Consider the following 53,720-nt stretch of genomic DNA (forward strand, 5'->3'; position numbering starts at 1 on the left):
GGCAGACTGCCCGTGCCCGTGCAGCGCGCGGACGACCCGACGCAGGTGCTGTACCCGGTCGGACACGGGCTGACGTATTAAGGCGTAGCGCGGTGTACGCCGCGCAACCTGCGCACCACCTCCACGCGGCGGAAAGCCCCCTGCTCCCCTGGCGTGCGCCCGCCCCGACGGGTCACGCTGGACGGACCGATCGGGGGGAACATGCGATTACGGCGTCTGGGCGTGGGGGTGGTGTGCGCTCTCGTCCTCACCGGCCAGGTCGTCGCCTGCCAGCAGATGCCCGGAGGCGAGGCCTCTGGCTCCGGGGTGGCTCCGGCGACGGAGACCGTGACGCCGTCCGGGTACGGGGCGGTGTTCCTGGGGCCCGGCGACTGCAGCAGCCGGGGCCGGGGCGACGTCCGTGAGGTGCCCTGCACCAGCGAGAAGGCGGCGGCCAGGGTGATCACGCGGTACGAGGGACGGCCCTCGGCGGGGCCCGCCTGCCCCGCCGCCACCGACTTCGTACTGCACATCTCGGAGAGCCTGCCCGCGCTGGACGAGGACGGGGACGGGGCGGTGCCACAGGGTTATGCCTGCATGCGCAACCTGGAGCCACCGCATCCGGGCGACCCCGGCGGTGGCGGCGGACCGCACACCGTCGTCGGTGACTGCGTCTCCACCTCTCGCAAGGGGCAGGTGAAGGAGACCGCCTGTGACGGTTCGGGCGAGCAGCGGCCCGAGTTCGAGGTGGCGTCTGCGGTGGACGAGCGGGCCCAGTGCCCGCCGTCGACCGATCTCTATGTGCAGCTCGGCGGCGAGAGGCCGGTGGGCTGCGCCCGTCGCCTCTGACCCAGCGGCGACGGACACAGCCCACAAGACCCCAGAACCTGCGGCCCCAGAACCTCCGGGCCCGAGAACCTCCGGGCCTCAGGACCTCAGAACCCCAGATGCGTCCGAGCGTCCGAGCGTCCGCGCATCGGAGCGTCAGAGCAATCTCAGGGCCTCAGAGCAGAGCACGTTACGGCCGCAAGGCGAACGGCTCGCGCTCGATGTCCTGCTTGTCGAGCTTCGCGTCGTAGCGCGTCAGCCGCTTCGCCAGCTCCGGGTTCTGCTGAACGGTGGCCGGGGCCACGCCCGCCCACTCCAGGATCCGCGCGGTCGCCTTCGTGCGGTCCGCGTCCCGCAGACCCGCGACGCTGGCGCCGTGGTTGCCGCCGTACTCGGTGAAGACGTACGCGTCACGCGAGCCCTTGCCGGTGCGGAAGCGCTCCGCGCCGTACGGGTCGTTCTCGCCGTACACCCACATCATGTGCTGGGCGTTGTGCCGCACCCAGGTGTCGATGCTCGCCATCGCCCGCCGGTCGAACGCCGGCATCGGGATCGCGCGGGGCACGTACGACCGGGGAGTGAAGTAACCCGGGTACCGCAGCACGTCCTTGAGCTGCGGGTAGGCGAGCGTGGGCGCGCCGAGCTGGGTGCCCGCCTGGTAGTAGTACGGCGTGTACGGCTCCAGACCCTGGTCGGTGTAGAAGGCGAAGCCGGAGATCGCGTCGAGGGAGTCGTAGATCTCCTGGTCGGTGGCGGTCTTCGCGTCCGGTACGGATGCGCAGTCGGCGAGCAGGCTGTACTGCCAGAAGGCCCATGCGTAGTCGGAGACGAGGCTCTCGTACGCCTTGTCGAGCGAGCCGATGGTACGGAAGGTGCCGTCGTTCGCGGTGGCCCACTCCTGGTACTTGGCGGTGATCGCGGCTCGCCGCTTTCCGAGCGCCTCGCGCTGGACGGCGGTCAGCCGGTCGCGGCACTCCTTGGTGCCGACCTTCTCGAAGAACCGGTCGTACGCCGAGTCCTCCTTGTCGTTCACGTCGTTGGGCGCGACGTACGCGACGATGCCGTCCATGTCCCGCGGGTAGAAGCGTTCGTAGTACGTGGCCGTCATCCCGCCCTTGGAGATGCCGGTGGCGAGCCACTTCTTGGCGTAGATCTTCTTCAGCGCGGCGAAGACACGGTGCTGGTCGCTGGCGGCCTGCCAGATGTCGAGCTTGCTCCAGTCGGCCGGGCTGGGCCGGGACGGGGTGAAGAAGCGGTACTCCATGTCGACCTGGTTGCCATCGACGATCTGAGTGGGCTCACGGCGTCGGGGGTTCGTACCGACTGCGTAGCCGCTGGTGTAGAAGACGGTAGGGCGGGCGGTGTCCTTGTGCAGCAGGGTGATGCGCTGCTGGAACGTGCCCTTGGACGGGTGCCGGTGGTCGACCGGCTGGGTGTAGTTGAGGACGAAGTAGCGGTAGCCGGGGTACGGCTTCTCCTCGATCAGGCTCATCCCGGGGATCGCGAGGATCCGGTCCTTGATGTCCGACACCGGGCCTGAAGTGGTGGCCGGATCGGCGGCGGTGGCCGCGCTCGCCGTCGTGCCTGCCATGCCTATGAGCATGACGAGCGACAACAGCCATCTCAGCGCCTTGCGCATGCACCCTCCCCTTGGTTCACAGCGGTCGCGGTGAACCTAGCGGGGGTAACACCCGTACCGCCAGACCCAGTTGTCCCGGCGGGCGGGAGTCAACCGGCGCGGCCGGCGCGTGGTGCGGCTTCCGCGCTCAGCGCAGCATCGGCGCGTGGTGCGGCTTCCGCGTTCCGCAGCGTTCAGCGTTCAGCGTTCAGCGTTCAGCGCAGGATCGGCGAGGCGTGCGGCACAGGGTCAGTGCGGCGGCGGCACAGCATCCGTACGGCGAGCGGCACGCTCAGCACAGGATCCAGCCCGTCGAGGCGCTCCGTCCTGCAATCGCGCCCGAGACGCGGACGCAGCGGTTGAGTGCGTGCACGGTGATCGGGCCGGCCTGCCGGGTGAAGCGGCCCTTGTCGACGGCCGCCCGACCGCCGCGCGGCTGCAGCGACACCGACATCGCCCTCGGTGCGCCGGGCCGTCTGGCGACTGCGAGGGCGCACACGTACTGCCGCTTCTTGTAGATGCGCAGCTCCCCCGTGGCGAACGGCACCGTCTTCACAGGGCGCCCGGAACAGGCGGACATGGCCTCCGCCTGCTGCACCCCCGGGCCCGTCAGCGAAACGGCCACCACGACCGCGAGTACCGCGAGCACGTGCACCAGTAGTTTTCCGAACACTCTTGCTCCCCTCCCACACCACGCCGTACTGACGTACGACGCAGCGAACGCCCGCGCGGTTTCCGTCCGGGCACCATCGCGCGGTCACGCACACTCGGCTCGGCCCTGTACTCCGGCGCGCTCCTGAACTCCCACGCGGTCCTGAACTCCGACGCAGGCCCGTACTCCCACGCACCCCTGAACCCCGACGCGGCCCCGTCCTCGCCACCCCACGCGTCCCTGGGCTCAGGCCGGAGTGGGCGCCTCCGCGCCGATGAAGGTCCGCCACAGCTCGGCGTACCGGCCGCCCAGCGCCAGCAGTTCGTCGTGCGTACCGTCCTCGACGACCCTGCCGTGGGCCATCACGACCACCCGGTCCGCGCGGGCCGCCGTGGTGAGGCGGTGGGCGACAATCAAAGTGGTGCGCGCGTAAGCGCTCGATGAGGGGTGGTGGTCGGGCGACGGGAGGGCGGTGCGCCGGCCGGTGAGCCGGTCGGTGGCCTGGTTGACCTGCGCCTCGGTGGCCAGGTCGAGCGCGGCGGTCGCCTCGTCGAGCAGCAGTACGTCGGGGTCGACGAGCTCTGCCCTGGCCAGGGCGATGAGCTGGCGCTGGCCGGCCGAGAGGTTGCGGCCGCGCTCGGCGACCTCGTGCAGGTAGCCGTCCTCAAGGGTGGCGATCATGTCGTGGGCACCGACCGCGCGGGCGGCTGCCTCCACTTCGGCGTCGGTCGCTCCGGGACGCCCGTACGCGATGGCGTCGCGGACCGTACCGGCGAAGAGGTACGCCTCCTGCGGGACGACGCCGAGCCGGTGGCGGTACGCCGTGAGGTCCAGGTCGCGCAGATCGGAGCCGTCGGCGGTGACCCGGCCCGACGTCGGGTCGTAGAACCGCGCCACCAGCTTCACCAGTGTCGACTTTCCGGCGCCGGTCTCGCCGACGAAAGCGACGGTCTGCCCGGCGGGGATGCGCAGATCGATGCCGGTCAGGGCGGCTTCCGCCGAGTCACCGCCGTCTCCCCCGTAGGCGAAGCCGACGTTCTCGAAGGCGATCTCGCCGCGCAGCGACAGCACGTCCAGGGGTTCGCCGGCCTGCGCCGTCGACGTCGGCTCCCGCAGCAGCTCCTGGATGCGGCCCAGCGACACCGTCGCCTGCTGGTAGCCGTCGAAGACCTGCGACAACTGCTGCACGGGCGCGAAGAAGAGGTCGATGTAGAGGAGGTACGCGACCAGCGCGCCCGTCGTGAGCGTGCCGGCCTCGATCCGGCCGGCGCCGACGATCAGGACGGCCGCAGCGGCCACCGAGGACAGCAGCTGGACGAACGGGAAGTACACGGAGATCAGCCACTGGCCGCGCACCCGCGCCTCGCGGTAGCTGCTGCTGCGCTCCACGAACCGCTGGTTTCCGGAGCGCTCGCGGCGGAACGCCTGGACGATCCGCAGCCCGCTGACCGACTCCTGGAGGTCGGCGTTGACGACGCTGATCCGCTCGCGGGCCAGCTCGTACGCCTTCACCGACCGGCGGCGGAAGAAGAACGTGCCGACGATCAGTACCGGCAGGGTGGCGAAGACGACCAGCGCCAGTTGTACATCGATCACGACGAGCACGACCATGATGCCGAAGAACGTGACGACCGAGACGAACGCGGTGACGAGTCCGGTCTGCAGGAACGTGGACAGAGCGTCCACGTCCGTCGTCATCCGGGTCATGATCCGGCCGGTCAGTTCACGCTCGTAGTAGTCGAGGCCGAGCCGCTGGAGCTGCGCGAAGATCTTCAGCCTGAGCGCGTAGAGGATGCGTTCGCCGGTGCGTCCGGTCATCCGGGTCTCGCCGATCTGGCCCGCCCACTGGACCAGCACCGTGACCAGCGCCAGGGCGGAGGCCGCCCACACCGCGCCGATCGCCACCCGCTCGACACCGTCGTCGATGCCGTGCCGGATCAGCACCGGGAGCAGCAGCCCCATGCCCGCGTCGACGGCGACGAGCAGCAGGCTGATCAGCAGCGGGAGCCCGAAGCCGCGCAGCAGCCTGCGCAGCCCGTACGACTCCTCGGGGGTCACGGCCCGCGCCTCGTCGACCTCGGGGGTGTCGTTGGCCGGCGGGAGCGCCGCGACCTGGGTGAGGAGTTCGGGGGTGGCTCCGGCCACCGCGTCCTCCTCGGCCTCTTCCTTGCGGACCCAGAGCGGGGGTGTGATGCCGCGCTCGGCGTCGAACTCGGCGTCCATCTCGGCCCGGAGCGTGCGGTCCTCGGGGATCTCGACGGGGACGGTGCGGCCCGGGGAGACGCCGCCCATCTCGTCGGGGTCGGTCAGCAGCCGCCGGTACAGCGCGGAACGTTCCTGCAGCTCGTCGTGGGTCCCGATGTCGGCGAGCCGGCCGTCGTCGATGACGGCGATGCGGTCGGCGAGGCCGAGGGTGGAGCGGCGGTGGGCGATCAGCAGCGTCGTACGCCCGGCCATGACGCCGCGCAGCGCCTCGTGGATCTCGTGCTCGACGCGCGCGTCGACGGCCGAGGTCGCGTCGTCGAGGAGCAGCAGCCGGGGGTCGGCGAGGATGGCCCGGGCGAGGGCGATGCGCTGGCGCTGGCCGCCGGAGAGGGTGAGGCCGTGCTCGCCGACCGTGGTGTCGTAACCGTCGGGAAGCTCATCGATGAATCGGTCCGCCTGTGCAGTGCGGGCCGCCTCGCGGATCTCGTCGTCCGTCGCGTCCGGGTTTCCGTACGCGATGTTGGAGCGGACGGTGTCGGAGAAGAGGAAGCTGTCTTCCGGTACCAGGCCGATGGCGGCCCGCAGCGAGTCCAGGGTGAGCTCGCGGACGTCGTGGCCTCCGACGAGGACGGCTCCGTGCGTGACGTCGTAGAAGCGGGGCAGCAGCAGCGAGACGGTGGACTTGCCGCTGCCGGAGGAGCCGACCACCGCCACGGTCTCACCGGGGCGGATCTCCAGCGAGAAGCCGTCCAGCACCGGCTTCGAGCCCTCCCCGTCCCCGTAGGCGAAGCTGACGTCGTCGAACTCGACGGTCGCCGGGGCGTCGGCCGGGAGTTCCTTCGTACCGTCCTTCAGGGCCGGCTCGGTGTCGATGAGCTCCAGGACCCGCTCGACACCGGCCCTGGCCTGCTGTCCGACGGTGAGCACCATGGCCAGCATCCGCACCGGTCCGACCAGCTGAGCCAGATAGGTGGAGAAGGCGACGAACGTACCGAGGGTGATCTGTCCGCGGGTGGCCAGCCAGCCGCCGAGCGCGAGCATGGCGACCTGTCCGAGCGCGGGGACGGCCTGCAGGGCGGGGGTGTACCTGGCGTTGAGCCGGATGGTGCGCAGCCGGCCGGCGAAGAGCGTGCGGCCGACGTCCCTGAGCTTCGCGGTCTCCTGCTCCTCCTGGCCGAATCCCTTGACGACGCGGACGCCGGAGACGGCTCCGTCGACGACTCCGGCGACGGCGGCGGCCTGCTGCTGCGCGTACCAGGTGGCGGGGTGCAGCTTCACCCGGCTGCGTTTGGCGATGAACCAGAGGGCAGGGGCGACGGCGAGGGCGACGAGGGTGAGCGGCAGGGACAGCCAAGCCATCACGACCAGGGAGATGAGGAAGAGCAGGACGTTCCCGATCGTCATCGGGAGCATGAAGAGCAGACCCTGGATGAGCTGGAGGTCGCTGGTGGCACGGCCGACGACCTGGCCCGTGGAGAGTTCGTCCTGACGGTGCCCGTCGAGCCGGCTGATGGTCCCGTACATGTCGGTACGGAGGTCGTGCTGGACGTCGAGGGCGAGCCGGCCGCCGTAGTAGCGGCGTATGTAGGTGAGGACGTAGACGACGACCGCGGCCGCTATGAGCAGTCCGGTCCACACGGCCAGTGACCGGCTGTGATTGCCGATGACGTCGTCGATGACGACTTTGGTGATCAGCGGGACGACGGCCATCACCGCCATGCCGGCGAGGGACGATCCGAGTGCGAGCACCACGTTCCGCCGGTACCGCCAGGCGTATCCTGCCAGCCGCCGTGCCCATGAATGCTCTGCCGCCGCCGTCACCAAAAGCCTCCCGTTGTTCTGTTCTGCCGGAAGGCACCAACGCGGGCGCGATCGGATTTCATCCCGTTGCAACAAGCTGCAACAGGCCGCAACGAAAGTACGGTCCCTGGTCCCGGGACCAGGGACCGTCTCCATCGTGGCCGATCTGCCAGGACAGGGCATGGCGACCGATCTGTCAGGCCAGGGCCTAGGCCGTGTTTTAGAACTAGCGCCGTCAGCCCGTAGGGCGGGGCTCGCGGCGTCCGGTGCGTGCAATCGCAAGGCGGTGGGGGCACCTCCCAGGCGCAGCTCTGGGGGAGATCATCCTCGTACTGGACGTACTTGGATGACTCCGACAACGCAGCGAGTGTGCGTGCCAGGCGTCGCGAGCCAGGCGGGAGTTCTCAAACACGGCCTAGCGGAGTGCCGGGTTCGCGGACACCGCGTCCTGCGCCGGGCGGCCGGGGACCGCCGGAATCGCTTCCTGCGGGGTGGCGGTCGGCGTGTAGCCGAGGCGCGCGGTGGGGTTGAGGTCCTTGTGGACGGCACGGGCGACGGCCTGGATGGTGTTGATGCCGTCGGTCATCGTCGCGTTGTCGTGCGTGAGCACGGTGATCTGGTAGTTGTGCGCCGTTCCGGTGAACGCCCCGATCGAGTGGACGCGCCAGCCGTGGGTGGACCGGGACAGCCAGCCGTTCTTGACGTGGATCTTGGCGGTGGAGGGGGCGCCGGCCGGGGTGCCCCAGCGCTGCGACGCGATGACGGCGTTCATCAGCTGCAGGATGTAGCCGCGCGAGGCGTCCGTGAGAACGGTGTTCTTCGCGGTGATCAGCGCGAGCAGCTTCTGCTGGTCGCGCGCGGTGATCTGGGTGAGCCCCCAGTAGCCGCCGGAGCCCGGGACGGTCTTGGTCATGCCGGCGGCGGTGAGGAAGCCCTTGACCTTGGTCACCCCGAGCTGGCGCCAGAGCGCGCTGGTGGCGTCGTTGTCCGACTTGGTGATCATGGCCGTGGCGCGTGACTTCTCGGTGGCGGTCAGCGCTCGGCGGGTCTTCTGCGCGTCCCAGAGCAGGGTGGCCAGCACGGTCACCTTGACGATGCTGGCGGAGTCGAACTGCTGGTCCGGCCGCAGCACACAGCTGGTCTTGGTGATCCGGTCGTTGACGAGCACGGCGGTCGTCGAGGCGCGGCCCTTGAGGGCGGCGGTGATGTCCGTGACCAGCTTGGCGGCGAGGCCCGCCTGCTGGGAGGTGCAGGCCACGACGGGCCCGGCCGCGGCGGCCGGCGTAGCGGTGGCGGCGGTCGGCAGGAGAACGCCGAGGGCGACCGCCGCGCAGAGGGCCCCGCGGCTGCGGCGGGGTATGGGGTTTCTCTTCACGCCTCACATGACTCAGCAGCACCCGAAAGGTTGTACGGAACCTGGGTGCCGCAGGGAGTTGTACGTCTCATCGGCGAGGCAGCCGCACGGTCGGTCGGCACAACCCGCTGATCCGGGGGGGGGCGTTCTGGTTCTCGTCGCCGGAGCAGGGCGGGCTCGCCCCGCGGTTCCACGAGTCGGCCGCCGGGTACGAGCTCACACGCGCGAGCTCACCCCGCGGGTCACTCATGAAGTGACCCGCGGGTGGCACGGCCTCACAGGTGCGTCGGCTCGAACATCCTCAGCAGCGCCGGCAGCACCACGACCGAAGGGCCTGGCTGCTCGAAGGACTTCGTCAGGTCCTCGCGGAGCGACTCGGGGGTCGTACGGACCGCCGGTACCCCGAACGACTCCGCGAGCGCCACGAAGTCCGGGCGGGACAGCTCGGTCGCCGTGGCCTCGCCGAAGGCGTCCGTCATGTACTCGCGCAGGATGCCGTAGCCGCCGTCGTCGACGATCAGCCAGGTGACGGGCAGGCCGTACTGCTTCGCCGTCGCGAGCTCCGCGATCGAGTACATCGCGCCGCCGTCGCCGGAGACCGCGAGCACCGGCCGGGACGGGTCGGCGGCGGCCGCTCCGAGCGCGGCGGGGAAGCCGTAGCCGAGGCCGCCGGCGCCCTGGGCGGAGTGCATCGTGTTCGGGTGCCGGGCGTCGAAGGCGGACCAGGCCCAGTAGGCGAGGATGGTCATGTCCCAGAAGCTCGGGGAGTCGTCCGGCAGGGCCGCACGGACCGCGGCGAGCACCTCCTGCTCCAGGGTCAGTTCCTGGCCGGCGATCCGCTCCCGTACCTTCGCGAGAAGGGTGGACACCCGCTCGGCGGCGGCCGGGTCGCGTCTCCCCCGTAGCCCTTCGGACACGGGAGGTACCCCCACCCCCACCGTCTCCAGCAGCGCCGAGAGCGCGATGCGGGCGTCGGCGTGGATACCGAGCGCGGGGTGGTTGGACTCCAGCTTGCCGAGGTCCGCCTCGATCTGGATGACGCGTCCGCGCGGGGCGAACGTGTGGTAGTTCGAGGAGAGTTCACCGAGGCCCGAGCCGACGACGAGCAGGACGTCGGCGTCCTCCAGGAGGTCGGTGGTGTGCCGGTCCTCCAGCCAGGACTGCATCGACAGAGGGTGCTCCCACGGGAAGGCGCCCTTGCCGCCGAAGGTGGTCACGACCGGCGCGTCCAGCTTCTCGGCCAGCGCCAGCAGTTTGCCGGCGGCGTCGGAGCGTACGACACCGCCGCCCGCGATGATCGCCGGGCGGGAGGCGTTGGACAGCAGGTGCGCCGCCACCGCCGTCAGTTCGGGGCGGGGCACCAGGTCGTGCGGTGTGGCGTCCATGGCCGTGACGACGGGCAGGCTCGTCTCGGCGAGCAGCACGTCCTGCGGGATCTCCACCCAGACCGGGCCGTGCGGGGCGCTCAGCGCGGACTCCCAGGCGGCGGCGATCGCGGAGGGGATCTGCGAGGCCGTACGGACGGTGTGCACGGACTTGACGATGTCGCGGAACGACGCCTTCTGGTCGGGCAGTTCGTGCAGATACCCGTGGCGTCCGCCGCCGAGACCCGCGGTCGGGATCTGGCTGGAGATGGCGAGCACCGGAGCGGACGCGGCCGCCGCCTCCTGGAGCGCGGCGAGCGAGGTGAGCGCTCCGGGCCCGGTGGAGAGCAGCAGCGGGGCGACCTCGCCGGTGATCCGGCCGTAGGCGTCGGCGGCGAAGCCCGCGTTGTTCTCGACGCGCAGTCCGACGTACCGGAGCGACGAGCGGCGCAGCGCGTCGAACATGCCGAGCGCGTGCTGGCCGGGCAGGCCGAAGACGGTGGTGGAGCCGAGGCCCTGGAGGGTCTCGACGACGAGGTCACCGCCGTTGCGCCCGGCCGGCGGGTTGAGCGCGGCCTCGGCCTGCTGCGGGGTCGGGCGCAGTACGAGGTCGTGGTCGTGGGTCACTTCGCGGTCCTCGCGGCCGCGATCTGGCGGGACATGATCGTGGTCAGTTCGTACGCGGTGTGGGAGGCCGCGACCGACGTGATCTCGGCGTGGTCGTAGGCGGGGGCGACCTCGACGACGTCGGCGGAGACCAGGTTGCAGGAGGCGAGCCCGCGCAGGATCTCCAGCAGCTCGCGGGAGGTCATGCCGCCGGCCTCGGGGGTGCCGGTGCCGGGCGCGTGCGCCGGGTCGAGGCAGTCGATGTCGATGGAGATGTACAGCGGACGGTCGCCGATGCGCTGGCGGAGCTGGTCGGCGACCTCGTCGGCGCCGCGGCGGTAGACGTCGGAGGAGGTGACGATGCCGAAGCCCAGCTTCTCGTCGTCGGTCAGGTCCTGCTTGCCGTAGAGCGGGCCGCGGATGCCGACGTGGGAGAGCGCCTCGGTGTCGAGGATGCCCTCCTCGACGGCGCGGCGGAACGGAGTGCCGTGGGTGTACTCGGCGCCGAAGTACGTGTCCCAGGTGTCCAGGTGCGCGTCGAAGTGGAGCAGCGCGACCGGGCCGTGCTTCTTGGCGACCGCGCGCAGCAGCGGCAGCGCGATGGTGTGGTCGCCGCCGAGCGTCATCATCCGGGCGCCGGTGCCGAGCAGATCATCGGCCGCGGCCTCGATGGTCTCGACGGCCTCGTTGATGTTGAACGGGTTGGCGGCGATGTCTCCGGCGTCCGCGACCTGGGCGAGCGCGAAGGGCGAGGCGTCCTGCGCCGGGTTGTACGGGCGCAGGAGCCTCGACGCCTCACGGATGGCGTTGCCGCCGAAGCGCGCGCCGGGACGGTAGGAGACCCCGGCGTCGAAGGGCACACCGACGACGGCGACATCGGCGCTGCCGACCTCGTCGAGCCGTGGCAGCCGGGCGAACGTCGCGGGTCCGGCGTACCGCGGGATGCGGGACGAGTCGATGGGGCCGCGCGGCGTCTCGTTGCTGCTCATGACCATGCCTTCTTTCCTACGCTTTTCCTACAGTTCGAGGCTGTTTGACTTTAATGCACCGCCGGGACCGATTCCGCGTCGGTCGCCGGCTCGTTCTCGGGGGTGCGGCCCGCGAGGCGCTCGCGCCAGGCTGCCAGGATCGCCGCGTCCGTCGGCCTGGTGGCCAGCGAGACGATCACGTAGGCCGCCAGGGAGGCCAGCAGACCGTAGTAGACGGGCTGGTTGGCGAGGATGCCGTACTTCCACATCAGGCCGATGACCGCGAGGCCGCCGACGACGACGGAGGACAGTGCGCCGTGGACCGTGCCGCGCTTCCACAGCAGTCCGCCGAGGATCGGGACCAGCAGGCCGCCGACGAGCAGGTTGTACGCCACGGTCAGCGCCTCGATCACGTTGTTGAGGGCGATCGCGATGAAGATGACGGCGACACCCATGAGCAGGATGAACGTCCGGTTGCCCTTGACCTCGTCGTGCGCCTCGGCGTCGGCGCGGTGGTGGGTGACGGCGCCGCGCAGCTTCGACCAGATGTCGTTGTTGGCGACGGTGGCACAGGCGATCAGGGCGCCGGAGGAGGTCGACATGACCGCGGCGAGCGCGGCGGCGAGGACCAGGCCCCGCACACCCATCGGGAGCGCGTCCTTGACGATGGTGGCGAAGGCGTCGTCGGCGTTGCCGAGGTTCGGGTAGAGCACCTTGGCGGCGGTGCCGATGACGGCGCCGGCGAGGGCGTAGACGAGGCAGTAGGTACCGGCGACGGTGCCGCCGTAGCGGGCGACCTTGTCGTTGCGGGCGGTGAAGACGCGCTGCCAGATGTCCTGGCCGATCAGCATGCCGAACGTGTAGATGAGGACGTACGTGAAGATCGTCTCGCCGCCGATGCCGAGCGGGGCGAAGTACTCGGTGGGCAGCTGGGCCTTCATCTCGGCGAAGCCGCCCGCCTTGATCACGGCGATGGGCAGCAGCAGGAGGAGCACGCCGACCGTCTTGACGACGAACTGCACCATGTCGGTGAGGGTGATCGACCACATGCCGCCGAGCGTGGAGTAGGCGACGACGATCGAGCCGCCGAGGATGATCGCGAGCGTCCGGTTCATGTCGAAGAGGACGTCGAAGATCGTGGCGTAGGCGATGGTCGAGGTGACCGCGAGCATCAGGGTGTACGCCCACATCACGACACCGGTGATGAGGCCGGCCCGGCCGCCGTAGCGCAGGTCCAGCATCTCGGACACGGTGTAGACCTTCAGCCGGGCGATGCGCGCGGAGAAGAAGACCGAGAGGGCGAGGAGTCCGAGGCCGATGGCGAAGACCATCCAGGCGCCGGAGAGGCCGTACTTGTAGCCGAGGCCGACGCCGCCGATCGTGGAGGCGCCGCCGAGGACGATGGCAGCCATCGTGCCGGAGTACATCCAGGGGCCGAGCCTGCGGCCCGCCACCAGGAACTCGCTCTTGGACTTGGCGCGGCGCATGCCCCACCAGCCCATGGCCAGCATGCCGGCCAGATAGACGACGATCACTGCGTAGTCGACGGCCATGGGGCCTCCTTCGCTCACTCTCGGTGGCGTGTCGTGCAAGGGGTACGAGGGGACGCAGCAGCTCTTGTGCGGGGACATCCGCCCGTACCCGCGGCTGCTGGACGTCTCGACGATAGGTGGCCGGAAAGCGACGCTGAAGTGTACGTTTCATCCATTCTTGAAGACGACATCGGATGGAACGTCCACCATGCCGGACCCCACCACTCGCCCCGCCGCCCCGCCGGCCCCACCTGTCCCTCTGGCCGCGCTGCTGGCCCGTGAGGACCTCGGCCTGCGGCTCATCGCGGGCGTCCCGGATCCCGAGAACCCCGCAAGCACAGAAAACATCGTCATCCAGTGGGTGCACACCTCGGAGATGGCCGATCCGTACCCGTACCTGCTCGGCGGCGAGCTGCTGCTGACGGCGGGCGTCCTGCTGAAGGATCCGGAGATGTACGCCGCCCGCGTGGCCGAGGCGGGCGGAGCGGCGATCGGCTTCGGTGTCGCTCCGGTGTACGACTCCGTGCCGGAGGCTCTCGTCGCGGCGTGCGACCGGCGCGGCCTGCCGCTGATCGAGGTACCGCCGCAGACCCCGTTCACGGCGATCGCCCGCGCGGTCTGGCGGCTGATGGCCCAGGTCCGCCTCCAGGAGGTGCGCCGGGTGAGCGAGGCCCAGCAGGGCCTGGCCACCGCGGCGGCCCGCCCCGACCCGGTCCCGGCGGTGCTCCAGCAGCTGGCGTCCCGGCTGAGCGGCTGGGCGGTCCTGCTGGCCCCGGACGGCTCGGCCCTGCAGGCGGCCGGCCGGGCGCCGTCACGGGAGGCACGCGAGGCGCTGGGGCGGCTGTCCCGGGTGGTGAGGCCGGAGACCCAGGACGAGGAGGCCGGGGAGGAAGCGGCCGGGGGCCCGGGGCCCCACACGGCGCCTCCCCCCGGTACACAGCCGGAGGGCGGCGGGCAGGCCACCGGCTCCGCGCGGCCGGCACCCGCATCGGCCACCGATTCCGTCGGGGACACACACCTCGCCGCGTACGCGCTGGGCGGCGGCGAGGGCCTCGTCCTCGGGATCGCCGCCGAGGCGCGAGAGCCCGGCGGGCACACGATCGCGGGAGTCGCCGTCGTCCTGCTGTCGCTGCTCACCGCCCCGCATCAGGGGGCCGACGCAACCGGGCGGTCCGCCGCACTGGTGCGGCTGCTGCTGGGGGCCGCTCCCGCCGACGTGGCACCGGCGCTGGGCCCGGGACCGTGGACGGTGGTGCACGCGACCCGCCCGGGACAGCCGGACCGGATCGCGGCCTCGGCCCTCGGCGCGGCGCTGGGCAGCACGCTGGTGGACGCGGACGGCGCGACCGTACGGATCCTGCTCTCCGGCGAGCGCAGGATCGAGCCGCAGCCGGGCTGGACCCTCGGAGTGAGCGCCCCCGCCGAGCCCTCCGAGCTCACCGCCGCCGACACCTCGGCGGCGCGCGCCCTGCGCCGGGCCGAGGCGACCCGGGCACCGCTGTCCCGCCAGCGGGACGCGGGCCTCGCCGAGCTGATCGCGCCAGGCGAAGCCGCCGTCCACGCCCGCACCCTGCTCGCACCCATCGTGGCCTCGCCCGCCCTCACCGAGACCCTGCGCGTCTGGCTCTCGCTGCACGGCAGCTGGGACCGCACGGCGCTGGCCCTGGGCGTCCACCGCAACACCGTGCGGCAGCGGATCGCTCGCTGCTCGTCGCTGCTGGGCGTCGACCTGGACGACGCGGACGTACGGATGGAGCTGTGGTTCGCACTGCGGTACGCATGACGCACCCGCGTCACCGAGGTCCCGTCGCGCCGCCGTGGCGCCGTGGCGCCGTGGCGCCGTTACGACGCCGTGGTCCCGTTACGTCGCCCTGGTTCCGTGGAAAGCCCACGACTCTCGGCCTCGAAGGCTGTCGTTACGGCCCAAGTCCCTTGCGCCACAGACGTGTTGGAATTCCTGCATGGCTTCTCCCGCTGACGGAACCACGATCCTGAACCCGGACGAGCCCGCACGCCGCCTGCGTGCCGAGATCGAGCGGCTCCGGGACGAGGCAACGCACCAGAGGACGCTCGCCCATCGGCGGGCCGAGTTCTGGACCAGGCTGGACATCGGTCTCGGCTTCCCCGCGGCCCTGCTCGCCGGCACGGCAGGAGCGGCGGGACTGGCCACGGCGGACGCGCGCATTCCCGCGGCACTGATCGCCCTGGCCTCTGCCGGGTTCGCGGCCGGGGCGGGCTTCCTGCGCAGCGACACCAGGCGCAGAGCCAACAAACGCGCCCGGCACGCGTGGGCCGCCGTGGAGGGCAAGGCCACGGTGAAGCTGACCCAGGAGCAGCTGGCTTCCGAGGACCTCGGCGAACTGCTCGAATGCCGCCAGGCCGCACTGGCGGCCTACGACGGCGAGGACCCGCAGCCGGGGCCGCCGCCGCTCGCCCCGGGCTGAGCCCCACGCCCGGAAAGGAGCGAAGCGGAGCCGTGCAGCGGCGACCCCCTGCCACGGTCCGGCCACCCTCCCCGAGCCGCCGGCGGCCCCCGCCTCACACCAGCGGGGGCGTTTTCATGCGCAGACGCACCTCCGTCGTTGTGGAGCGTGCTGATCCTCACTCTGGACAGGCTTGCGAACTGCCCGGTAACTTGGTCTGAGCAAGCGCTTAGACATAACTGCCCCAAGGACTGCGAAGGAGGCGTCGACCGTGCGCCGTACCGTCTACAACGAGGACCACGAGGCGTTCCGGGAGACCATCCGCGCCTTCATCGAGGCCGAGGTCGCCCCCGTCTACGACGAGTGGTACGCGGCCGGCCAGGCTCCTCGCGACTTCTACTACAAGCTCGGCGAGCTGGGCATCTTCGGCATCAACGTCCCCGAGGAGTTCGGCGGCGCCGGCCTGGACACGCACAAGTTCGAGGCCGTGCTCTACGAGGAGACCTCGCGCGCAGGCGTCAACTTCGGCGGCTCCGGCGTGCATGTGCTGCTCGCCCTGCCGTACATCAAGATGCTGGCCGACGACGAGCAGAAGAAGCGCTACCTGCCGAAGTTCGTCAGCGGCGAGGAGATGTGGGCGCTGGCGATGACCGAGCCGGGCACCGGCTCCGATGTCGCGGGCATGAAGACCACCGCCAAGCTCTCCGAGGACGGCACGCACTACGTCCTCAACGGCGCCAAGACCTTCATCACCGGTGGTGTGCACGCCGACCGTGTGATCGTGTGCGCCCGTACCTCCGCCCCGCGCGAGGACGACCGCCGCTTCGGCATCTCCCTGTTCGCCGTGGACACCAAGTCCGAGGGCTACTCCATAGGCCGCAAGCTGGACAAGCTCGGCCTGAAGACCTCCGACACCGCAGAGCTGGCCTTCGTCGACGTCAAGGTCCCGGTCGAGGACCTGCTCGGCGAGGAGAACAAGGGCTTCTACTACCTCGGCCGGAACCTGCCGTCCGAGCGCTGGGGCATCGCGTTCGGCGCGTACGCCCAGGCCAAGGCCGCCGTCCGGTTCGCCAAGGAGTACGTGCAGGAGCGCACGGTCTTCGGCAAGCCGGTCGCGCACTTCCAGAACACCAAGTTCGAGCTGGCCGCCTGCCAGGCCGAGGTGGACGCCGCCGAGGCCGTCGCCGACCGCGCCCTGGAAGCCCTGGACGCGGGAGAGCTCACGCCCGCCGAGGCCGCCTCCGCCAAGCTGTTCTGCACCGAGGTCGCGCACCGCGTCATCGACCGCTGCCTCCAGCTGCACGGCGGCTACGGCTACATGAACGAGTACCCGATCGCCCGCCTCTACGCCGACAACCGCGTCAACCGCATCTACGGCGGCACCAGCGAGGTCATGAAGTCGATCATCGCCAAGGACATGGGGCTGTAGTCCAGGTGACAAACGCGCTCGAAGACCTGCTCGATCTGCTCGACCTGGAGCAGATCGAGCAGGACTACTTCCGGGGCCGCTCGCGCTCGGCGATCGTGCCCCGGGTCTTCGGCGGACAGGTCGCGGCCCAGGCGCTCGTCGCCGCGGGCCGCACCGTCCCCGACGACCGCACGGCCCACTCCCTGCACGCGTACTTCCTTCGCATGGGCGACCCCGGCGCCCCGATCGTCTACACGGTCGACCGGATCCGCGACGGCCGGTCCTTCACGACCCGGCGGGTCGTCGCCGTCCAGCACGGCCAGCCGATCTTCCATCTCTCGGCGTCCTTCCAGACGTACGAGGAAGGGCTCGACCACCAGACGCGGATGCCGGACGCGCCGGACCCCGAGACCCTGCCCACGGCCGCCGAGTCCCTGCCGCGGTACGCGGGAGAGCTCATCCACCCGGACATCGTGGAGCGGATGCTCGAAGCACGCGCGGCGGTCGACCTGCGGTACGTGGACCCTCCTCCCTACGCCACCGTCGGGGAGCCGCGCGAGCCGCGCTCGCAGGTCTGGTTCCGTACGAACGGCAAGCTCGCGGACGATCCCCTGCTGCACGTCTGCCTCGCCACGTACGTCTCGGACATGACGCTGCTCGACTCGGTGCTGCTGGCGCACGGGCGGGGCGGCTGGACCGTCGGTGACGTCGTGGGCGCCTCGCTGGACCACGCGATGTGGTTCCACCGGCCGTTCCGGGCGGACGAGTGGCTGCTGTACGACCAGGAGTCGCCGAGCTCTCACGGCGGACGCGGCCTCGGGCAGGCCCGTATCTACACGCAGGACGGGCAGCTGGCGATCTCGGTCATCCAGGAGGGCGTGGTCCGGGTCCCGCACGACTAGGTGAGGCGATGCCGGGTCCACCAGAAGCAGAGGCCGGCCAGTGCCGCAGCCGCGGCCAGGCACAGGCCCGTCTCAGCCCACTGGAGGGGCCAGAAGTGACTCGACGGGTGGAACTCCGCCCAGTGCCCGGTGACCCCCTTTCCTGCCAGGCACTGCTCGTAGTCGTCCGCAGCAAAGCACTCGCCGGACTGCGGCACGCGTCGGCCGGCGGCCACGACCAGCCCGTCGTCGAACAGCCAGGCGTCGCCGGGTGCCGCATCCGCGCCCAGGCCCGATCGCTGCGCTGTCACCGTCGGCCACAGGTCGCCGCGGACCTGCTCCAGGGCGAACAACGCGGAACCGCCGGCCACCGCCGTGGCCGCCATGGCGGCGACGGTGCGCCGCAACAACAGGCTCAGCGTGACGCCGATCATCAGCACCAGCAGCGCCTTGGCGACGGGTGCGGGCCCGACGGCATCGAACGGTATCGGCATGTACCACGGGAAGTCGCTGCCGACCGCACCGGCAACCCTGTGCCACCACCACGTGGCACACGCGGTGATCACGCCTGCCGCGACCAGGGTCAGCATCACGGGCACGGCCAGCTTCGCCCGGAGCAGGCGGGCGCGTGACACCGACTGCGAAAGCGCGGTGCGCAGGGTGCCCGACTCCAGTTCCTGCGCGAACAGCGGTGCGCCGAGGAACACCCCGAGCAGCAGCGGGAGGAGCAGGAGCAACTGGAGCGGCAGGCGCAGCGGGTACTGGTGCTCCTGCTGGAAGTCGGTCAGGGCCTGGGAGCACTGCGGCGCGGCGTCCTGCCCGGCGCACCCGTCCAGTGCGCGGGCGGCCTCCGCCGCCGCGTACCCCCCGAACGCGAGGTACCCGCCGACGAGGACGGTCAGGGCGAGCAAGGCCCACAGCGCGGCACGGTGCTGGCGCCAGACCAGCCAGATGACGCCTCGTACGCCGATCATGCCGCACCCCCGACGTGCTCGGGGCGGGCGGCCGGTGTGGCCACCGCGGGCAGGAGGGGGTCGCGCAGGTAGGTCATGATCAGCTGTTCCAGGGAGGGGACGGAGCCGTCGGCACCGTGGCGGTGTGCGGCGCGGAGGTCGTCGACGTCACCGGCCAGCCGGATGCGCCCGGAGCCGACGAGAAGGAGGAAGTCGCAGGCGCCTTCGAGTTCGGAGACGACATGCGACGACAGCAGGACGGTGGTTCCGTGCGCGGCCGCCTCCGACAGGAGGAGCTCGGACATCTCGTGCCGTACCAGTGGATCGAGGTCGGCCATCGGCTCGTCCAGCATCAGCAGGCGCGGGCGTTTGCCGAAGGCGAGCGCGAGGGCCACCCGGGTGTGCTGGCCACCGGAGAGTGAGCCGACGCGGGCGTGGAGGGGTATGTCGCCGCCCGCGACGACGCGTTCGGCGACGGCCTGGTCCCAGGTCGGGTTCATCTCGCGGCCCATCCGGAGGATCTCCGCAACACGGAAGCCCCGGAGGAGCGGTTTGTCCTGACTCAGCAGGGCGGTCGTGGCCCGGGCGCCGGAATCCTGTGGGGACCTGCCGAAGACGTGGATCGATCCCTCGGTGGGGGTCAGCAGGTCGGCGGCCAGGGAGAGCAGAGTGCTCTTCCCCGCCCCGTTCGGACCCACGAGGGCGCACACCCGGCCGGTCGGGATCTGGAAGGTGCAGTCACGCAGAGCCCATCCGCGCCGATAGCGGCGACCGAGCCCGATGGCTCGCAGTGCGGGGCCCGCCGGGTCCGCGGCGTTGGCGATGCGGTTCACCGGCGGTGCCCCGCCTTCCGTACGGCCATTGCGGGCAGTGCCGCAACAGTGGTGCCGGCGGCGGCACATGGGGTGATGAGCGGTGTGGGCCTCTGTTCGGTGTTCATGGCCCCGACGCTAGGAACCGACGCGCCCGTCACGCATCGGAAGTTGGTCGAGCGCGTCGGTGACCTTGGGCGGTGCCCGGACCCGGGGGAGGCCCGACCAAGGTAGGGGGTTTCCTGACGAAGGGCGGGACGAAGGCTTTACCTGGTTTGTGTCGCGTAGGCTCCGCCCCGTGCCCCCGCCCCCTGCCTCCCGTCGGCGCTCCGTCGACGTCACCGTCGTGGTGTTCGCCGTCTGCCTGTCCGTGGCGCTCGCCGGAACCGCGGCCAATCCGCTGCTGATGTTCCCGCGTGTCCCGCTGGGCACGCCGCCGCTGTCCGCCGTGAAAGTCGTCGCGCTGTACGAGCCCTGGTTCGTCTTCGTGGACGCCGGCTCGGTCGTCGCCGCCGGGGCGGCGTGCGCCCTGTGGTTCAGGCGCCGGTTTCCCGTCGCCGTCGCCGTCCTCGCGCTCGTACTCGGGCTGTTGTCCCCGGCGGTCACGGTCTCCGCGATGGTCGCACTGTTCACCGCCGCGGCACTGCGCCCCGTGCGCGTCACGGCCTGGCTCGCGGCGGCCGCGGCGGTTCCCGTCGCCGTGGCCCAGGCATGGCGCGGCACGAGCGTCCTGGACCCGGCGGCCCTGGGCACCCTGCTCATCGCCTGGACGTTGGTCGCCCTGTCGGTGGGCTGGGGCCGGTTCGTCCGCTCGCGCCGGAAGCGGGAGACCGCCCTCACCGAGCGCGCCCGGCGGGCCGATCAGGAAGCCACCCGGCGGACCCTGGAAGCGCAGCAACGGGCCCGTGAGGACATCGCACGCGAGATGCACGACGTCTTGGCCCACCGGCTCTCGCTGCTGAGCGTGCACGCCGGTGCCCTGGAGCTCAACTCCTCCCCCGATCCCGCCGACCTGGGGCGGGCGGCGGGGGTCATCCGGGAGAGCGCCCACCAGGCCCTTGAGGACCTTCGTACCGTCATCGGACTCCTGCGCACTCCCGGCGACCGGTACCCCTCCCTCCCGCCGTCCACGGCACCGGCACCACGGGCTGCCCCCGGGACCTCCCACGGGGCCTCCGGCGAAGCGCTCCCCGAGGCACCGCAGCCCTTCCTGGTCGACCTCGGCAGGCTCGCTGACGAGTCCCGTGCCGCGGGCATGCGGCTCCGCCTGGACGTCGACGTCGAGGAGCCGGCCACCACCCCGGCGCTCGCGGGCCGCACCGTCTACCGCATCGTGCAGGAGGGCCTGACCAATGCCCGCAAGCACGCACCGGGCGCCCCCGTCTACGTCGAGGTGAGCGGAGGCCGGGGCGCCGGTCTGGACATCATCGTCCGCAACCCCGCCGTACCGTCCCGGCCTTCGGGCTCGGCGCCTTCCCCCGGAGGACCGGCGTCCTCCGGAGGCCCGGCGGCGTCCGGCACGCCAGACGGTGCCATCCCGGGTTCCGGCCGAGGCCTCATCGGCCTGGCCGAGCGCGCGGCACTGGCAGGCGGCGAACTGCGGCACGGACCCAGTGCCGGTGAGTTCCTCCTCCAGGCATGGATACCGTGGCCCGCGTGATCCGACTGCTGCTCGCCGACGACGACCCACTGGTACGCATGGGCCTGCGCGTGATGTTCGCCGGCGTGGAGGACATCGACGTCGTCGCGGAAGCGGCCGACGGCGACGAGGCCGTCGCCCTGACCGCCGAACACGCCCCCGATGTCGTCCTCCTCGACATCCGCATGCCGGTCTGCGACGGTCTGGCCGCGACCCAGGCCCTGCGCGCGCTCCCCACTGCCCCGGCCGTCATCGTCCTGACCACCTTCAACCCGGACGACTACGTCCTGCGCGCCCTGCGGGCCGGCGCCGCCGGGTTCCTCCTCAAGGACACCCCGCCGAACGACATCGTCGGCGCCGTGCGCCGTGTCGCAGCCGGAGACCCCGTCCTGTCGCCGGCAGTCACCCAGCAGCTGATCGCGCAGATCGCGACCCCGCCGGCCGAGCCCGCCACCAACGCCCGGGCACGGGCCCGGGCCCGACTGGAGCGCCTGGCCGCACGCGAGTACGACGTCGCACGCGCGGTCGGTCAAGGGCGGACGAATGCGGAGATCGCCGCCCGGCTGTTCATGAGCGTCCCCACCGTCAAGGCCCACGTGTCGAGCATCCTGGCCAAGCTCGAGGTCACCAACCGCGTCCAGATCGCCTTGATCGTCCACGACGCCGCCCCCGACAGCCCGGCAGGGGTGTAGAGCGCTTCCCCGAGGATGGATGCGCAGTGATCATCACGAGGCGGGCGCCGACAACGGCAGCACCGCCTCGAGGGCGAAGCCGCCGTCCGGCGCCGGGGCCGCGGTGAGGGTGCCGCCGAGGGCCGCCGTGCGGGCCCTCAGGCCCGGCAGGCCCTGGCCGCCTCCGGGCTCGGGGCGCGGTCCGGGCACGGACGGTGGCCCGTTGCGTACGGAGATGTGCAGCGAGTCGGGTGTGCAGCGCACCGCGACGTCGGTCCGGGCGCCCGGCGCGTGCCGGCGCACGTTCGTCAGTGCCTCTTGGACGATGCGGTACGCGGTGTGCTGGATCTCCGGCGCGCAGCCCGCGAGGTCCATGCGGGCGAGGTCCGCGCGTACATCGTCGCCCGCGGCCACGACGAGTCCGGGGAGCTGCGCCAGGCCCGGGGTCTCGTGGCGGATCGCCTGGCGCAGGTCGGCGGCCGCGTGTCTGCTCAGCTCGCCCAGGGCCTCAGCCTCCTGGCGGTAGCCGGGGGAGTCCGCGGCGGCGGCGAGTGCGGTGGCGCGAAGGCTGATCAGGCTCAGGTGGTGGGCTGCGGTGTCGTGGACGTCCCGGGCCAGCCGCTCCCTTTCCCGCAGCGCCGCCTGCTCGGCGGCGTAACGGCGCTCGCGTTCCCGTGACAGAGCCAGCTCGGCGAGGCGGACGGCGAGTTCACGGCGGGCACGGCCGAGCAGGCCCAGCGCGACGGGGGCGACCGCGAGCAGCCCGGCCAGCATGACGCCGAGGGTGGTGTCGGCGAGTGTCCAGGCGTACTCGTCGAGGTCCCGCCACGGAACGAACGCGACCACCGCGACGGCCGCCGACCCGGCGATCACCTCGCGGCGACGGCGTTCGGAGGCGGCGAATGCGTGCAGCGCGCACATCACGGGCAGCCACACCACGCCGGTGGCCAGGGTGGGCAGCGCGAGGACGAGAACCGTCCGGGGGAAACGCCTGCGCAGGACGAGGACGACTGCGACGGCGAGCGCGCCGGCGAACATCCAGTCCTCCAGCCAGTGCCACGTCGCAAGTGCCTCGGCGACGGCGGCAACGACGACGAGCGCTTCGACTGTCCATCGGCGGGCGGTCATCCCGAACCCTGCCCGGCAGCGGATCGGTGGACCACGCCGGCCAGGCCCACCCGGCTGGAGACGGCGAGCTTCCGCTTGAGCGCCCCGATGTGGGTCTTGACCGTGGTCACGCCCATGCCGAGGTGGGCGGCGATGTCGGTGTTGGGCAATCCGGCCGCGATCAGTGCAAGGACCTCGCGCTCACGGTCGGTGAGCCCGGCCAGCCCGTCGGACATGTCGGGGGCGGGCATCGGGGCCGAGCCGGCGTAACGGGCGAGGACGTGCGCGCTGCCGGGCGGTGTGCAGATGACGCCGCCTGCGGCGAGCAGCCGCACGGCGTCCACGAACAGCCGCGGTTCGGTGCTCTTGAGCAGAAACCCGGAGGCGCCGCTCCGCAGCGCGCGCTCGACGTGGTCGGCCCTGTCGAGGGCGGTGAGCATGGCCACGACGGGCGGCCGGGGAAGAGCGCGCAGGCGGCGCAGCACGTCCAGGCCGCCGACGGACGGCATGTCGATGTCCAGCAGCACCACGTCGGGGGCGTGTCGCCGGACCATGTCGACGGCTTCGGGGCCGTCGCAGGTCCCTTCGACGGTGATCGCGTCGACGGCGTCGAGGATGCGCTGCAGTGCGGCGCGTACGAGCTCCTCGTCGTCGACGACGAGCACACGCACCGGCGGCCTCAAGTCGTAGAGCAAAGGTCGTCCTGTGGTGTGAGCAAAGTGGCGCCTGGGGCTGCGAGCCTGGATGCAGATCCTAGGACGCAACAGCGCCCGACGGGATCCCCGGGGCTCGACCAAACTCCCGGGACCTCGCTGCACGGGCTGCTGGGCGCGCCCGCGAAGTGTGTGGCGCCACCGGCCGAGGAGGAGCCGTCGCACGCCGATGAGTCGGCCTGCGACGCGGCCTGGACCGCCGCCCGGGCGAGGCGTCGCCTGTGCCCGGGCGGTGTGGCGCGTCGGTGGAACCGTGCAGGTCACCAGGACCGTCCGTCGTCGGCGACGTTGCCGTCGCCGTTCCCGGCGGAGGGGCGGGGGTGGTCGGACCGAGGGGGAGGGCGGTCCGACCGACGTGCGGACGGCCGTCAGCAGCGAGCCTGCCTGTTCGGCAGGCCTGAGCCCCTCCGAGTGACGTCCCCCATGGGTCACTCGGGGGAGCTGAGTCCTGCCGTGTCCAGCAAGTACGCCGTCAGCGGATCGTAGAAACGCGGGTCCGTGACATGGTCGTCCAACGGGACCGTCACCTGAAGGGTGCCTTCCGCCTCGGCGATGAACAGCGCCGGGTCGTTGCAGTCGGCATAGCCCACGGCGTCGATCCCGCGCTGCCCGGCGCAGCCCGCCCAGCCGTGGTCGGCGACCACGAGATCCGGCTGGGGCCGCCCCGCGCCCGCCAGCGCGTCCAGAATCGCTGCCATCGGTTCCGGCGAATGGGTGTGCCACAGCGTCGCACCACGCTCCAGCATGGCGACATCGGCGAACTGGAAGACCATGCCCTCGTCCGCGGTGAGCCCGGAGGGGATCCGGACGATCTCGCAGCCGGCGGATCTGAGCGCGTCCGCGGTCTGCCGGTGCACATCCAGCAGCCCGCCCGGGTGACCGGTCGCGAACAGCACCGACTGCTGCGCGGCGGCCGCCTCCTTCAGCCGCGCCGCCATCCGGTCCAGGGCGTCGACGGTCAGCTCGGGGTCGATGGTGTCCTGTCCGAACCGGTACTGCGGATCGTCGTTGACACCGCAGCGCTCGGCCATGACGGCCAGCACGTCCTGCTCGTCGGTCCAGCGGTCGCCGAGCTCCAGGCCCAGCCAGTAGTGGCGGTCTCCGTTGGCGAGCTTGCGGTAGTGGGAGAGGTTGTTGTCGCGGGGTGTGGCGACATCTCCGGCGATACGTGTGCGGACGAGGTGGTCGACGAGGGCGGCACGGTTCGGTATCGGCATGCGCCCATTGTGCCGTCAGGTGTGCGGAGCGTGCCGGGCGTCCCAAAGCCCGGACGCCGCTGCCGCCCGCCGCCTCGCCCCGCCCCGGGGCGCCCGCTTCACCCGGACAGCGACGCGAACGCCCCGTGGGCCAGCTTGCGCAGCAGCGCCTCCATCGAGGCACGGCCGGGCAGGCCGTTCCCGTACGAGCCGAGGTGCGGGGTGGAGTTGAGCAGGCCGAACACCGCGTGCACGGCCGCCCGCACCTGGCCCTCGGGGACCTCCGGATGCAGCGTGCGGACCACGTCCACCCACAGCTCGACGTACTGCCGCTGCAGCTGTCGCACCAGCTTGCGGTCGCTGTCGCGCAGCCGGTCCAGCTCCCGGTCGTGGAGCGTGATCAGCGGGCGGTCGTCGAGGGCGAAGTCGATGTGCCCGTCGATCAGCGAGGACAGAACCTGCTCCGGGACGCCGTCCGCCTCGGCGACGCGGCGCCTGCCGCCGTCCAGCAGCCGGCCGGAGATACCGACCAGCAGCTCGGCGAGCATCGCGTCCTTGCCCGCGAAGTGGCGGTACAGCCCGGGGCCGCTGATTCCGACAGCGGCGCCTATCTCGTCCACGCCGACTCCGTGGAAGCCGCGCTCGGCGAAGAGGCGGGCGGCTTCCCTGAGGATCTGCTCGCGACGGGTCAGGGAGTCGGTCCGGGTGCTCATGCCACTGATTCTAGACAAGGCAGTTAGCGCTCGTTAACCTGAAGGAAATGGGTTAACGCTCATTAACACGAAGGGAGCCCTGCCGGATGCAGCAGGCACCTGTGCTGGCGAGCGCGGCAGACCCCGCCTCCGCCGCTTGGCAGGCCAATGAGGCGGCACACCGCGCCCTGGCCGACACGTTGCGCGCGAAGCTCGGCGCGGCCCGGCTGGGCGGCGGCGAGAAGGCCCGCGCCCGGCACACCGCGCGCGGGAAACTGCTGCCGCGCGAGCGGGTGGACACCCTCCTGGACCCGGGCTCGCCCTTCCTGGAGCTGGCGCCGCTCGCCGCCGAGGGGATGTACGGCGGGCAGGCCCCGGCCGCCGGGGTGATCGCCGGCATCGGCCGGGTCAGCGGCCGCGAGGTCGTGATCGTCGCCAACGACGCCACGGTCAAGGGCGGCACGTATTACCCGATGACGGTGAAGAAGCACCTCCGCGCCCAGGAAGTCGCGCTGGAGAACAGGCTGCCGTGCGTCTATCTGGTCGACTCCGGCGGCGCCTTCCTGCCGATGCAGGACGAGGTCTTCCCGGACCGCGACCACTTCGGCCGGATCTTCTACAACCAGGCGCGGCTCTCCGGCGCCCGCATCCCGCAGATCGCGGCGGTGCTCGGCTCCTGCACGGCCGGCGGGGCGTACGTCCCGGCGATGAGCGACGAGGCCGTGATCGTGCGGAACCAGGGGACGATCTTCCTGGGTGGCCCGCCGCTGGTGAAGGCCGCGACCGGCGAGGTGGTCACGGCCGAGGAGCTCGGCGGCGGCGAGGTCCACTCCCGGGTCTCCGGCGTCACCGACCACCTGGCCGAGGACGACGCCCACGCCCTGCGCATCGTCCGCAACATCGTCGCGACACTGCCGGAGCGCGGCCCGCTCCCCTGGTCGGTGGAGCCCGCCGAGGAGCCGAAGGTCGATCCGTACGGGCTGTACGGGGCGGTGCCGGTGGATTCACGTACGCCCTACGACGTGCGGGAGGTCATCGCCCGCATCACGGACGGTTCGCGGTTCGCCGAGTTCAAGTCGGAGTTCGGGCAGACGCTCGTCACCGGCTTCGCCCGGATCCACGGCCATCCGGTCGGGATCGTCGCCAACAACGGCATCCTGTTCTCCGAATCCGCCCAGAAGGGCGCGCACTTCATCGAGCTGTGCGACCAGCGCGGCATCCCGCTGCTGTTCCTGCAGAACATCTCGGGCTTCATGGTCGGCAAGGACTACGAGGCGGGCGGCATCGCCAAGCACGGCGCCAAGATGGTCACGGCTGTGGCGTGCACGCGCGTGCCGAAGCTGACGGTCGTCGTCGGCGGTTCGTACGGCGCGGGCAACTACTCGATGTGCGGCCGGGCCTATTCACCGCGCTTCCTGTGGATGTGGCCCAACGCCAAGATCTCGGTCATGGGCGGCGAGCAGGCCGCCTCGGTGCTCGCGACCGTCAAGCGCGACCAGATCGAGGGCCGCGGCGAGGAGTGGCCGGCCGACGAGGAAGAGGCCTTCAAGGCCCCGATCCGCGCCCAGTACGAGCAGCAGGGCAGCGCGTACTACGCGACGGCCCGACTGTGGGACGACGGAGTGATCGACCCGCTGGAGACGCGCCAGGTGCTGGGTCTGGCCCTGACCGCGTGTGCCAATGCCCCGCTGGGTGAGCCCGGCTTCGGCGTCTTCCGGATGTGAGGGACTGATGTTTGACACTGTTCTGGTCGCCAACCGCGGCGAGATCGCGGTCCGCGTCATCCGCACGCTCCGGACCATGGGGATCCGCTCGGTCGCCGTCTTCAGTGACGCGGACGCCGACGCCCGGCACGTCCGGGAGGCGGACACGGCGGTGCGGCTGGGCCCGCCGCCTGCCGCCGAGAGCTATCTGTCCGTCGAGCGCCTGCTGGACGCGGCAAGGCGCAGCGGGGCGCAGGCGGTCCACCCGGGCTACGGCTTCCTCGCGGAGAACACCCGGTTCGCGCAGGAGTGCGCGGACGCGGGCCTGGTCTTCATCGGGCCGCCGGCCGAGGCGATCTCCCTGATGGGCGACAAGATCCGCGCGAAGGAGACCGTGCGGCTGGCCGGCGTTCCGGTCGTCCCGGGTTCGTCGGGATCCGGCCTGACCGATGATCAACTGGCCGAAGCCGCTCGCGAGATCGGTATGCCGGTGCTGCTGAAGCCCTCCGCCGGCGGCGGCGGCAAGGGCATGCGGCTCACCCGCGTGGAGTCGGCCCTGCTGGACGAGATCGCGGCGGCCAGGCGCGAGGCGCGGGCGTCGTTCGGCGACGACACGCTGCTCGTGGAGCGCTGGATCGACCGCCCGCGGCACATCGAGATCCAGGTCCTCGCGGACGGGCACGGCAATGTGGTGCACCTCGGCGAGCGCGAGTGCTCGCTGCAGCGCCGCCACCAGAAGATCATCGAAGAGGCTCCGTCCGTCCTGCTCGACGAGAAGACCCGGGCGGCGATGGGCGAGGCGGCGGTACAGGCGGCCCGCTCCTGCGGCTACCGGGGCGCGGGCACGGTGGAGTTCATCGTCCCGGGCGGCGACCCTTCCGCGTACTACTTCATGGAGATGAACACGCGCCTCCAGGTCGAGCACCCGGTCACCGAGCTGATCACGGGCCTGGACCTGGTGGAGTGGCAGCTCCGCGTCGCGGCGGGTGAGCGGCTGCCGTTCACGCAGGACGACATCGCGCTCACCGGCCACGCCATCGAGGCCCGTATCTGCGCCGAAGACCCTTCCCGCGGTTTCCTGCCCTCCGGCGGCACGGTCCTCGCCCTCCACGAACCCCAGGGCGACGGCATCCGCACGGACTCGGGCCTCAGCCAGGGCACCGAGGTCTCCAGCCTGTACGACCCGATGCTGTCGAAGGTCATCGCGTACGGCCCCGACCGCGCGACCGCCCTGCGCAAGCTGCGCGCGGCTCTCGCGGACACGGTCACCCTGGGCGTCCCGACGAACGCGGGCTTCCTGCGCCGTCTGCTGGCCCACCCGGCGGTCGTGTCCGGCGACCTGGACACGGGGCTGGTGGAGCGGGAGGTGGACGGGCTGGTCCCGGACGGGGTCCCGAACGAGGTCTACGAGGCGGCAGCGCTGCTGCGGCAGCCGTCCCCGTCCGCCGGCCCGGGCGGCTGGGTCGACCCGTTCTCGGTCCCGAGCGGCTGGCGGCTCGGCGGCGAACCGGCCCCTACGGTGCACCATTTCCGCGTGCCCGGCCACGACCCGGTCGCCGTCCGCGTTCGCGGTACGGCCCAGCAGGCCGAAAGCGCCGTGGGCGACGCGCCTTTCAAGCCCGTCGGCGGCGCCTCCCTGGGGGTACCCCCAGGCGAAGCTCTGGTGGAGAAGGTCCGGGGGAGTTCGCAGACGGACACACGGGCTGCGCTCACGCAAGAGGGCACCACCGTCACCGTCGAACTCGACGGCGTCACGCACACCTTCACCTACGCCACCACCCGCGGAGGGACCTGGCTCGGCCGGGACGGCGACTCCTGGCACGTCCAGGACCACGACCCCGTGACCGAAAGCCTGCGCGGCGCCTCGCGGCAGGGCGCGGACACACTCGCCGCACCCATGCCCGGGACCGTCACCGTCGTCAAGGTGGCCGTCGGGGACGAGGTCGATGCCGGCCAGAGCCTGCTCGTCGTCGAGGCGATGAAGATGGAGCACGTCATCTCCGCCCCGCACGCCGGCACCGTCACCGAGCTGGACGTCATCCCGGGGACGACCGTCGCCATGGACCAGGTCCTGGCCGTCGTCACCCCGCACGCGGAGAGCCAGGAGGCGAGCGATGACTGACGGACTGCCGATGGAGGTGCCCGTCGCGGACCTTCCGCCGCGGGTGCGGATCCATGAAGTGGGGCCCCGGGACGGGCTGCAGAACGAGAAGGACGTCATCCCCACCGACGTGAAGGCGGAGTTCATCCACCGCCTCGCCGACGCCGGGCTGACGACCATCGAGGCGACCAGCTTCGTCCATCCCAAGTGGGTGCCCCAACTGGCCGACGCCGAGGACCTGTTCCCCCGGGTCGCCGACATCCAGGGCGTCGCCCTGCCCGTCCTCGTACCGAACGAGCGCGGGCTCGACCGGGCCATCGCCCTCGGCGCCCGCCGTATCGCCGTCTTCGGCTCGGCGACCGAGACCTTCGCCGCCCGCAATCTCAACCGCACGATCGGCGAGTCGCTCGCCATGTTCGAGCCGGTCGTCGCCCGCGCCAGGGCGGACAAGATCCATGTCCGCGGCTATCTCTCGATGTGCTTCGGCGATCCGTGGGAGGGCAAGGTCCCCGTCCACCAGGTCGTCCGCGTCGCGAAGCAGCTGATGGACCTGGGCTGTGACGAGCTCAGCCTCGGCGACACGATCGGCGTCGCCACCCCCGGCCATGTCCTCGCCCTGCTCGCCCAGCTGAACGAGGAGGGGGTGCCCACCAGCGCCATCGGGGTGCACTTCCACGACACCTACGGCCAGGCGCTGGCGAACACCTTCGCGGCGCTGGAGCACGGCGTCACGACCGTCGACGCCTCGGCCGGCGGCCTCGGCGGCTGCCCGTACGCGAAGAGCGCCACCGGAAATCTCGCCACCGAAGACCTCGTGTGGATGCTCCACGGCCTCGGTATCGACACCGGAGTCGATCTCGACCGGCTCATCGCCACCAGCGTATGGCTGGCCGAGCGGCTGGGCCGTCCCAGCCCTTCCCGCACCGTTCGTGCCCTCGCCGGCACGGCCTCCCACAAGGAGTCCTAGTCATGTCGCTCGACCACCGCCTCGCCCCCGAGCACGAGGAACTCCGCCGCACCGTCGAGGAGTTCGCCCACGACGTCGTCGCCCCGAAGATCGGCGACTTCTACGAGCGGCACGAGTTCCCTTACGAGATCGTCCGCGAGATGGGCCGGATGGGCCTGTTCGGGCTGCCCTTCCCCGAGGAGTACGGCGGGATGGGCGGCGACTATCTCGCGCTCGGTATCGCCCTGGAGGAGCTGGCCCGCGTCGACTCGTCCGTCGCGATCACCCTGGAGGCCGGGGTCTCGCTCGGCGCCATGCCCGTCCACCGCTTCGGCACGGAGGAGCAGAAGCGCGAGTGGCTGCCCCGGTTGTGTTCCGGTGAGGTCCTCGGCGCCTTCGGGCTGACCGAGCCGGACGCCGGTTCGGACGCGGGCGGCACGAAGACCACCGCCGTGCGCGACGAGGCGACGGGCGAGTGGGTGATCAACGGCTCCAAGTGCTTCATCACCAACTCCGGTACGGACATCACCGGCCTGGTCACGGTCACCGCCGTCACCGGCCGCACGCCCGATGGCAAGCCGCTCATCTCCTCGATCATCGTCCCGTCCGGCACTCCCGGCTTCACGGTCGCCGCGCCCTACTCCAAGGTGGGGTGGAACGCGTCGGACACGCGCGAGCTGTCCTTCTCCGACGTCCGTGTCCCGTTGACGAATCTGCTCGGCGAGGAGGGCCGCGGGTACGCGCAGTTCCTGCGCATCCTCGACGAGGGCCGGATCGCCATCGCCGCGCTCGCGACGGGCCTCGCCCAGGGCTGTGTCGACGAGTCCGTGAAGTACGCGAAGGAGCGGCACGCCTTCGGCCGCCCGATCGCCGACAACCAGGCCATCCAGTTCAAGATCGCGGACATGGAGATGCGGGCGCACATGGCCCGTATCGGCTGGCGGGACGCGGCGTCCCGCCTCGTCCACGGCGAGCCGTTCAAGAAGGAGGCGGCGCTGGCGAAGCTGTACTCCTCGACGGTCGCCGTCGACAACGCGCGCGAGGCCACCCAGATCCACGGCGGCTACGGCTTCATGAACGAGTACCCCGTCGCCAGGATGTGGCGGGACTCCAAGATCCTGGAGATCGGCGAGGGCACGAGCGAGGTCCAGCGCATGCTGATCGCCCGGGAGTTGGGCCTGTCCGCGTAACGCTTGGGTCGCGTAGCCGGGGCCCCTCTGGACAAGATCTGAGGTTAGGCTAACCTATCTTCCGAACTTGCCCAGAGGCCGCCCCCCGGCACGCATCGAAAGCGAAACCCTCATGCCCAATGCCCGCGCTTCCCACCTCACCCGTCGCGGTCTGCTCGCCGCGGGCGGCGCCCTCGGGCTCGGCGTCGCACTCACCGCCTGCGGCACGGAGAACAAGAGCGACTCGGCCACCGACGCGAAGAAGTCCGGCCCCTGGGAGTTCAAGGACGACCGCGGCCAGACGGCCAAGACGAAGTCCGCCCCGAAGAACATCGTCGCGTTCACCGGCACGGCGGCCGCGCTCCACGACTTCGGCATCGAGGTGAAGGGCGTCTTCGGCCCGACGTACGTCGAGGACAAGTCGAAGGGCACGAAGACCCCGGACGTCCAGGCGGGCGACCTCGACATCAACAAGGTCAAGGTCCTCGGCAATGTCTGGGGCGAGTTCAACGTCGAGCAGTACGCGGCGCTCGCGCCCGACGTGCTGATCACCGACATGTGGGAGAAGAACGCCCTCTGGTACGTGCCGGACCAGTCCAAGGACAAGATCCTCAAGCTGGCCCCGAGCGTCGCCCTGTGGGCCTCCGACTACTCGATGCCCAAGGTGCTCCAGCGCCACGTCGACCTGGCCGAGTCCCTCGGTGCCGACGTCAGGACCAAGAAGGTCACCGACGCCAAGGCCGCCTTCGAGAAGGCCGCCGCCCGGCTGCGCGCCGCCGCGAAGGCCAAGCCGGAGATCAAGGTGCTCATCGGCTCCGCGAGCGCCGACCTGTTCTATGTCTCCACCCCGGTCCGGCCGACCGACACGCTCTACTTCAAGGAGCTCGGCGTCAACCTGGTGACGCCCACCAAGCTCGACGCCGGCGGCTGGTTCGAGGGCCTCAGCTGGGAGAACGTCGACAAGTACAAGGCCGACATCATCATGATGGACAACCGCGCCTCGGCCATTCAGCCCGACGCCCTGAAGTCCAAGCCGACCTGGGCACAGCTGCCCGCCGTCAAGGCCGGCCAGGTCATCCCGCGCGTCACCGAGCCGATCTACTCGTACGAGAAGTGCACGCCGATCCTCGATGACCTGGCGAAGGCCATCGAGAACGCGAAGAAGGTCGCCTGACCATGACGACCGCCGTAGCCGCCCCGTTCCGTTTCTTCCCCCTGCAGGTCGTACGGACGCGGCGGCTCGGCCCGTCGCTGGTGCGTGTCACCTTCGGTGGAGAAGCCCTCGCGGATCTCGAGTCCGGAGGCCGCGACCAGTCCCTCTCGCTCTTCCTGCCGCACCCCGGCCAGGACGCCCCGGTCGTCCCGCTGTCCGACGACGGGGACATGTACGCCACGCTCGGCGCCTGGCGGGCGCTGCCCGATGACGTACGGGCCGTGATGCGCTCGTACACGGTGCGGGAACAGCGCCGCGAGGCCGGTGAGCACGGCGAGATCGACATCGACTTCGCCGTCCACCCGGACGGCGGCCCCGCCTGCCGCTGGGCGCAGAAAGCTTCCGCCGGTGACCGCGTGACGGTCCTCGGCCCCGCGGTGGCTGACAACACGGCCGTACGCTTCCGGCTGCCCGACGACGCCGACTCGGTGCTGATCTGGGCCGACGAGACGGCACTGCCGGCCGCTTCGGCAATTCTGGAGTCGCTGCCCGCCGGTGTCCGCGCGCAGGCCTGGCTCGAAGTCCCGCACGCCGAGGACCGGCTGGAGCCGGCCACCACCGCCGACGCCCGCGTCACCTGGCTGGTGCGGGACGAGGATGCACCCTGCGCCGTCGAAGCCGTGCGCGCCGCCGAGTTCACCGGCTCGGCTCCGTACGCCTGGATCGCGGGCGAGTCCGGCTCGGTCAAGGCGCTGCGGCGCCATCTGGTGGGCGAGCGTGAACTCGACCGCCACCGCGTCACGTTCGTCGGCTACTGGCGCAAGGGCCTCAGCGAGGACGCCCTGCGCGAGACCCCTGACGACGACGCGTGACCCCCGCGTGCCGGCATGGCCGCACAGCCGCGGGGTCCTGTCGCGGCAGCGCATCGCCACGCACGAAGTGTGACCCAATTCCCGTGTCCCGTAGGGCGCGATGGGTCGGCATGGCGTGAAACTTAGGTTAGGCTAACCTTAGTTCGACGTCGTCCCCTCGCCCCTCTCCCCGGGGGGCGACACGTCCCCGTACCGGGAGGACCCCCCATGCGCTCGCACCTGCTCAATGACACAACGGCGGAGCGTTACCGGCGCTCCGTGACCGAAGGAGTCGAGCGGGTGGCGAACAAACTCGCCACGACCCGGCAGCCGTTCACTGGAGTGACCCCCGACGAACTCGCTCCCACGATCGCCGCCGTCGATCTCGACCGGCCCCTCGGTGACGCCTCCGCCGCACTCGACGAGCTGGAGCAGGTCTATCTGCGCGACGCGGTCTACTTCCACCACCCCCGCTACCTGGGCCACCTCAACTGCCCGGTCGTCATCCCCGCCGTCGTGGGCGAGGCGGTCCTCTCCGCGGTCAACTCCTCCCTGGACACCTGGGACCAGAGCGCGGGCGGCACGCTCATCGAGCGCCGTCTCATCGACTGGACCGCCGGCCGGATCGGCCTCGGACCCGCCGCCGACGGCGTGTTCACCAGCGGTGGTACGCAGTCCAACCTGCAGTCGATGCTGCTGGCCCGCGAAGAGGCCAAGACGGACGACCTGTCGAAACTGCGCATCTTCTCCTCCGAGTGCAGCCACTTCAGCGTCCAGAAGTCCGCGACGCTGCTCGGTCTCGGCCGCGATGCCGTCGTGTCGATCCCCACTGACCGGGACAAGCGCATGCAGACGGTCGCCCTCGCCACCGAGCTGGAGAAGTGCCGGCGGGACGGGCTGGTCCCGATGGCGGTCGTCGCCACCGCCGGCACCACCGACTTCGGCTCCATCGACCCGCTCCCCGAGATCGCCGACCTGTGCACGCTGTACGGCGCCTGGATGCATGTGGACGCCGCGTACGGCTGCGGACTGCTCGCATCGCCCACCCGGCGCCACCTCCTGGACGGCATCGAGCGCGCCGACTCCGTCACCGTCGACTACCACAAGTCCTTCTTCCAGCCGGTGAGTTCGTCGGCCGTACTGGTCCGGGACGGGGCGACGCTGCGCCACGCGACGTACCACGCGGACTACCTCAACCCGCGTCGCACGGTCGAGGAGAGGATCCCCAACCAGGTCGACAAGTCCCTCCAGACCACCCGCCGCTTCGATGCCCTCAAGCTGTGGATGACCCTGCGGGTCATGGGCGCCGACGGCGTCGGTCAGCTCTTCGACGAGGTCTGCGACCTCGCCGAAGAGGGCTGGCAGCTGCTGGCCGGCGACCCGCGCTACGACGTCGTCGTCGAGCCCCGGCTGTCCACGCTGGTCTTCCGCTACATCCCGGAGCACGTGACCCCCCCGGCCGAGATCGACCGCGCCAACCTCCACGCCCGCAAAGCCCTGTTCGCCTCCGGCGAGGCCGTGGTCGCCGGGACCAAGGTCGACGGCCGCCAGTACCTGAAATTCACCCTGCTGAACCCCGAGACGACCGTGCGGGACATCGCCGCCGTCCTCGATCTGATAGCCGGCCACGCCGAGCAGTACCTTGGAGAGAACCTTGTCCACGCCTCCTGAGCACCGTGACATCCACGATTTCATCGGTATCGGACTCGGCCCGTTCAACCTCGGCCTCGCCTGCCTGACCGAGCCCATCGACGAACTGAACGGCGTCTTCCTGGAGTCCAAGCCGGACTTCGAATGGCACTCGGGGATGTTCCTCGACGGCGCCCATCTCCAGACACCGTTCATGTCGGACCTGGTCACCCTCGCCGACCCGACCTCCCCCTACTCCTTCCTCAACTATCTGAAGGAGAAGGGCCGGCTCTACTCGTTCTACATCCGCGAGAACTTCTATCCGCTGCGGACCGAGTACAACGACTACTGCCGCTGGGCCGCCGCCAAACTGAGCAGCATCCGCTTCAACACGACGGTGACGAAGGTCGCGTACGACGCCGGAAGCGAGCTGTACTCCGTCCACACCACCGACGGCACGGCCTACCGCGGCCGCCGGCTCGTCCTGGGCACCGGCACCCCGCCGTACGTCCCGGACGCCTGCCAGGGCCTCGACGGCGACTTCGTCCACAATTCGCGCTACCTCCAGTCCAAGGAGGAGCTGCAGCGGAAGAAGTCCATCACCCTGGTCGGCAGCGGGCAGAGCGCCGCGGAGATCTATTACGATCTCCTCGGCGAAATCGATGTACATGGTTACCGGCTCAACTGGGTCACCCGCTCCCCGCGGTTCTTCCCGCTGGAGTACACCAAGCTGACCCTGGAGATGACCTCTCCGGAGTACGTCGACTACTTCCACGCGCTGCCGGAGGCCACCCGCTACCGGCTGGAGTCGCAGCAGAAGAACCTCTTCAAGGGCATCGACGGAGACCTCATCAACGAGATCTTCGATCTGCTCTACCAGAAGAACCTCGGCGGCCCGGTCCCGACCCGGCTGCTCACCAACACCGCGCTCCACACCGCTTCGTACAAGAACGGCACGTACACCCTGGGGCTGCGCCAGGAGGAGCAGGAGAAGGACTTCGAGATCGAGACCGAGGGCCTGATCCTGGCCACCGGCTACAAGTACGTCACCCCCGAGTTCCTGGAGCCCGTGCGCGACCGTATCCGCTGGGACGGTCAGGGCCGCTTCGACGTCGGCCGCAACTACGCCATCGACATCACCGGGCACGGCATCTTCCTGCAGAACGCCGGGGTGCACACGCACTCCATCACCTCGCCCGACCTGGGCATGGGCGCGTACCGCAACGCGTACATCATCGGTGAGCTGCTCGGCAGCGAGTACTACCCCGTAGAGAAGACCATCGCGTTCCAGGAGTTCGCCGTATGAGCACCACCGCCTCCGTCCTCGGGACGCTCACCGTCCGTCCCCTCGACCCGATCGCAGACGCCGAGCTTCTGCACGGCTGGGTCACCCACCCCAAAGCGGCCTTCTGGATGATGCAGAACGCCAAACTCCACGACGTCGAGCGCGAGTACATGGCGATCGCGGCCGCCGAGCACCACGACGCGTTCATCGGTCTCCACGACGGCGAGCCCGCCTTCCTCATGGAACGGTACGACCCGGCGTACGTCGAGCTGGTCGGCCTGTACGAGCCGCAGCCGGGGGATGTCGGCATGCACTTCCTGGTCGCCCCGACCGACACTCCCGTCCACGGCTTCACGCGTGCCGTGATCACCGCGGTGATGCGGGAACTGTTCGCGGACCCGGCGACCGAGCGCGTCGTCGTCGAGCCGGACGTGGCGAACAAGGCCGTCCACGCGCTCAACGAGGCGGTCGGCTTCATACCCGAGCGCGAGATAGAGAAGCCCGAGAAGAAGGCCCTGCTGAGCTTCTGCACGCGTGAGCAGTTCGAGGCGGCCGTGGGTGCCGAGGGGGTGTCCCGGTGAGCGCCCCGATCGACAGCGTCTCCCACCTCACCCCCGAGCTGTGGGCCGAGGCCAACCGGCAGCTGATCCGCAAGGGCCTCGCCGAGTTCTCCCATGAGCGGCTGCTCACGCCTCGCGCGCTCGGAGACGACCGCTACTCGGTACTGAGCGACGACGGCAGGACCGAGTACCGCTTCACGGCCGGCCGACTGGCCCTCGACCACTGGCAGGTCGCCGCGGACTCCGTCTCCCGCCACCGCGACGGGGCAGAACTCCCGCTGGACGCCCTGGAGTTCTTCACCGAACTGCGCGGTGCACTGGGTCTGTCCGACGACATCCTTCCGGTCTATCTGGAGGAGATCTCCTCCACCCTGTCCGGTACGGCCTACAAGCTCACCAAGCCCGAGGTGTCCGCCGCCACGCTGGCCGGCGCCGGGTTCCAGGCGATCGAGACGGGGATGACCGAGGGGCACCCCTGCTTCGTCGCCAACAACGGACGGCTGGGCTTCGGCGTGCACGAGTACCACCGGTACGCCCCCGAGGCCGCGGCCCCGGTCCGGCTGCTGTGGGTCGCCGCGCACCGCTCCCGCGCGAGTTTCACCTCCTGCACGGACCTCGGCTACGAGAACCTGCTGCGGGCCGAGCTGGGCGAGGGGACGCTCGGCCGCTTCGACGCCCGGCTGAGCGGGCTCGGCCTGGACCCGGACGACTATCTGCTGATGCCGGTCCACCCCTGGCAGTGGTGGAACAAGCTCTCCGTCACCTTCGCCGCCGAGATCGCCCAGCACCGTCTGGTGCCGCTCGGCGAGGGCGACGACGAGTATCTGGCCCAGCAGTCGATCCGTACCTTCTTCAACACCAGCGACCCGGCCAAGCACTATGTGAAGACGGCGATGTCCGTCATCAACATGGGCTTCATGCGCGGCCTGTCCGCCGCGTACATGGAGGCGACGCCGGCCATCAACGACTGGCTGGCCGCGCTGATCGCGAGCGACGACGTGCTGAAGGCAGCGCGCTTCTCGATCATCCGGGAGCGCGCGGCGGTCGGCTACCGGCACCTCGAGTACGAGGCCGCCACGGACCGCTACTCCCCCTACCGGAAGATGCTGGCCGCGCTCTGGCGCGAGAGCCCGGTGGCCACGCTGGAAGGCGGTGAGCGGCTGGCCACGATGGCCTCGCTGCTGCACACCGACCGCTCCGGGAAGTCCTTCACGGGCGCGTTGATCACGGAGTCGGGGCTGGCCCCCGAGGTGTGGCTGCGCCGCTACCTGGACGCCTACCTGGTGCCGGTACTGCACTCCTTCTACGCGTACGACCTCGCGTACATGCCGCACGGCGAGAACGTCATCCTCGTCATCGAGGACGGCGCGGTGAAGCGCGCGATCTTCAAGGACCTCGCCGAGGAGATCTGTGTGATGGACCCCGACGCGGTCCTTCCGCCGGCCGTGGAGCGGGTCCGTGCCGAGGTCCCCGAGGACATGAAGCTGCTGTCGGTCTTCACCGATGTCTTCGACTGCTTCTTCCGCTTCCTCAGCGCCACGCTGGTGACGGAGGGCGTGCTGGACGAGGACGCGTTCTGGCGGACGGTCGCCGAATGCGTCATCGCGTACCAGGAGTCGATGCCGCATCTGGCCGACAAGTTCGCCCAGTACGACATGTTCGCCGAGGAGTTCGCGCTGTCCTGCCTCAACCGGCTGCAGCTGCGCAACAACAAGCAGATGGTGGATCTCGCGGACCCGTCGGGCGCGCTCCAGCTGGTGGGCGACCTGGAGAACCCGATCGCGCGGTTCAGGTAGGCCTCGGGGCACGGACGGGCGGGCGCCCTCCGAGTACGCGGCAGTCGACAGCGGCTGCGCCGCGGGTCGGAGGGCGCCCGCTTCCTTGTCCGCGCGCGGCTACTCGGCGGGCCAGGGCACCTGCGGCGAGCGGTAGTAGTCGATGCCCAGCGCCGACATCCGCGGCCCCTGCGCCGCGAGCCGCACCTTGTACGCGTCCCAGTCGTGCGTGGACGCCGGGGACCAGCCGAGCTCCGCGACACCGGGCAGCCTCGGGAAAGCCATGTACTCGATGTGGTCGCTGGTGGAGATGGTCTCCGACCAGAGCGGCGCCTCGACTCCGGCGATGGCCGACGCGGGAGCGCCGGGCAGATACGCGCCCGGGTCCCAGTCGTAGGAGCGCTGCACCTCGACGTAGCCGGCCCAGGCGAGGCCCAGCGGGGTGTCCTTGTTGTACTTCATGTCAAGGTAGATGCGGTCGGCGGGCGACAGGATCAGCTTGGTGCCGTTCTGCGCGGCCTTGGCGACCTGCGCCTTCTCGGCGGCACTGGTGCCGTCCAGGCCCCAGTACTGGGCGACGGCACCCTCGGCCGGAGTCGCACCGGTCAGCTGGTGCCATCCGACGACCGTCTTGCCGTACTTGGCGACGGCCGCCTGTGCCTTGTCCATGAACGCCACATAGTCGGCGTGGCTGGTGGAGTGGGCCTCGTCGCCGCCGATGTGGAGGTACTTGCCGGGGGTGAGCGCGGCCAGTTCGCGTACGACGTCGTCCACGAAGTCGTACGTCACGGCCTTGGGCACGCACAGCGAGCTGAAGCCGACGTTCGTACCCGTGTAGAGCGGCGGGGCGACACCGTCGCAGTTCAGCTCGGCGTAGGAGGCGAGGGCGGCGTTGGTGTGGCCCGGCATGTCGATCTCCGGGATCACCTCCAGATAGCGGGAGGCGGCGTAGGCCAGGATCTCCTTGTACTGGGCCTTGGTGTAGTACCCGCCGGGACCGCCGCCGACCTGCGTGGAGCCGCCGTACGTCGCGAGTCGCGGCCAGGAGTCGACGGCGATCCGCCAGCCCTGGTCGTCGGAAAGATGCAGATGCAGCTTGTTGATCTTGTAGAGGGCGAGCTGGTCGATGTAGCGCTTGACCTGGTCGACGGTGAAGAAATGCCGGGAGACGTCGAGCATCGCGCCGCGGTGGCCGAAGCGCGGGGAGTCGGTGATGGTGCCACCGGGGATCTGCCAGGGGCCTGCCTGGCGGGAGCCCTTCTCGACCGAGGCGGGCAGCAGCTGACGGAGTGTCTGAACACCGCGGAAGAGCCCTGCGGGCTTGTGGGCGGTGATGGTGACGCCGCCGCGGCCGGACTCCAGCCGGTAGCCCTCCTCTCCGAGGCCCTTGTCGCGCGCCCCGAGCGCGAGCCGGATGCCGCCGTGTCCGTCGTCGTCGGTGACGGGCAGCGGATAGCCGGTGGAGGGGCGCAGCACGGCGGCGAGATACGCGCCGATGCGCCGCGCCTCGTGCGAGTCGTCGTCGACCCGGATCGGGGTCGCGGGGGTGAGGGCGTACGGCGTGCCGGCCGGGCGTACGGACGCGGGCGCGGGGACGACCTCGCCGAGCGGCCGGGGGGCGGCCGGGGCGGCGCCGGGGGCGGGCGCGGCCCCGACGCCGGCGATACCGGCCGCCGCGACGAGCAGCAGCGAGCCGAGGAGACGGGGGAACGTTCTGCGCTGTCTCACAAGCTGGGTCCCTTCCGAGGGGGGTCACAACTGTGGTGCTGAGCAACCGAACGGTCACCATGCGTACCGTGCGCCCCAGATGTGGTCAAGGTGTAGACCACTTCCCGTCGAGGACCGGCCGGCGTAGCCACCCCTCCACCGCCCCGAAGGACAGCACCGACACCCCCGGCAGTCCCTGTCCGACGATCACCGTCACGCCGGCTGCAACTCGCTGGCAGACAACCCCCGGACCCCAGGCAGTCCCGATGCGACAATCACTTTCATGGCGGAAATCATCCAGAAGGACGGGACTTGGACCTTCGACGGGGACATGCTGCGCATCGTGCCAGGCCACGACAAAGGCGTGGGTCTGCTGCGCCGGACCCTCGGTGAAATCGCCGTACCGATCGGCGCGTTGGCCGGGATCTCCTTCGCGCCCGGCAAGAAGTCCGGACGGCTGAAGCTACGGCTGCGCGAGGGCGCCGATCCGCTGCTCCAGATCACCCAGGGCACACTCGAGGACGGCTCCGACCCGTACCAGCTGACGGTGTCGAACGACCGCGCCGGTGTGGCCGAGTATCTCGTCGACGAGGTGCGCAACGCGCTGCTGCTGGAGCAGATCGAGAAGGGCCCGGCGAGCGCGTATCTGCTCCCCGGTCCCGCCCTGCCGATCACCGTGGGCGCGGGCGACGGCACCGTCACCTTCGACGGCGAGCGGATCCGGCTGGAGTGGAACTGGAAGACGGAGGAGTCCAAGTCCTCCGGCGGCGCCCGCGTCCTGCACCTCGACGATGTCGAGGCGGTGGAGTGGCTGCCCTCGGCCGGTCTGGAGAACGGCTACCTCCGGTTCCGGGTGTCCAAGATCGGCTCGCCGCCTGCCCCGAAGTACGATCCGCACGCCGTGGAGCTGTGGGGCTTCCGCAAGGACCCGCTGATGGCACTGGTCGCGGCGGCCGTGGCGGCACGGATGCCGCATCCGTACGCCCCGGAGGACGCCGCACCCTCCGCCGCACCCCCGGTCGACGATCATGATGTGCTGCTGCGGCGACTGCGCGAGCTGGGCGAGCTGCACCAGGCCGGGATACTGACCGACGAGGAGTTCTCCACGGCCAAGCAGGCCGTCCTCAGTCGCATGTGACGGTCGCCTGTAATGAGGGCGTAAATCCCCACTGTAAGCATGATCACGCAGGTTCCTGCCCGAATTCGGGCAGGATTCTTGCGCAAGGCCCGGGGAAGCCCTCAGTATCTACGGGTGCTCGAACGCCGCTCGTCGCACGACGACCTCGTCGACCACCTGGTGCGCAGCACCGCGCTCCAGCGCGGTGAGGCAGCCCGGGTGGTACTCGATGTGCTGGCGTTCTTCGACGAGACGACCGAGGAATTCGTCCGCCGCCGCCACCGCGAGCTACAGGCCGGCGGAGCCGTGAACACGGAGATCTTCGAGCGGATCGCAGCCGAGCTGCCACACCGCGCCGTGGCGCCGCCCGAGCTCTCGCTCCGGCAGCTGCGTCGCATCGTCTATGGCTGAGCACACACCTGAACGTCTTCGGAGGGGCATAGCTCTATGTGCGGAATTGTCGGTTACATCGGGAAGCGGGATGTCGCGCCGCTGCTGCTGGAAGGCCTGGCGCGGCTGGAGTACCGGGGTTACGACTCCGCGGGCATGGTGATCACCAGTCCGAAGGCCCCCGGCCTGAAGATGGTCAAGGCCAAGGGCCGCGTCCGTGACCTGGAGGCCCGGGTCCCCAAGCGCTTCACCGGCACCACCGGCATCGCCCACACCCGCTGGGCCACCCACGGCGCCCCGAGCGACACCAACTCGCACCCGCACCTGGACCCCGAGAACAAGGTCGCCGTCGTCCACAACGGCATCGTCGACAACGCCGTCGAGCTGCGCGCCAAGCTGGAGGCCGACGGCGTCGTCTTCGTCTCGGAGACCGACACCGAGGTGATCACCCACCTGGTGGCCCGCTCCCAGGCCGAGACCCTGGAGGAGAAGGTACGCGAGGCGCTCAAGGTCATCGAGGGCACCTACGGCATCGCCGTCATGCACGCCGACTTCAGCGACCGCATCGTGGTCGCCCGCAACGGCTCCCCCGTCATCCTCGGCATCGGCGAGAAGGAGATGCTCGTCGCCTCCGACATCGCCGCGCTGATCGCCCACACCCGCCAGGTCGTCACCCTGAACGACGGCGAGATGGCCACCCTGAAGGCCGACGACTTCCGGACGTACACCACCAGCGGCACGACGACCACCGCCACCCCCGAGACCGTCGAGTGGGAGGCCGCCTCGTACGACATGGGCGGCCACGACACGTACATGCACAAGGAGATCTCCGAGCAGCCGGACGCCGTGGACCGCGTGCTGCGCGGCCGCATCGACGACCGGTTCTCCACCGTGCACCTGGGCGGTCTGAACCTGGACGCCCGCGAGGCCCGCGGCATCCGCCGCGTCAAGATCCTCGGCTGCGGCACCTCGTACCACGCGGGTCTGATCGGCGCCGGGCTCATCGAGTCCCTGGCCCGTATCCCCGCGGACTCCGAGCCGGCCTCCGAGTTCCGCTACCGCAACCCGGTCGTGGACCCCGACACCCTCTACATCGCCGTCTCGCAGTCCGGTGAGACGTACGACGTGCTCGCCGCCGTCCAGGAGCTCAAGCGCAAGGGCGCGCGCGTCCTGGGCGTGGTCAACGTGGTCGGCTCCGCGATCGCACGCGAGACGGACGGCGGCGTGTACGTGCACGCCGGCCCCGAGGTCTGCGTCGTCTCGACGAAGTGCTTCACGAACACCGTGGTCGCCTTCGCGCTGCTCGCGCTGCACCTGGGCCGTATCCGCGACCTGTCGGTCGCCGACGGCAAGCGGATCATCGAGGGCCTGCGCAAGCTGCCCGCGCAGATCTCGGAGATCCTCGAGTCCGAGGACGAGATCAAGAAGCTGGCGGCCGAGTACGCCGACGCCAAGTCGATGATGTTCATCGGCCGGGTCCGCGGCTACCCGGTGGCGCTCGAGGCCTCCCTGAAGCTCAAGGAGATCTCCTACATCCACGCCGAGGCCTACCCGGCCTCCGAGCTGAAGCACGGCCCGCTGGCGCTCATCGAGCCGGCGCTGCCGACGGTCGCCATCGTCCCGAACGACGACCTGCTGGAGAAGAACCGCGCCGCGCTGGAGGAGATCAAGGCCCGCAGCGGCAAGATCCTCGCGGTCGCGCACCAGGAGCAGGAGAAGGCCGACCACACCATCCTGGTCCCGAAGAACGAGGACGAGCTGGACCCGATCCTCATGGGCATCCCGCTCCAGCTCCTCGCGTACCACACGGCCCTGGCCCTCGGCCGGGACATCGACAAGCCGCGCAACCTGGCCAAGTCCGTCACGGTGGAGTAGGTCCCGCCCGCGACGGCGCCAGCGACAATTGAGCGACCCCCTCGGCGAGCAGCCACGTCCGCGAGAGCGGCGCCGGCTCAGGCGCAAAGGGGGGAACGACCCCCTCTGCGCACGCCACCAGCGCGCAGAGGGGGTCGCCCTTTTCGCCGCCGGCGTCGCCCTCACGCCGGCCTGTGGCCGCTCAGCCGGTGGCCGTCACCCCCCGGCCGGCAGCGCGCCCGGTGAAGGTGGGCCAGTGCGCCAGCGCCGCCGTGGCGCCGTACCAGGCCGCGAGGCCCGCGACCGCGCCGACCCAGCCGCCGGCCTTCGCGAGGCCGTCGTTCCCCGCGAGAGACGCGATGGCGAGAAGCAGCATCGAGACGCACAGCAGCCCGTACACGCCCTGACCGAAGAGCCCACTGCCCCCGGAGGCGGCGGTGAGAGTGAGTGCCAGCAGCGCGAACAGCAGCAGGAAGAGTCCCGCGGCCTCCGCCGAGACCTCCGTGCCGACGCCGGTGCCCCAGGTGAACCAGAAGGCGCCGAGGCCCGCGAAGGCCGTACCCGTACCGCCGTTGCCCGAACGGAACTCGAGCAACCCGACGATGAACAGTGCGACCCCGCCCACCCAGGTCGCGAGTGACGCGGCGTCGGATGCCGCGACGTTGTCGATCACACCGGTGTGGCCGATACCGAAGGCCAGCAGAGTCAGGCCCAGTGCGAGGTGGCCGAGAGTGGTTGACGTGGCGCTTCCCGCGGAGACTTCGTTGTCCACGGCGGGCTCCCTTCATGCGCGCGTTGGTGCTGATTCCCAGCCACCCTTATGTACCCTTCACAAGCGCACAATCCACCTGTACGGACGAGTAGATTTGACGGTCGTCAAAAAGTTATGATCTCGGCCCGACCTGGGCGAACGAGGGGTGACGCGCGGGCCTGGCGAGGGTTACGGGATGACGATGACGGGCCGCTGCGCACGGCGTGCCAGCCGGCCGGCCACGGAGCCGAAAATCCGCCCGACGATGCCGTGCGTGGACCCGACGACGATCGCATCCGCCGAATACTCTCGGCCGACTTCCTCGAGCTCATGGCAGATGTCGCCACCACGCTCCACGAGGATCCACGGCACCTCGGAGAGATAGTCGGCACAGGCCAGTTCCAGCCCGAGGACTTCGGTGCGATGGTCCGGTACGTCGACGAACACCGGTGGCTCGCAGCCCGCCCACACAGTCGTGGGAAGACGGTTGGCGACATGCACGATGATCAGGCCGGAACCGGAGCGCCTGGCCATGCCGATGGCGTACGCGAGCGCCCGCTCACTGGACGTCGATCCGTCGAAGCCGACGACGACTCCGTGCCGGAAGGCGGGATCGCAGGAATGGCGTGACTGTTCCGCCGCCTGCAGATCCGACCGGAAGTCGGCGACCTGCTTGCGGTCCGCGGGTTCGGGGAATTCGTGACCGGCCATCGGTGTCTCGGCGTTCAGATCCTCATGGGAGGGCGACGGTTGGCGGCGGAGCTGTGTCCGGGAATCATCTTCCCAAGCCCATACCCCCAAGGGTACGGCGACACTCCTCCCCTGCCCAGAGCTCGCGGCCCTACTCACGGCGTTCCAGGGTGCTTGCGTTCCAGGGAGCATGCACGAGCACGCTCTGTATGGCAATGGCGCCTGCACCGTACAGGCTTCACCGGTGACGCCTGTTGTCCGGCGGTGCCGGCGATGCGGCAGCAGTGACCGGAGGAGCCGCTCCTCGTTGGCACACGGATCCGCCCGTCGCCCCCAGGGAGCCTCCGTGCCCGCAACACCGGCCGCCCGCGCCTCCGTCCCCGCGCGGGGGGAGCGCCCCGCCCCGACACCGTGGCGCGGCAGCCGCAGGGCGTCGGGGTCGGCGGTGCCGGCGACGCCGGCCGAACCGGCGGCCGAACCGTGGGGGGTTCCACCCGCCGTGCCGCCACAGGGACGGACGACGCCCGCGGAGATGCCGAACGCCCCCGCGGACTCCGTTGGCGACGTGGTCCGCTGGGCAGCCTTCAGCTGCGTCCTGGTCCCCGTCGTGCTCGTGGTGTACGGCACATCCGTCGGCGGGGCCGCGGTCGTCGCGCTCGAACTGGCGGCCGTGACCGCCGCCTGCTGGGTGCTGCTGCGCCGGTCGGAACGGGCGGCGGGACGCCCCGTACGGGCGAGGGCGCGCAGGGGCGGTTCCCGGCGCGCACGAAATGCGCCGAGAGACTGACGGGTTCGCACGCACGCACCCGTATGTTTTCAGCCAACTTCACGGCCACGACCGATCCTTGCCGAAATGGCCCGCGAACCCCCTTGCCACCAGGGAAGAAAGGACCGCACGGGCCGCTCGCACCCTACGGGGACGGGCCATGCGCGCAATGCGCACTTCCCTGCGCGGCCCGCGAGTGGAACGCTTCGTGATCGAATGCTTCGCGCCAAGTTGCCTTGTCGACAATGTGCCGGATCGAGAACTTGTCACGCCGGCACCACGGGACGCAGTAGATTCGATCATGAGTATCGAAGTCTGGGGACTTGTGCAAAACCGAGGGGAAACGTGCAGGAGCGACAGGCCCGACAAGAACGGGGAGACGCGAACACCGAGGGGGGCTTAGCGTCATGAGTCAGGACTCCGCCGCACCGGAGGCCGCGCGGAAACTTTCCGGGCGCCGCCGCCGCGAAGTCGTCGCGGTGCTGCTGTTCAGCGGCGGCCCCATCTTCGAGAGTTCCATCCCACTCTCGGTGTTCGGAATCGACCGCCAGGACGCCGGAGTTCCCCGCTACAGGCTGCTCGTGTGCGCCGGCGAGGACGGACCGCTGCGGACCACCGGCGGCCTCGAACTCACCGCGCCGTACGGGCTGGAGGCGATCGGCAGAGCCGGCACCGTCGTGGTCCCGGCCTGGCGGTCCATCACGTCGCCACCGCCACCGGAGGCGCTCGACGCGCTGCGCCGCGCCCACGAGGAGGGCGCCCGCATCGTCGGACTCTGCACGGGCGCCTTCGTACTGGCCGCCGCGGGGCTGCTGGACGGCCGCCCGGCGACGACACACTGGATGTACGCACCGACGCTCGCCAAGCGCTATCCGTCGGTCCACGTCGACCCGCGCGAGCTCTTCGTCGACGACGGCGACGTCCTCACCTCCGCCGGGACCGCGGCGGGCATCGATCTCTGTCTGCACATCGTGCGGACGGACCACGGCACCGAGGCCGCCGGGGCGCTGGCCCGCCGGCTGGTCGTGCCGCCGCGGCGCAGTGGCGGGCAGGAGCGCTATCTCGACAGGTCTTTACCAGAGGAGATCGGCTCCGACCCGCTCGCCGAGGTCGTGGCCTGGGCGCTGGAGCATCTTCACGAGCAGTTCGACGTGGAGACCCTGGCGGCGCGCGCGTACATGAGCAGGCGGACCTTCGACCGCAGGTTCCGCTCGCTCACGGGGAGCGCTCCCCTGCAGTGGCTGATCACCCAGCGGGTGCTGCAGGCGCAGCGGCTGCTGGAGACCTCCGACTACTCGGTCGACGAGGTCGCGGGCCGCTGCGGCTTCCGCTCCCCGGTGGCGCTGCGTGGCCACTTCCGCCGCCAGCTGGGCTCGTCCCCTGCCGCGTACCGGGCCGCCTACCGGGCCCGGCGCCCGCAGGGCGACTCCGGCCCCGCCCCGGTGGCGGAGCCGGTCGTGCCCCAGCAGGCGTCCGCGCAGGCGAGGCGGCCCGCCACGGCAACGGCGACGGCGCCCGGTGCTCCGTCTGAACCGGGCAAGCCCGGCTCCGACGCCTATGCCCCGGGCCGTCCGGCGCTCCCGGGTCAGCGGAGCGCGCCCTAGTGCCGCGACCGGCAATGTTTGCCCGTCGAGGAGCGTCGTCCGGTGCGTGCCATCGCAAGGCGGCCGGAAGTCCTTGTAGCGGAGCGACCAGGGCTTTTGGCCAACGCAGCGAGGGTGCGTGCCGGGCGGCGCGACAGGGCAAAGCTTGCCGGGAGGGGCACTAGGTGTGGTGTCCGGTGGATCGGGTCTCGCTGACCGGCCCGATCCACCGGACACTTCCCGTATCACCGGACACTTCCGTACCGGACGCCTCCGCACCGGAGACCTCTGTGCCGTGGACCTCGGCGCCGGACGCCACCGCACCGGACACCTCCTGGACCGGCTACGTGGCGGGTGCGAGCGAGGGAGCCGGGCGAAAGCCATCAGCACGCGACGTCACCCCCCGATCGCCGGTCGGCCTAAGGTAGGACGCATGAACGATCGCATGGTGTGGATCGACTGCGAGATGACCGGGCTCTCGCTGGCCGACGACGCACTCATCGAGGTGGCCGCGCTGGTCACCGACTCGGAGCTGAACGTGCTCGGTGAAGGGGTGGACATCGTGATCCGCCCGCCCGACGCGGCCCTGGAGACCATGCCCGAGGTGGTGCGGCAGATGCACACCACCTCGGGCCTCCTCGACGAGCTCGCGGGCGGCACGACGCTCGCCGACGCCGAGGAGCAGGTCCTCGCATACGTACGTGAACACGTCAAGGAGCCCGGCAAGGCGCCGCTGTGCGGGAACTCGGTCGGTACCGACCGGGGCTTCCTGCTCCGCGACATGCCGAAGGTGGAGGAGTACCTCCACTACCGGATCGTCGATGTCTCCTCGGTCAAGGAACTGGCCCGCCGCTGGTACCCGAGGGCGTACTTCAACAGTCCGGAGAAGAACGGCAACCACCGGGCACTCGCCGACATCCGCGAATCCATCGCCGAGCTGCGCTACTACCGCGAGGCGATCTTCGTCCCGCAGCCCGGCCCCGACTCGGACACCGCGAAGTCGATCGCGGCGCGCCACGTCCTGCCCGCGCAGTAGGCCTGGGGCGTGCCCTGTGCACCGCGCCCGCGACGGGGGGACGTAAACGCGGGCGCGAGCACCCTCTCGGACCCTGTACACTTTTTCTCGGCCGGTCGGGAAAGCGACCGGTCATGGTGGGTGTAGCTCAGCTGGCAGAGCACCTGGTTGTGGTCCAGGATGTCGCGGGTTCAAGTCCCGTCACTCACCCTGATTGATCAAGGGCCGGCCTGTGAGAACAGGCCGGCCCTTCTTCATGCCCCAAAGCACGGGGGGGTCCCATGGGGGTCCGCTACCGGGAAAACCCCTCATGGTCACCGCCATGGCTACATCCAAGAGCGCCCCCAGGAGAACGGGCCGTCACCTACCAGCTCCGATGGATCGAGGCGGCGGACGCACGGGCGAGAAGCAGTCCGAGCGATTCGGAGACCTCGGCGCCTCCTCAGCGGGGTTGGCGAGCTCGTCGGCGACCGACGCGGCCCCGCCGGCGCTGCCCTGGCGCGCCAGGCGGCATGTGCTTGTCCCAGATCATGCCGATCGCGTCGAGTTCGGCGGTCGGCCGTTGCGCATGCCCGTAATGAAGGTGCCGAGGGTGTAGCCGGTGAGGTCGACGTGGCCGGCGGGGACGAAAAGGTGGCCGTGGGTGCCGTGCAAGGCCTGGGCTGCGGCCAGTCCGAGGCGGCGGGAGCGGGAGACGGCTGTGTCGCGGGCGTCGAAGGCCATCAGTTCCCGGGCGAGGGCGATGTTCTCGGCGTGTCGAGGTGCCCGGCTGCGGCCTTTCGACCCGTGATCATTGCCTCGGCCGCATCCTGTGGACCGTCCGGGGCACGGTGACGCTCACCTGAGTGACGGCTCGGGGTGGCGTGCACTCGCTTGCTGCGCCCGCCGGGATATTCGAGTCGGAAATGAGGCCGTCACGGATTCGCGCAGGGAAAGGCCGAAGGTCATCTCCTTGTTCGGCAAGCTCTTTGAGGGGACACCGGGTTCGCGCGAAGTGTACGCCGGTCGAGGTGAGCAAGATCCTTCCCTGCAGCACCACCGGCGGACCACGCACGCGTGAAAGGAAAGCCAGTATGAGGAAGCTCGCTTGGGCCGCCAGGGGCCTTTCAGCAGTAACCGGGGTCGTACTTGCCGGGACTCTCTTGGTCCCGTCCGCGGCCGCGGACAGCGACCCGGGGGTGAGCACGCTTGCCCAAGAGCTGTCTGACAGCATCGGAGCCATGTACGGGAACGGGAACCGGTGCAAGCCCACGCAGCGCGACATCGGCTCCGCCCTCGCGGACGACTCGGAAAGCGGTTCGTTCGAAACGATGTTGCGCGCCACGACTGACCGCCGGGGCAACCCCTACCTCAACGACTTCCGGAATCCTGGTGACTGGATTGACCTCAAGCTTGTCCCCGGGGCTCCGGAGTGCACGGAGGACCTCGCCGTCTCCGTTACCGAGGAGGACCCCGGCACCCTCTTCATCACCCTGCTGGCCGGCGATGGGGTGATCCACCGGGCCCGGTGCACGGTCTCGTCCGGAACGCCCCTGACCGAGGCGAACATCGCGACGGCCTGTGCCCCCGGGTTCACTCCCATTCCGGGCACGCCCGTCTGACAGGTCACTGGGGTTCGCCCGTCGCATGCGTCGCCTCGGTGAGGGTAACGAGCCAGCGATGCCGGAGGAGTTCGAGCACCCCCTTGACGTCGCGCGTGGATTCGATGTTGACGTCGAAAGAGAAGAGTTTCCACTCGCCGCGGCCAGGAGGGCAGATACCGCCATCGATGATCCGGAGCTGATTGAGTGGCAGGGTGGCGGCCCGGAGGTCTGATTCCGAGCCGCCGGGGCGGCCTACGCAGCGGTGAGCCCCCGTTCCGTACAGCGCGTTGAACAGGGGCCTATGCCATTGCAGCACCCCGACCGGCGGGTGAATGCACCTCGGTCGCTTCAGCCCCGGCTTGCACCAGAGCCCCTGTCTCGCCGACGTGCGGAGACAGGGGCTCTCGGCTGCTCGCCTGCCCAGGACTGCCGTCCTGATGCGTGCCGATCGGTCCCGATGCACGCGGCTGGATGGGAGCACGGCGTACGTCACGACGTTTCTCGGACTGCTCCTCGTGGACGGCTTCGACCTCACCAGCCTCACTGCGGTGAAGGCCGCCGCGATCGCCTCGATCCCGGCCGCTCTGTCGGTCGAGAAGGCCGTGGTGGGCTCGCTGGCCGGCGACCCCTGCACGGTCGGCCGGCTGTCCGGGAACCGCCGGTGACACCGTCCGAGTCCACACAGGTCGCCATCGAGCCGGAGCGACTGCGCGGCACGGTGGCCGAGGGTTTCGCCACGCTGAACGGCCGCCTGGATACGGCACTCCAGCGGACCGGCCAGACAGAGCAGGACATCGAAGATCTCCAGGGCCGCGTGTCTGCTCTGGAGAAGGGCCGCTGGCCGCTGCCGTCGATCGCCGCGCTCGTGGCCGCCGCGGGCCTGGTCTTCTCCCTGTACCAGATGACCGCCCGCTGACTGGAGGCCCCGTGACGTCTGCTCACTGGGTATGGAGCGGTCTGCTCGCTGCGGGGGCCGCGTTCGAGGTGTACGCGCTGCGCAACGGCCGTACTGGGGACACGCTCTCGGAGCGGACCCGGGCATGGTTCCGGGTCCGCACGCCTGCCGGTCGTGCTGTGTTCGCTGTCGGGTGGCTGGGCTTCGCTACCTGGTATCTGATCCACACCCTGGGCTGATGCCCGCCCAGCCGCCTGTCCCCTCTCGCGCTGCGTGCGCGGGAGGGGACCTTTCGTGCGTTCGGGGTCAGTGCAGGGCGTCAATCGCCTTCGTGACCAGCGCCCGGGCCTCGGCGCCGTACACGGCCATGCTCCTCAGCTCCTCGAACGCCTTCACGTACATAGCAATCTCGGACGGCTGAGAAACCTGGACACGGGCCGCGAGCAGCTCGACGGATACGAGGGTCTCGTCGTACACGTGGAACAGCTCCTGCGGCCATATGGGGCGCTCAGTGGTCGCGCTGGGGATGATGCCCAGGGACACCTGTGGGAGAGCACCGGCGGTCAGCAGGTAGCCGAGCTGTGCGGCCATCGCGTCGCTGTCCGCCAGCTGGTAGTAGAGCACCGGCTCCTCAATGACCATGGCGAACCGGTGCCCCGGCTGGTGGATGATCCGGGACCGCTCAAGCCGCGCGGCGACCGCGTCGGCGACGTCGTTGGGGATGTCCCGGAAGCGGGTGATCGAGGTCATCAGTCCGCGCGCGTAGCCCTCGGTCTGGAGCAGGCCGGGGACCATGGTGGGCGAGTAGACCCGGAACAGCTGCGTCGCCTTGAATAGCCGCACGTAGCTGTTCTGTAGCTGCTTCAGCCCGGTGCGGACCTTGCGCCGCCAATCCATGTACATCGATTCGGCGGTACGGGACTGGGCAATGATGTCGTCGGCCTGCCCGGGCACACCGCACGCCTCGCACCATCGACGGATGTCGTCGGCCGACGGCGGGGTGCGGGCGCCCTCGATCCGGTACGTCTTGGGATGGGACCAGCCGCAGTGTGCGGCCAGCTCAGGCCCGGTGAGCCCAGCATCGGCACGTAGTTCTTTCAGGCGCTGCGCGACGGCTTCGCGGGCTGCCTGCGCCGACGAGGATGGAGAGATGGGCATGAGCTGGCCTGAACACTTTCTCGCTAGCTGATCTTGTACTCGTCGTGCGGGACAGCGCGCGCCCACACCGCCTCGAAGGCGTCGGCGCATAGCTTCGCCGCGGCTGGGTCCTCACTGATTTCTCCGCCCGCCGAGGCGCCCTCGCCGGTGAAGTGGTTCCACCGGATCAGCCGGTCGTCGATGAGCCAGAAGTCGTTGCCGGGGAGCGGGATGTCCGAGGCGCGGCGGCGCGGCAGCCACCGGACCTGTTCGCCGGCCGCGATGTTGGTGAACGTGCCGTCGTACAAGAACCGGGTGTACTCGCTGACCGGTTCGGACACGATGCGGGCCCGGCGGACCAGGACGCCGCGGCTTGCGGTCTCCTGGATCAGGTCGAGCCACGGCCGCCACCAGGACGCGCGGTCCGCCGGGTCGTAGCGAAATCCTGCCCGCCATTCGGCGAAAGGGCCCTTCTCATAGTCGACGGCGTAGGTGTCGCGCATCTCCAGGTGGACGGCTGAGCGCGTCGCGGACCCGAGGAGTTCAGGCCACGTCGGAACGCTCAAGGGCATCACACGCCTCCCTGATCATGTGCACCATCCTGGCGGGGATCCGGATCACTGTTTCGTGCTCGGGGATGCCCACCGCGTGGCCCGGTACCTCGAATGCGGCGTATTCCGCTTCGAGTTGTGGGCTCGGCTTCCATCCTTGGAGAACGAGTTCCTTCTGCTGTTGGTCGACCCACACGGTGGGGCTTTCGCCGTCTCCGGTGTTCGGGTCGATCCCGATGAACTGTAGGGCAATGACCGCCTCCGGTCGTCGTGGTGTTCAGGGATGTACATCACCGTCCTGTGTTACAGATGGCTGGTCAAGAGCGCAAACAAGACGTGTGTACATGCGTGCACATTGCTGGCTACGGTGCACACGACGCTTCTAGCGTCTGAGCATGCAGACGGGAATCTGGCTTGCCGCGGCCGTCAACGCGGCGAATCCTGGCTGGTGTCACTGGCACAGGGGCTCCTCGGCGACGGCCGAGCTGATTCAGTACGGGGAGCGGTCGTCCGGGCCGCCGGTGGCGCTGTACGCGTGCGCGCCGTGCCGTGAGCAGCGCGGCCTCATGCCGCTCCGGGACCCGTCGTGAAGCCGCGCCCCGACACGACCGGTGAGTCGTGGAACGGCTACTGCTGGGCGTCGTTCCAGGGTGGTCGTGCGCGCTGCACTCGCGACCCGGGGCACGAGGGCGATCACGAGGACTACTACACACCGGCTCGCTGGCCGAACCGCGGCCCGGAGCCGCAGTGACCGCGCCCGCCGTCGAGAGGACGGCCACACGCACTTCCTGCCGCGAGCAGCCCATACCCGCCGCGCAGGCGCTCAGCTGGGAGCAGTACGCCGGGCGGGCCTGTGTCGCCTGCGGCAAACCGCTCACGACCGGCGCCGTGCCCCGAGGCAAGGCCCGCGGCCGTCAAGGGGCCCACGTCCTCGATGTCGAGGTGTGGGCCTGCCCATGAGCCCCCGCATGCGCGTTCCCGTCGGTGAGGGCGCGTAGTGCGGTGAAGCGAGACGTCCGATGGCGAGCCGTACAGGCGCCCGCTGCCACAGCCCCGGCCGGTCACAGGATTCCCGTCCGGCCGGCCCGGGGCTCATGTGGCCAACCGA

At 70.4% G+C, this 53,720-nt stretch carries 52 protein-coding genes and 1 tRNA gene (1 of these 53 running past the window's edge); 33 read left to right on the top strand and 20 right to left on the bottom strand.

Annotated elements, in window-relative coordinates; genetic code table 11:
* A protein-coding gene (locus ACZ6ZQ_RS29015) for a glycoside hydrolase family 3 protein (RefSeq protein WP_469771466.1) crosses the window boundary here: on the top strand, window positions 1–81 show its end. Its footprint begins 1,773 nt before the window's first position; 81 of the gene's 1,854 nt are visible here — the last part of the coding sequence; its start codon lies off the left edge, out of view; the stop codon is at window positions 79–81.
* 120 nt (window positions 82–201) lie between these two features.
* Window positions 202–828 (top strand): hypothetical protein, encoded by a 627-nt coding sequence (locus tag ACZ6ZQ_RS29020; protein WP_469771467.1) that lies wholly within the window; start codon window positions 202–204, stop codon window positions 826–828.
* A 169-nt stretch (window positions 829–997) separates the two neighbouring features.
* Here the strand turns inward: ACZ6ZQ_RS29020 and ACZ6ZQ_RS29025 are convergent, their stop codons facing one another.
* The 7 genes from ACZ6ZQ_RS29025 to ACZ6ZQ_RS29055 all read right to left on the bottom strand — a co-directional run bounded on the left by ACZ6ZQ_RS29025 (window position 998) and on the right by ACZ6ZQ_RS29055 (window position 12,927).
* Entirely contained in the window at window positions 998–2,446 is a 1,449-nt protein-coding gene (locus tag ACZ6ZQ_RS29025) for an aminopeptidase (RefSeq protein WP_469771468.1), read from the bottom strand.
* Window positions 2,447–2,717: 271 nt separating this feature from the next.
* Window positions 2,718–3,098, bottom strand: coding sequence for a hypothetical protein (locus ACZ6ZQ_RS29030; RefSeq protein ID WP_469771469.1), 381 nt, complete (start codon window positions 3,096–3,098; stop codon window positions 2,718–2,720).
* Between the two features lie 225 nt (window positions 3,099–3,323).
* On the bottom strand, window positions 3,324–7,103 hold the full coding sequence (locus ACZ6ZQ_RS29035; RefSeq protein WP_469771470.1) for an ABC transporter ATP-binding protein: 3,780 nt from the start codon (window positions 7,101–7,103) through the stop codon (window positions 3,324–3,326).
* Window positions 7,104–7,497: 394 nt separating this feature from the next.
* The gene (locus tag ACZ6ZQ_RS29040) at window positions 7,498–8,457 is read right to left on the bottom strand and encodes a serine hydrolase (RefSeq protein WP_469771471.1); all 960 of its coding nucleotides are present in this window, start codon (window positions 8,455–8,457) and stop codon (window positions 7,498–7,500) included.
* A 254-nt stretch (window positions 8,458–8,711) separates the two neighbouring features.
* Window positions 8,712–10,427, bottom strand: a complete 1,716-nt coding sequence (locus tag ACZ6ZQ_RS29045; protein ID WP_469771472.1) for a thiamine pyrophosphate-binding protein — start codon at window positions 10,425–10,427, stop codon at window positions 8,712–8,714.
* Window positions 10,424–11,395, bottom strand: a complete 972-nt coding sequence (gene speB / locus ACZ6ZQ_RS29050; RefSeq protein WP_453660180.1) for an agmatinase — start codon at window positions 11,393–11,395, stop codon at window positions 10,424–10,426. Before speB ends, ACZ6ZQ_RS29045 begins: the two co-directional genes overlap by 4 nt.
* A 50-nt stretch (window positions 11,396–11,445) precedes the next feature.
* Window positions 11,446–12,927, bottom strand: coding sequence for a sodium:solute symporter family protein (locus ACZ6ZQ_RS29055; RefSeq protein WP_469771473.1), 1,482 nt, complete (start codon window positions 12,925–12,927; stop codon window positions 11,446–11,448).
* 187 nt (window positions 12,928–13,114) lie between these two features.
* Between ACZ6ZQ_RS29055 and ACZ6ZQ_RS29060 the strand changes: the two genes are divergently transcribed.
* From ACZ6ZQ_RS29060 to tesB, 4 genes are all read left to right on the top strand, one after another.
* Window positions 13,115–14,689 carry a PucR family transcriptional regulator gene (locus tag ACZ6ZQ_RS29060; RefSeq protein WP_469771474.1) on the top strand — a complete coding sequence of 525 codons (1,575 nt, stop codon included), beginning with the start codon at window positions 13,115–13,117 and terminating at the stop codon, window positions 14,687–14,689.
* A gap of 178 nt (window positions 14,690–14,867) precedes the next feature.
* Complete coding sequence (locus ACZ6ZQ_RS29065; RefSeq protein WP_469771475.1) at window positions 14,868–15,350, top strand: hypothetical protein; 483 nt, start codon at window positions 14,868–14,870, stop codon at window positions 15,348–15,350.
* 250 nt (window positions 15,351–15,600) lie between these two features.
* Complete coding sequence (locus ACZ6ZQ_RS29070) at window positions 15,601–16,758, top strand: acyl-CoA dehydrogenase family protein (protein WP_469771476.1); 1,158 nt, start codon at window positions 15,601–15,603, stop codon at window positions 16,756–16,758.
* A 5-nt stretch (window positions 16,759–16,763) separates the two neighbouring features.
* Window positions 16,764–17,639 (top strand): acyl-CoA thioesterase II, encoded by an 876-nt coding sequence (gene tesB / locus ACZ6ZQ_RS29075; RefSeq protein WP_469771477.1) that lies wholly within the window; start codon window positions 16,764–16,766, stop codon window positions 17,637–17,639.
* Here tesB and ACZ6ZQ_RS29080 read toward each other — a convergent pair.
* Window positions 17,636–18,592, bottom strand: coding sequence for an ABC transporter permease subunit (locus tag ACZ6ZQ_RS29080; protein ID WP_469771478.1), 957 nt, complete (start codon window positions 18,590–18,592; stop codon window positions 17,636–17,638). The two genes, tesB and ACZ6ZQ_RS29080, sit on opposite strands and share 4 nt — an antisense overlap.
* Window positions 18,589–19,404 carry an ABC transporter ATP-binding protein gene (locus ACZ6ZQ_RS29085; RefSeq protein WP_469771479.1) on the bottom strand — a complete coding sequence of 272 codons (816 nt, stop codon included), beginning with the start codon at window positions 19,402–19,404 and terminating at the stop codon, window positions 18,589–18,591. Before ACZ6ZQ_RS29085 ends, ACZ6ZQ_RS29080 begins: the two co-directional genes overlap by 4 nt.
* A 277-nt stretch (window positions 19,405–19,681) precedes the next feature.
* Between ACZ6ZQ_RS29085 and ACZ6ZQ_RS29090 the strand changes: the two genes are divergently transcribed.
* Both ACZ6ZQ_RS29090 and ACZ6ZQ_RS29095 read left to right on the top strand, forming a co-directional pair.
* A complete protein-coding gene (locus ACZ6ZQ_RS29090) occupies window positions 19,682–21,043 on the top strand; it encodes a sensor histidine kinase (RefSeq protein WP_469771480.1) in 1,362 nt (453 codons plus the stop codon).
* On the top strand, window positions 21,022–21,714 hold the full coding sequence (locus ACZ6ZQ_RS29095; protein ID WP_469771481.1) for a response regulator transcription factor: 693 nt from the start codon (window positions 21,022–21,024) through the stop codon (window positions 21,712–21,714). The genes ACZ6ZQ_RS29090 and ACZ6ZQ_RS29095 overlap by 22 nt, the downstream gene beginning before the upstream one ends.
* 33 nt (window positions 21,715–21,747) lie before the next feature.
* Here the strand turns inward: ACZ6ZQ_RS29095 and ACZ6ZQ_RS29100 are convergent, their stop codons facing one another.
* From ACZ6ZQ_RS29100 to ACZ6ZQ_RS29115, 4 genes are all read right to left on the bottom strand, one after another.
* Window positions 21,748–22,821, bottom strand: coding sequence for a sensor histidine kinase (locus ACZ6ZQ_RS29100; protein ID WP_469771482.1), 1,074 nt, complete (start codon window positions 22,819–22,821; stop codon window positions 21,748–21,750).
* Window positions 22,818–23,495 carry a response regulator gene (locus ACZ6ZQ_RS29105; protein ID WP_469771483.1) on the bottom strand — a complete coding sequence of 226 codons (678 nt, stop codon included), beginning with the start codon at window positions 23,493–23,495 and terminating at the stop codon, window positions 22,818–22,820. Before ACZ6ZQ_RS29105 ends, ACZ6ZQ_RS29100 begins: the two co-directional genes overlap by 4 nt.
* Window positions 23,496–23,941: 446 nt before the next feature.
* Window positions 23,942–24,730, bottom strand: a complete 789-nt coding sequence (locus tag ACZ6ZQ_RS29110) for a phosphatase (RefSeq protein WP_469771484.1) — start codon at window positions 24,728–24,730, stop codon at window positions 23,942–23,944.
* Window positions 24,731–24,828: 98 nt separating this feature from the next.
* Complete coding sequence (locus tag ACZ6ZQ_RS29115) at window positions 24,829–25,422, bottom strand: SACE_7040 family transcriptional regulator (RefSeq protein WP_469771485.1); 594 nt, start codon at window positions 25,420–25,422, stop codon at window positions 24,829–24,831.
* 86 nt (window positions 25,423–25,508) lie between these two features.
* Here ACZ6ZQ_RS29115 and ACZ6ZQ_RS29120 point away from each other — a divergent pair, with 86 nt between their 5' ends.
* The 10 genes from ACZ6ZQ_RS29120 (at window position 25,509) to ACZ6ZQ_RS29165 (ending at window position 38,594) form a co-directional block, all read left to right on the top strand.
* The gene (locus ACZ6ZQ_RS29120; protein ID WP_469771486.1) at window positions 25,509–27,125 is read left to right on the top strand and encodes a carboxyl transferase domain-containing protein; all 1,617 of its coding nucleotides are present in this window, start codon (window positions 25,509–25,511) and stop codon (window positions 27,123–27,125) included.
* Between the two features lie 7 nt (window positions 27,126–27,132).
* Window positions 27,133–29,226, top strand: coding sequence for an acetyl/propionyl/methylcrotonyl-CoA carboxylase subunit alpha (locus ACZ6ZQ_RS29125; RefSeq protein WP_469771487.1), 2,094 nt, complete (start codon window positions 27,133–27,135; stop codon window positions 29,224–29,226).
* Window positions 29,219–30,172 carry a hydroxymethylglutaryl-CoA lyase gene (locus ACZ6ZQ_RS29130; RefSeq protein WP_469771488.1) on the top strand — a complete coding sequence of 318 codons (954 nt, stop codon included), beginning with the start codon at window positions 29,219–29,221 and terminating at the stop codon, window positions 30,170–30,172. The genes ACZ6ZQ_RS29125 and ACZ6ZQ_RS29130 overlap by 8 nt, the downstream gene beginning before the upstream one ends.
* Window positions 30,173–30,174: 2 nt before the next feature.
* A complete protein-coding gene (locus ACZ6ZQ_RS29135; RefSeq protein WP_469771489.1) occupies window positions 30,175–31,341 on the top strand; it encodes an acyl-CoA dehydrogenase family protein in 1,167 nt (388 codons plus the stop codon).
* 112 nt (window positions 31,342–31,453) lie between these two features.
* Window positions 31,454–32,494 carry an ABC transporter substrate-binding protein gene (locus ACZ6ZQ_RS29140; protein ID WP_469771490.1) on the top strand — a complete coding sequence of 347 codons (1,041 nt, stop codon included), beginning with the start codon at window positions 31,454–31,456 and terminating at the stop codon, window positions 32,492–32,494.
* 2 nt (window positions 32,495–32,496) lie between these two features.
* A complete protein-coding gene (locus ACZ6ZQ_RS29145; RefSeq protein WP_469771491.1) occupies window positions 32,497–33,345 on the top strand; it encodes a siderophore-interacting protein in 849 nt (282 codons plus the stop codon).
* Between the two features lie 207 nt (window positions 33,346–33,552).
* On the top strand, window positions 33,553–34,995 hold the full coding sequence (locus ACZ6ZQ_RS29150; protein ID WP_469771492.1) for a pyridoxal phosphate-dependent decarboxylase family protein: 1,443 nt from the start codon (window positions 33,553–33,555) through the stop codon (window positions 34,993–34,995).
* Window positions 34,979–36,259 (top strand): lysine N(6)-hydroxylase/L-ornithine N(5)-oxygenase family protein, encoded by a 1,281-nt coding sequence (locus tag ACZ6ZQ_RS29155; RefSeq protein WP_469771493.1) that lies wholly within the window; start codon window positions 34,979–34,981, stop codon window positions 36,257–36,259. Before ACZ6ZQ_RS29150 ends, ACZ6ZQ_RS29155 begins: the two co-directional genes overlap by 17 nt.
* The gene (locus ACZ6ZQ_RS29160) at window positions 36,256–36,819 is read left to right on the top strand and encodes a GNAT family N-acetyltransferase (protein WP_469771494.1); all 564 of its coding nucleotides are present in this window, start codon (window positions 36,256–36,258) and stop codon (window positions 36,817–36,819) included. Before ACZ6ZQ_RS29155 ends, ACZ6ZQ_RS29160 begins: the two co-directional genes overlap by 4 nt.
* Window positions 36,816–38,594 carry an IucA/IucC family protein gene (locus ACZ6ZQ_RS29165; protein ID WP_469771495.1) on the top strand — a complete coding sequence of 593 codons (1,779 nt, stop codon included), beginning with the start codon at window positions 36,816–36,818 and terminating at the stop codon, window positions 38,592–38,594. The genes ACZ6ZQ_RS29160 and ACZ6ZQ_RS29165 overlap by 4 nt, the downstream gene beginning before the upstream one ends.
* A gap of 99 nt (window positions 38,595–38,693) precedes the next feature.
* Here ACZ6ZQ_RS29165 and ACZ6ZQ_RS29170 read toward each other — a convergent pair whose 3' ends face one another.
* A complete protein-coding gene (locus tag ACZ6ZQ_RS29170) occupies window positions 38,694–40,301 on the bottom strand; it encodes a beta-N-acetylhexosaminidase (RefSeq protein WP_469771496.1) in 1,608 nt (535 codons plus the stop codon).
* A gap of 262 nt (window positions 40,302–40,563) precedes the next feature.
* Here ACZ6ZQ_RS29170 and ACZ6ZQ_RS29175 point away from each other — a divergent pair, with 262 nt between their 5' ends.
* The 3 genes from ACZ6ZQ_RS29175 (at window position 40,564) to glmS (ending at window position 43,662) form a co-directional block, all read left to right on the top strand.
* Entirely contained in the window at window positions 40,564–41,418 is an 855-nt protein-coding gene (locus ACZ6ZQ_RS29175; RefSeq protein WP_469771497.1) for a DUF4429 domain-containing protein, read from the top strand.
* A gap of 114 nt (window positions 41,419–41,532) precedes the next feature.
* Window positions 41,533–41,808 carry a hypothetical protein gene (locus tag ACZ6ZQ_RS29180; protein WP_469771498.1) on the top strand — a complete coding sequence of 92 codons (276 nt, stop codon included), beginning with the start codon at window positions 41,533–41,535 and terminating at the stop codon, window positions 41,806–41,808.
* 36 nt (window positions 41,809–41,844) lie between these two features.
* Window positions 41,845–43,662: a glutamine--fructose-6-phosphate transaminase (isomerizing) gene (gene glmS / locus ACZ6ZQ_RS29185; protein ID WP_469771499.1), complete on the top strand. Its 1,818-nt coding sequence runs from the start codon at window positions 41,845–41,847 to the stop codon at window positions 43,660–43,662.
* Between the two features lie 181 nt (window positions 43,663–43,843).
* Here the strand turns inward: glmS and ACZ6ZQ_RS29190 are convergent, their stop codons facing one another.
* Both ACZ6ZQ_RS29190 and ACZ6ZQ_RS29195 read right to left on the bottom strand, forming a co-directional pair.
* Window positions 43,844–44,413: a GPR1/FUN34/YaaH family transporter gene (locus ACZ6ZQ_RS29190; protein ID WP_469771500.1), complete on the bottom strand. Its 570-nt coding sequence runs from the start codon at window positions 44,411–44,413 to the stop codon at window positions 43,844–43,846.
* A gap of 168 nt (window positions 44,414–44,581) precedes the next feature.
* Complete coding sequence (locus ACZ6ZQ_RS29195; protein ID WP_469771501.1) at window positions 44,582–45,103, bottom strand: universal stress protein; 522 nt, start codon at window positions 45,101–45,103, stop codon at window positions 44,582–44,584.
* 511 nt (window positions 45,104–45,614) lie between these two features.
* Here ACZ6ZQ_RS29195 and ACZ6ZQ_RS29200 point away from each other — a divergent pair.
* The 4 genes from ACZ6ZQ_RS29200 (at window position 45,615) to ACZ6ZQ_RS29215 (ending at window position 48,656) form a co-directional block, all read left to right on the top strand.
* Complete coding sequence (locus tag ACZ6ZQ_RS29200) at window positions 45,615–45,869, top strand: hypothetical protein (protein ID WP_469771502.1); 255 nt, start codon at window positions 45,615–45,617, stop codon at window positions 45,867–45,869.
* Between the two features lie 386 nt (window positions 45,870–46,255).
* Window positions 46,256–47,452, top strand: coding sequence for a helix-turn-helix domain-containing protein (locus ACZ6ZQ_RS29205; protein WP_469771503.1), 1,197 nt, complete (start codon window positions 46,256–46,258; stop codon window positions 47,450–47,452).
* A gap of 412 nt (window positions 47,453–47,864) precedes the next feature.
* A complete protein-coding gene (gene orn, locus ACZ6ZQ_RS29210; RefSeq protein WP_453659551.1) occupies window positions 47,865–48,467 on the top strand; it encodes an oligoribonuclease in 603 nt (200 codons plus the stop codon).
* A 116-nt stretch (window positions 48,468–48,583) separates the two neighbouring features.
* Window positions 48,584–48,656: transfer RNA gene (locus ACZ6ZQ_RS29215), tRNA-His, on the top strand.
* Between the two features lie 318 nt (window positions 48,657–48,974).
* On the opposite strand, the gene ACZ6ZQ_RS29220 is transcribed toward ACZ6ZQ_RS29215, so the two are convergent.
* Window positions 48,975–49,169 carry a helicase associated domain-containing protein gene (locus ACZ6ZQ_RS29220; protein WP_469771504.1) on the bottom strand — a complete coding sequence of 65 codons (195 nt, stop codon included), beginning with the start codon at window positions 49,167–49,169 and terminating at the stop codon, window positions 48,975–48,977.
* Between the two features lie 350 nt (window positions 49,170–49,519).
* Between ACZ6ZQ_RS29220 and ACZ6ZQ_RS29225 the strand changes: the two genes are divergently transcribed.
* The 5 genes from ACZ6ZQ_RS29225 to ACZ6ZQ_RS29245 all read left to right on the top strand — a co-directional run bounded on the left by ACZ6ZQ_RS29225 (window position 49,520) and on the right by ACZ6ZQ_RS29245 (window position 51,163).
* Window positions 49,520–50,047, top strand: coding sequence for a hypothetical protein (locus ACZ6ZQ_RS29225; protein ID WP_469771505.1), 528 nt, complete (start codon window positions 49,520–49,522; stop codon window positions 50,045–50,047).
* Between the two features lie 58 nt (window positions 50,048–50,105).
* A complete protein-coding gene (locus ACZ6ZQ_RS29230) occupies window positions 50,106–50,261 on the top strand; it encodes a hypothetical protein (protein ID WP_469771506.1) in 156 nt (51 codons plus the stop codon).
* 205 nt (window positions 50,262–50,466) lie between these two features.
* A complete protein-coding gene (locus ACZ6ZQ_RS29235) occupies window positions 50,467–50,694 on the top strand; it encodes a hypothetical protein (RefSeq protein WP_469771507.1) in 228 nt (75 codons plus the stop codon).
* Window positions 50,691–50,945: a hypothetical protein gene (locus ACZ6ZQ_RS29240; protein ID WP_469771508.1), complete on the top strand. Its 255-nt coding sequence runs from the start codon at window positions 50,691–50,693 to the stop codon at window positions 50,943–50,945. The genes ACZ6ZQ_RS29235 and ACZ6ZQ_RS29240 overlap by 4 nt, the downstream gene beginning before the upstream one ends.
* Window positions 50,946–50,956: 11 nt before the next feature.
* Entirely contained in the window at window positions 50,957–51,163 is a 207-nt protein-coding gene (locus ACZ6ZQ_RS29245) for a hypothetical protein (RefSeq protein ID WP_469771509.1), read from the top strand.
* A 67-nt stretch (window positions 51,164–51,230) separates the two neighbouring features.
* Here the strand turns inward: ACZ6ZQ_RS29245 and ACZ6ZQ_RS29250 are convergent, their stop codons facing one another.
* The 3 genes from ACZ6ZQ_RS29250 to ACZ6ZQ_RS29260 are packed head-to-tail and all read right to left on the bottom strand — an operon-like array spanning window position 51,231 to window position 52,865.
* Window positions 51,231–52,082, bottom strand: a complete 852-nt coding sequence (locus ACZ6ZQ_RS29250) for a helix-turn-helix domain-containing protein (RefSeq protein WP_469771510.1) — start codon at window positions 52,080–52,082, stop codon at window positions 51,231–51,233.
* A gap of 23 nt (window positions 52,083–52,105) precedes the next feature.
* The gene (locus tag ACZ6ZQ_RS29255; RefSeq protein WP_469771511.1) at window positions 52,106–52,633 is read right to left on the bottom strand and encodes a DUF6879 family protein; all 528 of its coding nucleotides are present in this window, start codon (window positions 52,631–52,633) and stop codon (window positions 52,106–52,108) included.
* Window positions 52,605–52,865 (bottom strand): hypothetical protein, encoded by a 261-nt coding sequence (locus tag ACZ6ZQ_RS29260; protein WP_469771516.1) that lies wholly within the window; start codon window positions 52,863–52,865, stop codon window positions 52,605–52,607. Before ACZ6ZQ_RS29260 ends, ACZ6ZQ_RS29255 begins: the two co-directional genes overlap by 29 nt.
* Before the next feature lie 142 nt (window positions 52,866–53,007).
* Between ACZ6ZQ_RS29260 and ACZ6ZQ_RS29265 the strand changes: the two genes are divergently transcribed.
* From ACZ6ZQ_RS29265 to ACZ6ZQ_RS29275, 3 genes are read left to right on the top strand one after another with little or no spacing between them, the layout of a single operon-like run.
* Window positions 53,008–53,202, top strand: a complete 195-nt coding sequence (locus tag ACZ6ZQ_RS29265; RefSeq protein ID WP_469771512.1) for a hypothetical protein — start codon at window positions 53,008–53,010, stop codon at window positions 53,200–53,202.
* Window positions 53,199–53,363, top strand: a complete 165-nt coding sequence (locus tag ACZ6ZQ_RS29270) for a hypothetical protein (protein WP_469771513.1) — start codon at window positions 53,199–53,201, stop codon at window positions 53,361–53,363. Before ACZ6ZQ_RS29265 ends, ACZ6ZQ_RS29270 begins: the two co-directional genes overlap by 4 nt.
* Window positions 53,360–53,572, top strand: coding sequence for a hypothetical protein (locus ACZ6ZQ_RS29275; RefSeq protein WP_469771514.1), 213 nt, complete (start codon window positions 53,360–53,362; stop codon window positions 53,570–53,572). Before ACZ6ZQ_RS29270 ends, ACZ6ZQ_RS29275 begins: the two co-directional genes overlap by 4 nt.
* Window positions 53,573–53,720: the final 148 nt, after the last annotated feature.

This window comes from Streptomyces sp. NPDC053673 (assembly GCF_055585225.1).

Excerpts from the sequence above, each read along its gene's own strand:
- ACZ6ZQ_RS29025 (WP_469771468.1), bottom strand. The coding sequence starts at position 2,446 with ATGCGCAAGGCGCTGAGATGGCTGTTGTCGCTCGTCATGCTCATAGGC.
- ACZ6ZQ_RS29100 (WP_469771482.1), bottom strand. The coding sequence starts at position 22,821 with ATGACCGCCCGCCGATGGACAGTCGAAGCGCTCGTCGTCGTTGCCGCC.
- ACZ6ZQ_RS29125 (WP_469771487.1), top strand. The coding sequence starts at position 27,133 with ATGTTTGACACTGTTCTGGTCGCCAACCGCGGCGAGATCGCGGTCCGC.
- ACZ6ZQ_RS29175 (WP_469771497.1), top strand. The coding sequence starts at position 40,564 with ATGGCGGAAATCATCCAGAAGGACGGGACTTGGACCTTCGACGGGGAC.
- ACZ6ZQ_RS29230 (WP_469771506.1), top strand. The coding sequence starts at position 50,106 with ATGCCGGAGGAGTTCGAGCACCCCCTTGACGTCGCGCGTGGATTCGAT.
- glmS (WP_469771499.1), top strand. The coding sequence starts at position 41,845 with ATGTGCGGAATTGTCGGTTACATCGGGAAGCGGGATGTCGCGCCGCTG.
- ACZ6ZQ_RS29080 (WP_469771478.1), bottom strand. The coding sequence starts at position 18,592 with ATGATCGGCGTACGAGGCGTCATCTGGCTGGTCTGGCGCCAGCACCGT.
- ACZ6ZQ_RS29235 (WP_469771507.1), top strand. The coding sequence starts at position 50,467 with ATGCGTGCCGATCGGTCCCGATGCACGCGGCTGGATGGGAGCACGGCG.
- ACZ6ZQ_RS29135 (WP_469771489.1), top strand. The coding sequence starts at position 30,175 with ATGTCGCTCGACCACCGCCTCGCCCCCGAGCACGAGGAACTCCGCCGC.
- ACZ6ZQ_RS29265 (WP_469771512.1), top strand. The coding sequence starts at position 53,008 with ATGCAGACGGGAATCTGGCTTGCCGCGGCCGTCAACGCGGCGAATCCT.
- ACZ6ZQ_RS29205 (WP_469771503.1), top strand. The coding sequence starts at position 46,256 with ATGAGTCAGGACTCCGCCGCACCGGAGGCCGCGCGGAAACTTTCCGGG.
- ACZ6ZQ_RS29065 (WP_469771475.1), top strand. The coding sequence starts at position 14,868 with ATGGCTTCTCCCGCTGACGGAACCACGATCCTGAACCCGGACGAGCCC.
- ACZ6ZQ_RS29220 (WP_469771504.1), bottom strand. The coding sequence starts at position 49,169 with ATGGCCTTCGACGCCCGCGACACAGCCGTCTCCCGCTCCCGCCGCCTC.
- ACZ6ZQ_RS29115 (WP_469771485.1), bottom strand. The coding sequence starts at position 25,422 with ATGAGCACCCGGACCGACTCCCTGACCCGTCGCGAGCAGATCCTCAGG.
- ACZ6ZQ_RS29150 (WP_469771492.1), top strand. The coding sequence starts at position 33,553 with ATGCGCTCGCACCTGCTCAATGACACAACGGCGGAGCGTTACCGGCGC.
- ACZ6ZQ_RS29060 (WP_469771474.1), top strand. The coding sequence starts at position 13,115 with ATGCCGGACCCCACCACTCGCCCCGCCGCCCCGCCGGCCCCACCTGTC.
- speB (WP_453660180.1), bottom strand. The coding sequence starts at position 11,395 with ATGAGCAGCAACGAGACGCCGCGCGGCCCCATCGACTCGTCCCGCATC.
- ACZ6ZQ_RS29020 (WP_469771467.1), top strand. The coding sequence starts at position 202 with ATGCGATTACGGCGTCTGGGCGTGGGGGTGGTGTGCGCTCTCGTCCTC.
- ACZ6ZQ_RS29225 (WP_469771505.1), top strand. The coding sequence starts at position 49,520 with ATGAGGAAGCTCGCTTGGGCCGCCAGGGGCCTTTCAGCAGTAACCGGG.
- ACZ6ZQ_RS29055 (WP_469771473.1), bottom strand. The coding sequence starts at position 12,927 with ATGGCCGTCGACTACGCAGTGATCGTCGTCTATCTGGCCGGCATGCTG.
- ACZ6ZQ_RS29095 (WP_469771481.1), top strand. The coding sequence starts at position 21,022 with ATGGATACCGTGGCCCGCGTGATCCGACTGCTGCTCGCCGACGACGAC.
- ACZ6ZQ_RS29160 (WP_469771494.1), top strand. The coding sequence starts at position 36,256 with ATGAGCACCACCGCCTCCGTCCTCGGGACGCTCACCGTCCGTCCCCTC.
- ACZ6ZQ_RS29140 (WP_469771490.1), top strand. The coding sequence starts at position 31,454 with ATGCCCAATGCCCGCGCTTCCCACCTCACCCGTCGCGGTCTGCTCGCC.
- ACZ6ZQ_RS29195 (WP_469771501.1), bottom strand. The coding sequence starts at position 45,103 with ATGGCCGGTCACGAATTCCCCGAACCCGCGGACCGCAAGCAGGTCGCC.
- orn (WP_453659551.1), top strand. The coding sequence starts at position 47,865 with ATGAACGATCGCATGGTGTGGATCGACTGCGAGATGACCGGGCTCTCG.
- ACZ6ZQ_RS29145 (WP_469771491.1), top strand. The coding sequence starts at position 32,497 with ATGACGACCGCCGTAGCCGCCCCGTTCCGTTTCTTCCCCCTGCAGGTC.
- ACZ6ZQ_RS29255 (WP_469771511.1), bottom strand. The coding sequence starts at position 52,633 with ATGCCCTTGAGCGTTCCGACGTGGCCTGAACTCCTCGGGTCCGCGACG.
- ACZ6ZQ_RS29130 (WP_469771488.1), top strand. The coding sequence starts at position 29,219 with ATGACTGACGGACTGCCGATGGAGGTGCCCGTCGCGGACCTTCCGCCG.
- ACZ6ZQ_RS29250 (WP_469771510.1), bottom strand. The coding sequence starts at position 52,082 with ATGCCCATCTCTCCATCCTCGTCGGCGCAGGCAGCCCGCGAAGCCGTC.
- ACZ6ZQ_RS29120 (WP_469771486.1), top strand. The coding sequence starts at position 25,509 with ATGCAGCAGGCACCTGTGCTGGCGAGCGCGGCAGACCCCGCCTCCGCC.
- ACZ6ZQ_RS29200 (WP_469771502.1), top strand. The coding sequence starts at position 45,615 with ATGCCGAACGCCCCCGCGGACTCCGTTGGCGACGTGGTCCGCTGGGCA.
- ACZ6ZQ_RS29110 (WP_469771484.1), bottom strand. The coding sequence starts at position 24,730 with ATGCCGATACCGAACCGTGCCGCCCTCGTCGACCACCTCGTCCGCACA.